The sequence below is a fragment of the Paracoccus sp. TD-10 genome (assembly GCF_048270675.1).
GTDB classification, from domain to species: Bacteria; Pseudomonadota; Alphaproteobacteria; order Rhodobacterales; family Rhodobacteraceae; genus Paracoccus; species Paracoccus pantotrophus.
Genome location: NZ_CP182418.1, coordinates 212501 through 268882, shown reverse-complemented (window position 1 = coordinate 268882; position 56382 = coordinate 212501). Strand labels below are relative to the sequence as shown.

The window sequence follows — 56382 nt, the reverse complement described above, 5'->3', positions numbered from 1 at the left end:
GACCGAGGGCATCCAGCCCAACATCATCGCCCAGATCGGCCGGGTGATCGCCGCGCTTCGCGAGCGGGGCGACATGGCCATCGTGCTGGTCGAGCAATATTTCGACTTCGCGTGGGATCTGGGCGACGACTTCCTGGTGCTGGAACGCGGCAGGCCGGTGGCCCAGGGATCGAAGGCCGATCTGCGGCGCGAGGATCTGCATGCGCGGCTGGCAGGCCACGCGGCATGATGGCTCCAACCCCTGCCGGGTCAAGAAATCGGGCACGCGAAGCCGGCCAGCCCGGTGAAGCGTATTTCCCCGGTTCCGGGCCGGTCCTGGCCGGCAAGCGCGGGTGGCGGGCAGGGTTCGGCCGGGTCCGCTCAGGCCCACCGGCGGCACAGGACCAGTTTCGCCGCAAGCCCCTGTTCGGCTTGGAAGAACTCCAGCCGCCCGCCATGCTGCGCGGCGATGGTCGAGACGATGGCCAGCCCCAGCCCCATGCCCGAGGCCGCGCCGGCATTGCCGCCGCGCTGGAAGGCGCCGGTCAGCCGCGCCAGGTCTTCGCCGGTCAGCACCGATCCGCGATCGGTGACGGTGATCCACGCGTCATCCGCATCGCCATCCACCATCACCTCGGCCTCGCGGCCGTATTTCAGCGCATTGTCGATCAGGTTCGACAGCGCGCGGCGCAGCGAGGTGGGCTGGCCGCGCATCAGGATCGCGTGGGCCTCGACCGGCTGGCGCGCCTGCGCGCGCGAAAACAGCGTGCCCGCGCGGGCGGCCCGGATCGGCGCGGGGATCAGCCGCACCGGCATGCCCACGTCCTGATAATCGGCCACCACCGCCTCGGCCAGCGAGGTCAGCGAAAGCTGCCGGAACGGCTCGGCCCCGATCTCGGCGCGGGTATAGGTCAGCACGCCGTCGATCATCGTCGTCATCTCGTCGATGTCGCGCTCGAGCTTGCTGCGCAGGGCGTCATCCTCGATCAGCGCGCTGCGCAGCCGCAGGCGCGTGGCGGGGGTGCCCAGATCATGGCTGACCCCCGACAGGACCAGCGCGCGGTTTTCCAGCGCGGCGCGGTCCTGCGCGACATAGGCGTTCACCGCCTCGGCGGTCTGGCGCAACTCCTCGACGCCCCCCACCGGCAGGGCGGCATTGCGCGCCCGGTGATCGCGCAGCGCCGCGGCGAAGCTGGAAAAGGCGCCCGACACCTCGGCCACCCAGCCCAGCAGCAGAAGCAGCGCGCCCCCCAGCACCGACCCCGCCAGCAATCGCCGGTCCGGGGGCGCGGCGTCGCAGCCCCAGATCGCGGCGCCCTGGATATGCAGCCACGGGCCGGTGTCGGATTGCACGAACAGCCGGGGCGTGCTGCAAAACCGCGCCAGCGTGCGCGTGACCGAGGCCAGCCCCGCCGCCTGGCTGCCGCCGCCATAGCTGCGCACCTCGGCCACCGGATATTGGATGTCGGGCGATTGCACCCGGATCGACAGCCGCGCGCCGCGCGACAGGTCGGGGCGCCCGCCGCCGGTCAGGGTCAGCAGCGTCTCGTGCCAGCCGGCGGGCAGGGTGGGCGCGGCCCCCTGCTGCACCAGCGTCACGCCTTCGGGCAGGGCGCTGCCGTTTTCCAGCGAATCATGCAGCGCCAGCCCGGCGATATAGGCGCGGTCCAGATGCGTCTTCCATGCCGCCTGGCTGGCCATCCACAGCCAGACCCCACCGCCGCCGGCCGCCATCGCCAGCACCACCCAGAGACTGGCCAGCCAGCGCAGGCTGAGGCGGCTAGGCATCGTCGCGGCTGACCTCGGCCGCCAGCACATAGCCGGTGCCGCGTTCGGTGCGGATCAGCGCCGGGTCGGTCTTGTGGCGCAGCCGGCCCACCAGCATGTCGATGGCCCGGCCCCCGGCGGCCTCGTCATGCTCCAGCGCCGCGGCGATTTCCTCGCGCGTCAGCGGGATCAGCGGATTGGCCAGAAACACGCGCAGCAGCGCGGTCTCGCGCGAGGACAGCGAAACCTGCCACCCGCCCGGCGCCGTCACCTCGTCGCGGCGCGCGTCATAGCGCCAGCCCTGAAAGCGCAGGATCGCGTCGCGGCGGCGATGGCTCAGGCTGGGCGCGCGGCGGGCGCGGCGCAGCACGGCGCGGATGCGGGCCAGCAGCAGGTCCGGGTTGAAGGGCTTGGCGATGTAGTCGTCCGCGCCGACCTCGTAGCCCGCCATGCGCTGATGATCCGCCGACAACGCCGAGACCATGATGATCGGCACATCCTGCGCCGCGCGGATCTCGGCGCAGATCTGCACCCCGTCATCCTTGCCCAGCGACACGTCCAGCAGGATCAGGTCGACCCGGCCCGTCCGCAGCGCCTCCAATGCGCCGGCGCGGCTGTCGGCGCGGCTGACATGGAAGCCCTGCCGTTGCAGATAGGCGGCCAACATCGCCGCCATCTCGGCATCGTCCTCGACCAGAAGCAGGCGGTGCAGGCTCATGTCTTCCTCCCTGCCCTCGGCATATCACTTCGTAACAGTTTGTAACATAAAGGTGCGAAATCCGCCCGGCGCATGGCCGTGTTGCGTTGCGCGAATGGCAGCGGCTTTGGCATGATCCTTTCACGGCGCGGTCCCTGCAAGGTCCGCGCGATCAAGATCTGGGAGGATCCATGACCATGAAACCCCTTCTGGCGGCGTCGACCGCCGTGATGCTGGCCGGGCCGGTTCTGGCCGAGCCGCAGGCCGAAGTGCTGCACTGGTGGACCTCGGGCGGCGAAGCGCGTTCCGTCGCGGTGCTGCAAGAGCAGTTCGCGGCCGAGGGCGGCACCTGGACCGACATGCCCGTGGCGGGCGGGGGCGGCGACGCGGCGATGACCGCGCTGCGCGCCCGCGTGCTGTCGGGCAATGCGCCGACCGCCGTGCAGCTGAAAGGCCCCGCCATCCAGGAATGGTACGAGGAGACCGGGCTGGCCGATATCGGCGCGGTCGCCGAGGAAAACGGCTGGGAGGCCGTCCTGCCCGCGCGCATCGCCGAGCATATGCAATGCGAAGGCCACTGGTGCGCCGCGCCGGTGAACGTCCATCGCGTGAACTGGATCTGGGGCAACAAGCAGATCCTGGACGAACATGGCATCGCCATGCCGACCACGTGGGAGGAGTTCAACGCCGCTGCCGAGGCGCTGAAAGCGGCGGGCGTGACGCCCCTGGCCCATGGCGGGCAGAACTGGCAGGATGCGACGGTGTTCGAGACCGTCGTACTGGGCCTGGGCGGGCCGGAATTCTACCAGCAGGCGCTGGTCGACCTGGACCCCGAGGCGCTGACCTCGGACACCATGAAGCAGGTCTTCGACCAGATGCGGGTGATCCGCGGCTATGTGGACGACAATTTCTCGGGGCGCGACTGGAACCTTGCGACCGCGATGGTGATGAACGGCGAGGCCGCCTTCCAGATCATGGGCGACTGGGCCAAGGGCGAGTTCCTGGCCGCCGGCAAGCAGCCGGGCGTGGATTTCGTCTGCGCCGAAACGCCCGGCGGCGGCTTCCTGTACAATGTCGACAGCTTCGCCTTCTTCAATGTCGATGGCGATGACCGCCAGCAGGGGCAGGCGCTGCTGGCCCGGCTGATCATGGGCGAGGATTTCCAGAAGACCTTCAACCTCAACAAGGGCTCGATTCCCGCGCGTACCGACGTGCCGCTGGACGAGTTCGACGATTGCGCCCGGCAATCGGCCGAGGCGATGAAGGCGGGCGCCGAAGACGGCTCCTTGCTGCCCTCCTATGCGCATGGCATGGCGCTGCGCGGCGGGCCCGCCGGGGCGATCACCGACGTGGTGACGGCGCATTTCAACAGCGACATGACCTCGGACGAGGCCGTGGAGCAGCTGGCCAACGCCGTCGCGAGCGCGATGTAAGGCCGACGGCCCCGTCCCCGGCAGCAGGTCCGGGGACGGGGTTTCCTTTCTGGGGGAAATCGGGAAATGGAATGGCTTGAACGCAACGTGCCCAAGCTGGTCTTGGCGCCGTCCTTCGTAGCGATTCTGGTGTTCGTCTATGGCTTCATCGCCTGGACCGCCTGGATCAGCCTGACACGCTCGCGCCTGATGCCACGCTATGAATTCGAGGGGATCGGGCAATACGAGCGCCTGTTCGCCGCGCCGCGCTGGGACGTGGCGATGCACAACCTCTTCGTCTTTGGCGGCTTGTTCATCGTGATCTCGATGGTGATCGGGCTGATGCTGGCGATCTTTCTGGACCAGAGGATCCGCGCCGAGGGCGTGTTGCGCACCGTCTACCTCTACCCGATGGCGCTGTCGCTGATCGTGACGGGAACGGCGTGGAAATGGATCCTGAACCCCGGCCTGGGCATTCAGGCCACCGTGCGGGGCTGGGGGTTCGAGAATTTCACCTTCGACTGGCTGATCCGGCCCGAGATGGCGATCTATACCATCGTGCTGGCCGCCGTCTGGCAGGCCTCGGGCTTCGTGATGGCGCTGTTCCTGGCCGGGCTGCGCTCGGTCGATACCGAGATCATCCGCGCCGCGCAGGTCGACGGCATCCCGACGCACCGCATCTATTCCGCGATCATCATCCCGACCATGGCGCCGATCTTCCTGTCGGCCTTCATCGTGCTGGCGCATCTGGCGATCAAGGCCTTCGACCTGGTGATCGCGCTGACCAACGGCGGCCCCGGCTACGCGACCGACCTGCCCGCGACCTATATGTATGCGATGGCCTTCTCGCGCGGCGATCTGGGCCAGGCGGCGGCCAGCGCGATGGTCATGATGATGGTGATCTTCGCCATCGTCGTTCCCTATCTCTACAGCGAATTGAGGCCCCGCCGTGACCAGTAACACCATGCTGCGCTGGGGCCTTTACGCGGTCCTGGTCCTGTTCGCGCTGTTTTACCTGATGCCGCTGTTCGTGATGCTGACCACATCGCTGAAAAGCCTCGAGGAAATCCGCACCGGCAGCCTCTTGTCGCTGCCGCGCGAACTGACCTTCGCCCCCTGGGCCGAGGCCTGGTCCAGCGCCTGCGCGGGCACGCAATGCCAGGGTCTGCGGCCTTTCTTCTGGAACTCGGTGCTGATGGCGGTGCCCGCGGTGGCGATCTCGACCGTCGTCGGTGCGCTGAACGGCTATGTCTTCGCGCAATGGCGCTTCCGGGGCGCGAACCTGTTCTTCGCGGCGATCCTGTTCGGCTGCTTCATCCCGTTTCAGGTCGTGCTACTGCCGATGGCGCAGATGCTGGGGCTGATGGGCATCGCGGGGACGATTCCGGGGCTGATCTTCGTCCATGTGATCTATGGGATCGGCTTCACCACGCTGTTCTTCCGCAATTACTACGTCACCATCCCGCTGGAACTGGTGCGCGCGGCCAAGGTGGACGGGGCGGGTTTTTTTCGGATCTTCTTCGCGATCTTCCTGCCGCTGTCGCTGCCGATCATCACCGTCTCGGTCATCTGGCAGTTCACGCAGATCTGGAACGACTTCCTGTTCGGCGTCAGCTTCAGCGGGCCGGGCAGCCAGCCGGTCACGGTCGCGCTGAACAACATCGTCAACTCCACAACCGGCGTGAAAGCCTACAACGTGGACATGGCCGCCGCGATCATCGCCGCAGCGCCCACGTTGCTGGTCTATGTCATCGCCGGGAAATACTTCATCCGCGGCCTGACCGCCGGCAGCGTGAAAGGGTAAGCCATGCCGATCCTCGAAATCGACCATCTGCAGAAAGCCTATGGCGAAACGCATATCCTGCACGACATCAATATCAGCATGGAGCCGGGCGATTTCCTGGTCCTGGTCGGCCCCTCGGGCTGCGGCAAGTCGACCCTGCTGAACTGCATCGCCGGGCTGGAGCCGATCACCGGCGGCACCATCCGCATCGGCGGGCGCGACGTGACCGGCGTGTCGCCCAAGGACCGCGACATCGCCATGGTGTTCCAGTCCTACGCGCTTTACCCGACGATGAGCGTGGCCAGGAACATCACCTTCGGGATGCAGGTGCGCGGCGTGGACAAGGCGACGCAGGCCGCCAAGCTGGCCGAGGTCGCCCGGCAATTGCAGATCGAGCCGCTTTTGGCCCGCAAGCCCGGCCAGCTGTCCGGAGGGCAGCGCCAGCGGGTGGCGATGGGCCGGGCGCTGGTGCGCGACCCCAAGCTGTTCCTGTTCGATGAGCCGCTGTCGAATCTGGACGCCAAGCTGCGCGTCTCGATGCGGACCGAGATCAAGAAGCTGCACCAGGATCTGAACGCCAGCATCGTCTATGTCACCCATGACCAGATCGAGGCGATGACGCTGGCCACCAAGATCGTCGTGATGAAAGGCGGCGTGATCCAGCAGATCGGCACCCCGGCGGAAATCTACAACCGCCCGGCCAATATGTTCGTGGCCGATTTCATGGGCAGCCCGGCGATGAACCTGATCCCGGCGCAGGTGCGTTCCGAGGGTGGCCAGACCCGCATCGAGATCGCGCGCGAGGGCGCGGCGCCGCTGGTCATCACCGACCCGGTGGCCCGCGAGCTTCCGTCCCAGATCGTCCTGGGCGTCCGCCCCGAGGATATCCACGAGGCCACCGGCAGCGCCCATCTGCCGAGGCTGGCACAGGGCGCGGGCGGCGACGTGATGATCGAGATCGTCGAGCCTGCGGGCGCGGATACCTTTGCCGTCACCCATCTGGGCGGCAAGCCGGTCACGGCGCGGCTGCGCGCGGAAAGCGCGGTCCGGGCGCGGGCGCTGTTTCCGCTGGCCTTCGACCTTTCGAAAGTGTCCTATTTCTCGCCCGAGAGCGGAGAGCGGTTGAACTAGGCCAAGGACGATCGCGCTGCCCCGGCGCCTTTCTGCCGGCCGGGCCGAGGATGCGTCCCTGCCGACCGTTCTGATCTATGGTCACGGCGAGGTGGTGACCGGCGTGCCGGAAAAATGGCCCGCCGGCCTGCCGCCGTTCCGGATGACCGAGCGCGACGGGTGCTGGCATGGCCGCGGCACCGCCGACAGCAAGGGCCGGCACTCGGTGAATTTCACCGCGCGCAAGGTGGTCCTTGCCGTCAACGGCAAGCTGGGCTTCGACCTGAAAGGCCTGATGTTCCTTACCCCAAGATCGTTCATCCGCGCCGACAGGAAGATGCGCCCGGCGACCGCAAGCCGCGCCCCGCCCTGTCGGCGCGAGCCGGCCCTCAACGCTCCGCCGCCCCGTCGTAAAGCCCGGCGAAACGGTCGCGCAGCAGGTTCTTCTGCACCTTGCCCATGGTGTTGCGCGGCAGCTCGTCCACGAACAGCACGCGCTTGGGCTGCTTGAACTTCGCCAGCCGTCCCTCCAGCGGGGCCAGCACATCGGCCTCGGTCAGGGCGGGGCTGCCGGTCGGGACCACCACCGCCGTCACGCCCTCGCCGAAATCGCGATGCGGCAGGCCGATGACGGCGGATTCGACCACGCCGGGCAGCGCGTCGATCTCGGTCTCGATCTCCTTGGGATAGACGTTGTAGCCGCCGGTGATGATCAGATCCTTGCCGCGGCCGACGATGTGCAGATAGCCGCGCTCGTCGAATTTCCCCAGGTCGCCGGTGATGAAGAAGCCGTTGTCGCGCAGCTCGGCGGCGGTCTTTTCCGGCATGCGCCAATAGCCCTTGAACACGTTCGGGCCGCGCACCTCGATCATGCCGATCTCGCCCCGCGGCAGTTCGGCGCCGGTCTCGGGGTCGGTGACGACGATCTCGGTGCCGGGCAGCGGCAGGCCGACGGTGCCGGCGATGCGCTCGCCGTCATAGGGGTTCGAGGCGTTCATGTTCGTCTCGGTCATGCCGTAGCGTTCCAGGATCGCATGGCCGGTGCGGGCCTGCCATTCGCGATGCGTCTCGGCCAGCAGCGGCGCCGAACCCGAGACGAACAGCCGCATGGTCGCGGTGGTTTCGGCGTTCAGCATGTCGTCCTGAAGCAGGCGGACGTAGAAGGTCGGCACGCCCATCAGCACGGTGGCGCGGGCCATCGCCTCGAAGATCCGGTCGACGTCGAATTTCGGCAGGAAGATCATCGAGGCGCCCGAGAACAGCACCACGTTGGTGGCGACGAACAGGCCGTGGGTGTGAAAGATCGGCAGGGCGTGGATCAGCACGTCCTGCGCGGTAAAGCGCCAGGCCTCGCGCAGCACCTGGGCATTCGAGACCAGATTGCCATGGGTCAGCATCGCGCCCTTGGAGCGGCCGGTGGTGCCCGAGGTGTAAAGCAGCGCGGCCAGGTCGCCGCTGTCGCGGGCCACGGTGGCAAAGGTTTCGGGGGCGGCATCGGCGGCGTCGGTCAGGCTGCCCCGCCCCTCGGCATCCAGCGTGACCATGCGGGCGCCGGCGGCCTCGGTGGGCGCGCGCAGCGCCTCTTGCCGGGCGGGGTCGCAGACAAAGACCCGCGGCTCGGCATCGCCCAGGAAATAGCCGATCTCGGCGGGGGTATAGCCGGTGTTCAGCGGCAGGAACACCGCGCCTGCCCGCAGGGTGGCGAGATAGAGGATGATCGCCTGCACCGATTTCTCGACCTGCACCGCCACCCGGTCGCCGGGCTGGACGCCAAAGGCCGCCAGCGCATTGGCCATGCGGCCGCTGCGGGCGATCAGGTCGGCGTAGCGGATGCGCTCGCCGGCCTGCGTCTCGATGGCCACGGCCTCGGGGTCGGTGATGCCGGCGGCGAGAAGGTCGAACAGATTGTCACTCATGCGTTGTCCCCGTGATTCATGGGTTGGAGGCCGGCAGCGCGCGCTTGACGCTGTCCGATGCGGCGATGGCGCTGCGTTCGGCGAAGGCTTCGTGGTTCGCCTCGATCCGGTCGAGATCGTAGAGATAGTTCACCATCAGCCCATGCGACTGCTTCAGCCCGTTGGCCGAGACATCGCCCAAAAAGTTCAGCCGTTCCAGCCGGGCGCCGTTGCCCAGGTGGAAGCGCGCCACCGGATCGACGATGCGGCCCTTGCCGTCGCGGGCGCGCAGGAAATAGGCCGCGGCGGCGGCCAGAAGCGGCGGGCGCAGGCTTTCGGCCTTGGCCGGATCCTTGTGCCAGCCGGGATCGTCCAGCAGGGCGAAGGCCAGGCGCTGGTCGGCGTCGATCAGTTCCGACATCGCGTCCTTGCACTGCCCGGCCAGCCAGGCGGCAAAGCCCGGCACCGGCGACAGCGTGACGAAGCTGCGGATGTTGGGCAGTTCCGCCTTGAGTTCCTCGACCACCTGCTTGATCAGGAAATTGCCGAAGGACACCCCGGCCAGCCCGCGCTGGGTGTTCGAGATGGAATAGAACACCGCGGTGCTGGCGCGCTCCGCTTCGATCGGCTGGCGGTCGAGGTCGAGCAGCCCGGCGACATTGTCCGGGATCTCCTTGGTCAGCGCCACCTCGACGAAGATCAGCGGCTCATCCACCAGCTGCGGGTGAAAGAAGCCGTAGCAGCGCCTATCGGTCGGCTGCAGGCGGTTGCGCAGGTCGTCCCAGTTCTGGATGGCATGCACCGCCTCGTAGCGGATGATCTTTTCCAGGATGCTGGCGGGTGTGTTCCAGTCGATATGACGCAGCACGAGAAACCCCCTGTTGAACCAGGACGCGAAGAGATGCGCGAAATCGCCGTCCACCCGGCGCAGCGCGGGGTTGCCCTTCAGATGGCGCAGCAGCTCCTCGCGCATCCGCACCAGCGCCGCCGTGCCGCCGGGCGCCAGGTTCAGGCGGCGGAACAGCTCCTGCCGGCGCGGCTCGGCGGCGTCGTGCAGCGCCTCGATGGCCCGCCCGTCCTCGGGGTCGCGCTGCACCGCCTCCAGCGCCGCGCGGACCGCCGCCGGATCGGGACCGAAACGGTCGGCAAGGTTTTGCAGGAAGGCCAGCCGCGTCGCCTCATCGGCATCCTCGAAGGCGGCGAGCAGACCCTGGGCGATGGCCACCCCCGAGGCCTCGCCCTGCCGCGACAGCAGCGCCTCGCCCAGCTCGCACAGGTCGGGCGCCTCGGTGGCGGCGCCGGCGCCGCGCCGCCCCAAAAGGCGGCGGCCGCGCTCTGTCAACACCTCGACCAGCTCGCCCAGAAAGGCCGGGCGTCCGGGGCGCGGGGTCTCGACGGTCTTGATCATTTCGGGCCTCCGAAAAGCGGGTGGCCTGCCGGGATCATCCCGGCAGCACGACGAAGATCAGCCACAGCACGACCGGGGCGACCAGCGTCACCAGCGCGCCATAGCTCAGCAGTCTGCGGAAAAACACCTGGCGGTCCACCCCGCGCGCATTGGCCAGAACCAGGGCGCCGTTGGTCGAGAACGGGCTGACATCGACGATGGTCGAGGCGACGGCCATGCCGGCGATGAAGCCGATGGCGCCGACGCCGGTATCGCCCTGCAGGAAGGGCACCGCCAGCGGGATCAGCGAGCCCAGCACCGCCGTGGACGAGGCGAAGGCCGAGACCACGGCGCCGATCAGGAACAGCATCAGCGCCGCCAGCAAGGGCGAGGCCATGCCCGCCACGCTGTCGCCGACGAAATCGATGGTGCCCATGTGCTCCAGCACCGCGACATAGGTGGAAACCCCGGTGATCAGCATGATCTCGGGCCAGGCGACCTGGGCCATGGCGCGCCTCTGCATGGTCGGATCCCACAGCGCCAGGGCCAGGCCGATGGTCAGCGAGACGAAGCCGATGTCGAGATTGAAGGCCAGCACCAGCACCGCCAGCAACGCCAGCCCGGCCAGCGTCACGATCTGGTAGAGCGTGCCGTCGGGCTGGTCGCCCTCCTCGACCTCGGCGACGAGACGGTTCGATTCCCCGCCGCCCTCCTCGCCGATGCGGCGGCTCAGCGCCTCGGCCTCGCTGTCGCCGAAGATCTGCGGGCCGGTGGCAGGGCGGGCGATCTCGACATGCGGCACCGCGACCGGCTCGATCCGGTCCTGCCGCGCCTGCATCAGCTTGCGCCCGCCCAGCACCATGAACAGCAAAAGCGCCACCGCCGCGTTGACGAAGAAGCTGGCGGCAAAGGTGGTCATGGGCGACAGCGGCAGCCCGGCCTTGGCCACCACGCCATTGGTGATGCCGCCATAGATGCTGATCGGCGAAAAGCCCCCGGCCTGGGCGCCATGCACCACCATCAGGCCCATCAGCAGGGGCGAGATCTGGTAGCGGAAGGCAAAGCCCAGCGCGATGGGCGCCACGATGGCGACGGCGCCGGGGCTGACGGCGCCCACCGCGGTCAGGACGGCCGAGATGCCGAACATGATCCACGGGATCGCGCCGATGCGGCCCTTGACGGCGCGCACCGCCATGCGCACCAGCCAGTCGATGGTGCCATTGTTCTGCGCCAGCGCGAACAGCCAGGTGATGCCGACCAGCGTCAGGAACAGGCCGCTGGGAAAGCCGGCGATGATTTCCTTGGCGGCCTGCCCGGCCAGCAGGGTGCCGACCAGGAAGGCGCCGACATAGGCCAGCACGCCCATGTTGATTGGCCAGATGGTGGCGACGACGAACATCGCCGCCAGCGCGTAGATCGAAAACAGATGCGGGGTCATGCGCGGCTCCTCTCCATGCAAACCTCCTTGCGCCGGCGAACCGGCGGCCGATTCCCGCGCCCTCCTCCGGCGCGCGAATCCTCACTGGGCTGTTATACGTTTCCTGTTGCTTGTTGTATATATCAAATCCGAAGATGGATAAATGCCGGGAAACTGCTTATCTTTCGGGCAAGGAGCAGAAGGAGGCTTTCCATGGCGACGATCCCCAACACGCTGCGCATCCGCAACGCGCTGGAAAACGCCATCGTGGAAGGCAAGTATCCGCCCGGCGCCCGGCTGGATCCCGAGGCGCTGGAGCGGGAGTTCGAGGTTTCGCGCACCCCGATCCGCGAGGCGCTGCACCAGCTCGAGGCCTCGGGCCTGGTCCGGGTGGTGCCCAAGCGCGGCACTTTCGTCACCGAATGGAGCGCCAGCGAACTGGCCGAACGCTTCGAGGTCATGGCCGAGATCGAGGCGACCTGCGGCCGCCTGGCCGCCCGCCGCATCACCGAGACGGAACTGGCCGATTTCGAGGCCGTTCACGAGATCTGCCGCCGACTGGCCGAGGCCGGCGAGGTCGAGGCCTATTATGCCCGTAACTCGGATTTCCACCATTGCATCTATCGTGCGACCCATAATGCCTTTCTGGCGCAGGAGGCGGCGCGGCTGCATGCCATGCTGCAACCCTATCGCCGCATGCAGCTCAAGGTGCGCAACCGGATGATGCGGTCCTTCGCCGAACATGACGCGGTGGTGGCGCGCATCCGAGCCGGCGACGGCGAGGGCGCGGCCAAGGCGCTGCGCAACCATGTGATCGTGCAGGGCGACCGCTTCCACGACCTGATCGCGGCCTTGCGGCAAGGGCGGGGCTGAACGCGCGGGCACCGGTCATCGGAAAACCCCACCGGCGGATCGCCGCGACGCGACGGGATAATGGGTCATGGACCGCCCGGCGGGCTGGTTGCCCATATCGGGGCGAAGGCGACCGGGCGGCCGCGATCACCGGCCGGACAGTGGACCTTGCGGGCCCGTCCACCATGCGAACGGCCGACCGCTGCCAGCCGCCCTCCCTTTGCCAAGCCGGCCGCCGGGCGGCGTGCTTTCCCATGCGCCGCCCCTGGCGCTGCGATCTTCTCGAACAGGCGCTGGCAGATGCGGTGCGGCAACCCGCGATTGCAGCGATCATGGGGCGTGACCGGCAGTCCCCAGGCTGCCGGAACATCGCGCCGGCGGCGCCCGGTCCGGGGGATATGCGGAATGCCGGAAATCGCTGCCCGGTCATCGACTCGCGACATGCCCGCCGCGGCAAGAACCCGCAGACATGGAGCATTTGTCGCGAACCACCAGCAAGACATGCCGGCTCTCAGCCTAGCCGTCCTGGATCCGCAGCACGCGCGCCGGGCGCACCGACAGCGGCCGCAGCGCAAAGGCGATGCCGGCCAGCATGACAGCCGCCACCCCGCCCAGCACGATCGCCACCGCCGAGACCGGCTCGAACACGTAGCGCGCCTCCATCACGAAGGTGATCACCGCCCAGCCCGCGAGCCCTCCGGCAAGGATCGCCACAAGGCCCGCCGCAGCCCCCATCAGCGCCGAGCGCAGCGCGAAGGAGGCAAGGATGCGTCCCCGCGTCGCGCCCAGCGTGCGCAGGACCGCCGCCTCGAAGACCCGCGCCCGCTCGCCCGCCGCGGCGGCGCCGATCAGCACCATGAACCCGGTCACGAGCGTCGCCCCCGCCGCCCATGCCGCTGCCGAGGCAATGGCGCCGAGCGCGTCGGTCACGCGGTCCACCGCGTCGCGCACCCGGATCGCGGTCACATTCGGGAAGGCGCGCGCCAGGTCACGCAGGATGCGGCCCTCGGCCTCGGTCCCGGCATAGACCGTGGCGATATGGGTATGGGGCGCGCCGCTGAGCGCGTTCGGGCTCATCGACATGACGAAGCCGAGGCCGCCGGTCGAGAAATCGACCGCGCGGAAGCTGGTGATCCGGGCCTCGATGTCGCGGCCCAGGATGTTCACCGTGATCCGGTCGCCAAGCGCCAGCCCCAGCTCCGCGGCCTCCTCGGCCCCGAACGAGACCTGCGGCGGACCGTCGTAGCCCTGGGGCCACCAGGTGCCGGCTGTGACCGTGGTGCCCTCGGGCGGCGTTTCGGAATAGGTGACGCCGCGATCGCCACGCAGCACCCAGTGGTCGCCCGCGACCTCGGCGGCGGGCCGGCCGTTGATGCGGGTCAGGATGCCGCGCAGCATCGGCGCGCTTTCCACCCGCTCCACGCCGGGATCGGCGTCCAGCCGGGCGTTGAACGCCGCCATCTGGTCGTTCTGGATGTCGAGGAAGAAATAGGCCGGCGCGCGGGCGGGCAGGTCGCGGTCGATGGCGGCGCGCAGGTTGGCCTCAATCTGCCCCACGCTGGCCAGCACCGCAAGCCCCAGGCCCAGCGAGAGAATGACCGAGGTGGTTTCCTGCCCCGGCCCGCCGATGGCCGATAGCGCCAGCCGCAGCGCCGGCCGCCCGCGCAGGGCGGGCCGGCGCGCCAGGAACCGCGCCGCGCGGCGCACCAGCAGGGCCGACAGGACCAGCACGCCCAAGGCCGCCACGATGCCGAACGCCGCCCCCAGCGCCAGCCGCGGCACGCCGGAAAACAGCACCGCACCGCCGATCAGCACCGCGGCAAGCATGGCGGACACCGCCCACCATATTGGCCGGGGCCAGCCTTGCGCCGCACCCGCCGCCTCGCGGTAAAGCGCCGCCGCCCTAATGCGCGCGGTGCGCGCCAGCGGCCAGAGCGTGAAGAGCAGCGCGGTCGCGATGCCGTAGAACGCCGCCTCGGCCAGCGGCGCGGGCCAGGGCGCAAAGACCGCCGGCACCGGCAGCAGGCGCGCGATCATCGGCGCAAGCGCCAGCGGGACGGCCGCGCCAAGGACCAGCCCCGCGCCGACCCCCAGGGCGGTCAGCGCCGCGATCTGGAACAGATAGGTCAGGAACACCACCCTTTGGTCGGCGCCCAGGGTGCGCAGCGTGGCGATGGTGGCCGTCTTGCCCGCCAGATAGGCGCGGATCGCCGCCGAGACGCCGACCCCGCCGACCGCCAGGCCGGCCAGCCCCACGATCACCAGGAAGGCCCCGATCCGGTCCACGAAGCGTTCGATCCCCGGCGCGGCGCGGCGGCTGTCGCGCCAGCGCAGGCCGGTATCGGGAAAGGCGGCCATCGCCTCTTGCCGCAGGGCGGACAGATCGGTGCCCGGCGGCAAGAGCAGGCGGTATTGCGTGTCAAACAGCGTGCCCGGCCCGATCAGCCCCGAATCCGCCAGCACCGGGCTGGCGACCAGCGTGCGCGGGCCAAGGCCGAAACCGCCCGAGGCGCTGTCGGGCTCGGCCACCAGCACCGCTGCCAGGCGAAAGGATTGCAGGCCCAGCCGGAAGGTGTCGCCGATGCCAAGGCCCAGCCGGTCGACCAGTACCCGGTCCATCACCGCGCCGGGCAAGCCGTCCCTGCCGGCCAGCGCCTGATCGAGCGGCATCGGCGGGTCAAGCTCGACCGTGCCGACCAGCGGATAGGCACCGTCCACGGCCTTCACCTGGGTCAGGCCATGCTCGGCCGCGTCGCCCTCGCCGGCGACGGCCATCGAGCGGAAATCGATCACCTCGGAGATGCGCAGCGCCACGCGGTCCATGAAGGCGCGCTCGGCCTCGGAGGCATGGCGATAGGTGAACTGCATCTGCGCATCGCCGCCCAGCAGAACCCTGCCCTGCTCGGCCAGCCCCGCCTGGATCGAGGCGCGCACGATGCCCACCGCCGCGATGGCCGCGACGCCCAGGATCAGGCAGGCCAGGAAGATGCGAAAGCCGCGCAATCCGCCGCGCAGCTCGCGCCGGGCAAGGCGCAGGGCCGTGCGGGCGCTCATGGCCGGACCGCGCGGGCGGCGGCGGTTTGCGCGGGGCCTCGGCCGCGAGCCGGCATCCGCGCCGGGCGGCAAGGGGATGCGGCCGTCATTCCGCCGCCCTCTGCCCTGCCGCCTCGCCCTCGATCCGGCCGTCGGCCAGATGCACCACCCGGTCGCAGCGCGCCGCGAGTTCTGGCGCATGGGTGACAAGGATCAGCGTCGCGCCGTGCCGGTCGCGCAGCCCGAACAGCAGGTCCATGATCGCCCTGCCGTTCTTGCCGTCCAGGTTGCCGGTCGGCTCGTCGGCCAACAGGATCGCGGGCCGCGTCACCGCGGCGCGGGCCAGGGCCACGCGCTGCTGCTCGCCCCCCGACAACTGCGCGGGATAATGCCCGGCGCGCTTTTCCAGCCCCACGGCAGCCAGTTCGGCGGCCGCGCGTTCGAAAGCGTCCCGCGCGCCCATCAGTTCCAGCGGCACGGCGACGTTTTCCAGCGCCGTCATCGTCGGGATGAGGTGGAAGGACTGGAAGACCACGCCCATATTCCCCCTGCGGAACTGGGCAAGCGCATCTTCGCCCAGGGCCGTCAGATCGCAACCCAGCGCCCGGACGCTGCCCCCCGTGGCCCGTTCGAGCCCGCCCATGAGCATGAGGAGAGAGGACTTGCCCGAACCGGACGGACCCACCAGCCCCAATGTCTCGCCCCGCGCCACGTCCAGGGTGATGCCTCTCAGGATGTCCACCGGCCCGGCGTTTCCCATCAACGTGAGCCGCGCTTCGCGCAGCGAAACCACCGGCTCCGTCATCGCCCGTCCTTCACCTGACCGTCCTGCCTGGGGATATGGGGCCGGGCGGGATTTCCGCAACCGCATGATGGCGACGATGTCCGCGGTTTTCATCGGCCTGGCCATGCTGGCGCTGCCGGCGGCGGCAGGGCCGCTGCGGCTGGTGGCCCTGGGCGACAGCCTGACGCAGGGCTACGGCCTGCCGCCGGACCAGGGCTTCGTGCCGCAGCTGGAGGCCTGGCTGCGGGCCGAGGGGCGCGAGGTGACGGTGCTGAACGCCGGGGTCTCGGGCGACACCACCGCGGGCGGGCGGGCGCGGGTCGGCTGGGCGCTGGCCGACGGGGCGGATGCGATGATCCTGGCCCTGGGCGGCAACGACCTTTTGCGCGGCATCCTGCCCGAGGTCAGCCGCGCCAATCTGGACGCCATCCTGGCCGAGGCGGCCGCGCAGGAGGTGCCGGTGCTGCTGGTGGGCATGGAGGCGCCGGGCAATTACGGCCCCGAATACCGCAGGGCCTTCGATGCCATCTACCCGGAGCTTGCACGGGCGCATGATGTGCCGCTGGCGGGCAGCTTCCTTGCGCCGCTGCTGGAAGGCACGGGCGATCCCGCGGGTCTGGGCGCCTATCTGCAACCCGACGGCCTGCATCCGAATGCCGAGGGCGTGGCGCGGATCGTCGAGGGCCTCGGCCCCGAGGTGCTGCGGTTCCTGGATGGTATCGAAGGGAAGGAATGACATCGGCGCAAGGGGCGCAGGGCAGGATCCGCACCGGCTTACCCGCCCGCGGAGGTTCCGGCATTGCCCCGGCGCCCTGCCCATGCGGACCACCAGCGCCGCGCCCAGATCCGCCTCCGAGATCCGGCGATCGCGCAAGGGGCGGCCCGTGGCCGGTCCTCGCCATGCATCCAGGTATCGGGAAAGGCGCCGATCCCGCCCTTTTGCAGCCGATTCATGCGCTCGGCGTTCGGGGCCGCCCCTTGCGGTCGCGTCCAGCCTGACCACACCGCGGCCGCAGCCCGGCATCGGTCCTCGCCGGAGGCGCAAGGGGCGCGGCAGGGCGGCCAGCCCTGCTGCCGCAGGCCGATCCCGGTCGCCCGGTTGCGGTCTGCATGCCTCTGGCGGAGGCGGGAAAACCCGCGGCCTCCTTCAGCCATCCGATCACCCGCAGCCGCGCCGGTCGGGGCCATCCGCAGCCGCCAGCAAATCGGCCAGCGCCCCGCTCAGCCCAAACGCGCGCCCTATCCTCGGGTTCCGGCATCCGGCGCGGCGCGGCCATGGCGCTCAGCCCATCCGGTAGCCGGGGGTGGATTCGGAAAGCGCGCGTTCCTCCTCGTCCATGTCCTCGGGGATATCCTGGAACAGCGGGGTGGAGAGATAGCGCTCGCCGGTATCGGGCAGCATGGCAAGGATCACCGTACCGGGCGCGGCCTTTTCGGCGATGCCCATGGCGGCGGCAAAGGTCGCGCCGCCCGAGATGCCGGTCAGGATCCCCTCGCGCGCGGCCAGCTTCTTGGCCCAGGCGATACCCTCCGCGCCGGGCACCGTGACCAGCTCGTCATAGCCGCCCTTGTCCAGCGCCTCCTGCAACACGAAGGGGATGAAATCCGGGGTCCAACCCTGGATCGGATGCGGCTCGAAGGCCGGATGGCTGACCGCCGGCGCGTCCGCCGCACCCCGCTCCTGCGCGATGCCGCTGGAGACCAGGGCGGCATTGGCCGGCTCGGCCAGCACGATCCTGGTCTCGGGCCGCTCCTTGCGCAGGACGCGGGCAAGGCCGGTCACGGTGCCGCCCGTGCCATAGCCCGTCACCACGCAGTCGAGCCTGCGCCCGGCGAAATCGCCCAGGATCTCGCGCGCCGTGGTCGCCTCGTGGATGTCGGCATTGGCCGCGGTCTCGAACTGGCGGGCCAGGAACCAGCCGTGTTCCCGCGCCAGTTCCACGGCCTTGTTGTACATTCCCGTGCCCTTATCGGCGCGGGGCGTCAGCACCACCTTGGCCCCCAGCAGCCGCATCAGCCGCCGCCGCTCGACCGAAAAGCTGTCGGCCATGGTGACGACCAGCGGATAGCCCTTTTGCGCGCAGACCATGGCCAGCCCGATGCCGGTGTTGCCGCTGGTCGCCTCGACCACCGTCTGCCCCGGCTGCAAGGCGCCCGAGCGTTCCGCCGCCTCGATGATGTTCAGCGCCAGCCGATCCTTGACCGAGGCGGCGGGGTTGAAGAACTCCGCCTTGACGTAGAGATCCACCCCTTGGGGCGCCAGGTTGTTGACGCGGATCACCGGCGTGTCGCCCACCGTGTCCAGGATGCTGTCATAGAGCCGCCCGCGACCGGCGGTCGTCCTTGTGCCTTGCGTCGTCATGGTCCAATTCCCTTGGTTGCAGATGAAGCGGTGATGGTCCGCCGGCGATCGCGATGCCTGGTCGAACCATGAAGAACTCGTGCAGGATCCCCGCGGTGGGCTGGCGCATGATCGGCATCTTCGGCGACTTCAAGCCGGATGACCAGAAATTCGAGCGGCGGCGGGGCAGCAGGGCCGAGTTGGCGCATGCCGCGGCCGCGGATCAGCCGCCCTTGCCCGTCTCGTCCAGGATCAGGGCATCGGGCCGCAGGATGCGCAGGTATTTCCGCCCCGATTCGATGATGCCCGCGCGGCTGAGCTTGGCCAGCACGCGGCTGACCGCCTCGCGGTTGGCGCCGATCATGTTCGCCATCTCGGCATGGGTCGGCGGATCGGGCATGCGGCACCCCGGCTCAAGCCCGCCATGCTCCAGCGAGACGCGGAGCAGATAGGCGCGCAGCCGTTCCTCGACATCCAGCGAGGTCAGCTCGTGTACCCGTTCGGTCAGGTCGTGGATCCGCCGGACCAGCCCCCGCAGCACCGCCTGCCGGACGAGCGGCTGCGTATCCACCAGCCCGATCAGCAGCGGGCCGGGCATCTCCAGCAGGACGCAGGCCGTGCGCGCGTAAAGCGACAGCGAACGCGGCGTCCCCGACAGCACCGACAGCTCGCCGAAGGCGCTGCCGGAGGCGATCTCGCTATAGACGATCTCGCGCCCGCTCGGCGTCCATTGCACGGCCAGGACGCTTCCCGACAGGACAAAAAGCACGGAGCTGCCGGGATCGCCCCGTTCAAGGATCAGCTGGCCGCGGGCGACATGGCGGCGGCGCGAGCCGGCCTCGATTCCGGCCAGAACCTCGCCCGGCAGCCCGGCGAACCACGGCAACTCGGCCAAATCCAGAATCTTCTTCATCCTTTCCCCATACCATTCAATCGTTTACCTGCGCGGGGCCGGCTTTGTGCGCCCGCGCACAGAACCGCGGCGACGGCTGTGGCAGGATCCGGGTCAACTCCAGCAACCAAAGGGCGTGTTTCATGTCGAACAGACATTCCGCACCATGTATTGCCAAGGAACCGCTGGCCGCGGCCGCCGGCCTGCTGCGTCAACTGACCATGGCTGCCCTGCATGTGCAGGTGCGCGCCCGTTTTCAGGGCGATCCGCCGCAGATCGTCGCCAACCGGGCCGGGATCATGGCCCATGCGGCTGTCGATGGTCAGGCCAGCCTGCGCGCGATGTCGCATTATTGCCTCGAACAGTTGCTGCCGCGCGTCCAGTCGATGATGATTCAGGTCGAGGAGGCCGCCGAACGGGCCGCCGCGCTGGCCGAAACGTCGGCGGCCGATCTCGTGCCGCAGTTGAACGGCATCGCCGCCAATCTGGAGCAGGCGCGCGGGTCATTGCGCGGCCGCGCCCGTTCGCCGCACAACAGCGCCGGGATGATCCGGCTGAGCGAGCAGCGGCTCTGGGGCGCGCTGGCGGTCGAGCTGCAGCGGCTCGAAGGCGCCGATGGCCCGATGATCTGCGCCTGCGCCCGGATCGAGCCCGCCGCGTTCGAGCTTGCCGCGGCGATCGAGGCGTTCCTGGAACGGGGCGACGGCATCGCGCTGGCGCAACGCCACGACCTGGCGCAAATCCTGGTCCGGCTGGAAAACCAGGCGGCGGCGACCCTGCTGTCGCGTGACGAGATCGCCCGGCAGCTTGGCCCGATGGCCGGCCGCCTGCCGCAGCTGGTCGGGCTGCTGGCCGGGCTGTCCCAGGAATACCGGCCGCTGCGCGAGGCCGCGCCACAGATCGCCATGGCCCTGTCCATTGCGACCCAGACCGCCACCCAGTCCCGCGTGACCCAGCGGCTGGAACAGGCGATGCAGGATCTGTGCCGGCTGCTGGGCGGGCTTGTCACCGACTACCGGGCCCTGGCCCGATCCGCGCAGCGCCCGCGGGGCATCGCGGCCGCGCGGCAACTGATCGCCGCCGAGGCGCCGCTGTGGCACGCGGCGGCAAAGGTGCTTGCCGACCCGCCGGCCCTGGTTCCCGATACCCCGGCCGCTTGTTCCGTGGCCCGGATCGAGGGCCGTGCCGGCCTGCACGGCCAGGCAATGGTCAGGGCCTGACGGGTCCGGCCCAGCTTCCGTGGAAATTTCAGAGCATTTAACCATTTTCTCGTTCTAACGTATCTCTGAAAGAAGGGTCAGGATCATGCCGATCCTGACCCGCATTCCTTCGGATTGTCCAGCCGCCGCGGAACCGCGCGGGGGCGATGGGCGGGGGCCAGCCGGGGGCGGGGCTAATCCTTGCCGTCGCTGCCTGCGCTCATGCCCCGCACGCTCATCCCGTGCACGCTCATGCCGCGTTCCGGGCCACCGCGCGGATCCAGCAGCAACTGCTCGAACATGCCCGAGCGCACGTCCAGGCGGATCGAGTAATCGGCCTTGTCATAGGACCAGACCATCAGGTCGTCGGGCTGGGGAAGGCCGCGCGCCCCCTCACCCGTCCCCTCGCCCATCGCCTCGGCCGGGGCGGCCTGCGGCGAGCGCAGCTGCGACATGACCTTCCCTGCATCCAGCCCCGGTCCGTGCACCAGAAACAGCGCCGGGCGCGGCATGACGTGATACAGCCCCTCGAAGGCAAAGCCGTAGATGCGGGCAAAATTCGCATCTTCGGCCTGCAACTGCCGCTCGAGCAGGCCGGGCGTGCCGCCGCGGGCGCGTGGGAACGGCCCATGCCGGGGATCGTCGTGCTTGCCATGCGCCGAGGGCGGGCGGATCTGCAAATCCTCGACCACGCGACCGAAAAGCAGCAGGTTCGAGGGGCTCAGCAAGGTCTCGGGCATCGCAACCTCCGCCGGGAAAGGGAATTTTCCACCGCCGCGCAGGGCTAGGCCTGCGGGCCCGGACCTTCAGACTACGGTGCCGGGCGGCCGCTGTCGATGGGTTTGTCGCTCGCGCCCGCATCGGGCGGCGGCTGCCCGTCTTTCAGCCACAGCGCATGGTCCCGCGCCAGCGCGGCTTGGAAATGCCCCAAATCGCGAAAGCCGAGGCTGCGGGCGTAATGCTCCAGATCCTCGGGCAGGTCGCGGCCAAGACGGGTGCGGAAATACCAGGCCACCAGCAGCGGCGGCGGCGGCGGCGGCTCGGAATCCGCGCAGGCAAGGATGCGCTCGCGCAAGGCGGCATAGCCGCCGTCCAGCCGAAGCTGGTCCAGGATCGCCGGCCCCAGCGCCGCGTCGCGGTCCTGCGCCATCGCCTCGAGCGTCGCCAGCCGGGCCATCAGCCGGTCGAATTCCGCACGGTCCAGCCCGTTTTCCGCCGCCCAGCGGTCGATGTCCTGCCCGCGCAGCAAGCCGCGCGGCAGGCGAAACTCCAGCGCGGCCTGGGCGATGCGCTGCGGGTCCGGCCCGCATCGCTCGCGCCCGGCGGTCTCGGCGGCGAGGTGTTGCAGCAGGGCGGCGCGGCGCAGGTCCAGATAGGGCTCGCCCCGCAGGCGCAGCGCATCGAGCAGCAGCGCATCCGCCGCCCCGGTGTCCTGCTCATGCGCCGCAAGCCAGGGCGCATTGGCCCAGGCCTCGGTCCATTCAAAGGCGAAATCCGGCTCCGGGGGCGGTTCGCCGCGCGCGGCATGGGCCTGGATTTCGTGCAGCAGTTCCAGCGCATCCGCACGCTTCTGGTCGATGCGGCCGCCGGGCAGCCATGCCGCAAGGCGGTCGCGCATGGCGGGGGGCACCTGCGCCGCGGCCGCCAGGACGCCGGGCCAGTCGCGCTCTTTGTAGAACTGCGCCTTGGCGGTGGCCAGCAGATGCGCAGCACCCACATCGTCGACGATGCCCGCCGCCAGCGCGGCGGCGACGGTGGCACGGATATTGACCATCGGCTCGCTCAGCGCGGCATGGCCGGTCTCGGCCGGTCCATGCAGCAGCGCCACCTCGTCGTCATCCGTCAGCCGGCCGTCGCGGAAATCCCGGAAGATGCGCCCGACGCCCCGCATTCCGAAAGGCGCAAGCTCGGCGGCGCGCAGGGCGCCCATGCTGGCGGCACCGAAGACGGCGATGCGCTGCGAGATCGCCCAGAGCACCTCCTTGTGCCAGACCGCGGGCACGCCGTCGAAACTGCCGTCGATCAGGCCGATCGCCAGGGGCCGCTGCCGCGCGGCGCGATAAAGATCGCCCTGCTGCGCGGGCGGCAGGAAGCGGATCTGCGGAAAGGCGGCGCGGTCGCGCGCGCGCAGCGAGGGGCCGGAAAAGACCACCACGCTCATGTCGCGGCCTGCCCGGCGGCGCGGGCGCGGGGGCCGGGCCGCCAGCCGGGGTGGTCATGGGGCGCCTCCAGCCCCGGAATCACCAGGCGGACGACCGGCAGGTCCAGGCCCGGCTTGCGCAGGTCCACGGCCACCGCCTCGTCGATGCCGACCGCCCGCAGGCGGGACAGCAGCCAGTCCAGGTCTTCGGCGAAATCCATCGAGACGAACTCTTTCACCGCCGCGAAATCCGTCTCGGGCCGGTGGCTGGCGCGCATCCCGGCGGCCCGCCGCGCCTTGCGGGACAGTTCCTGCGGGCTGTAGTCCTCCGGGCGCAGATCGTCCCGCGCGCCCGAGATATAGGTGCAGCGCACCTGCGCCGCCTCGGTCAGGGCGCGCAGCAGCGCGATGGCGCGCGCGGGATGCGCCCCGGCACCGATGCCGTGATGCGATCCCGGCTCGCGCCGGTCCGAGAGCAGGCAGAAGAAGGCCGGCACCGCCAGGTCGCTGGCCAGCTGCCAGACATGCACGTCGAAACCGGCCCCCTGCATCCGGTCCAGCACCGCACGGCAGGCGGGATCGTCGACGCTGCCGAGATCCAGCCCGGTCGCGGCGCGGCGTTCGGGCGCCAGCAGGTGCCACAGGGTCGCGGCGTCGCGCTCGACCAGTTCGCAGATGGCATGGCAGGTCGCCTCGATCATGGTATTGCCCGAGGCAAGGCCGTTGCTGCTGCAGGGAAAGCACCCGCTGCCGGGGGGCGGCGGCAGGGTATAGTTCGCCCGCACGCATTCGAAGGGCAGCCAGCACGCCCGGCCCGAGACGAGATCCCGCCCCTCGATCCACAGCATCGGCAGGTCGCGGTGGAACCGGTCCGAGACCCTGGCCAGCCGGTCCATGTCGATCATGGCGTGAGAATGGGCCAGCTCGTTCAGGCTGCCCAGCTTCAGCGGCGCCTCGACATGCTCGGCGTGGTAAAGCTCGGCCGCCTCCATCAGGCCCGAGGCGGTGGCGGCAGCCAGGTCCAGCCCCTTGCCCTGCGACACCGCCAGCGAGCGGGCGTTCGGCCGGCAGACCATCACCACCGGCACGCCGATCCGGTCCAGCCCGGTGACATCGGCAATGCGGGTGATGCCCATCCGTGCCATCAGCGGCCGGACCCGCGCCACGGTTTCGGCCGGTGCCACGCCGCGGTGGCAACCGCTGCGATAGCCCTTGATCCCGGCCTCGCGCGTCAGCGCCGCAATCCTTCGGGCGCCCAGACCATGTCCAGGATCGGCGTGGCATCGGGGTCGATCATGCGAAAGCCCAGCCGCAGGTAAAGGCCGATGGCCCGGTTGGTCCGCACCACCGACAGCGAGACGGTCCTGCCCTCGCACGCGGCCCGATGCAGCAGGTCGCGCAGGATCCGCGAGCCGATGCCCCGGCCGCAATATTCCGGCAGCAGCTGCAGCTGGGCCAGGTTGTAGTCGGCATCCCGCTGCGTGACCTGCATCCAGCCGATGTCCCTGCCCTCCAGCGTGATGATGCAGGAATCCGCCGCCTTGAACGAGCGCCGGATCGCCGCCCGGCGCATCGGCTCGTCCCAGGCGTCCAGTTGCAGCATCAGGGGCCGCATCGCGTCGATATAGATCGCCTCGGCAAAGGGATATTCCTCGGGTCGCGCCGGACGCAGGCCGAATTGCGGGATATGATGCCTGTCATATGTCATGCGGGTATTATAGGCCCGTGCCGGCGGCTGTCACGGGCCCCGTGACGCGGCCCGCCGCCGCGATCCGGGCTTGACAGGCCGGGCGGCTGCGCCTTTCTCGGTGCCATCGAAAGGAGCCTTGGACGAGCCATGACCGAACAGCCCGGTTTGACCGGCCCCCGGCTTCAGGCGGTGCTTTATGCCGACATCCACGGCTATACCCGCCTGATCGAGCAGGACGAGGCGGGAACGATCCTGCGGCTGACGCGCTCGCTTGCGCTGATCCGCAACCTGGTCGGGGATTACGGCGGCACCGTGGTCAACACCGCCGGGGACGGGTTGGTCGCCGTGTTTCAGGACGTCCACAAGGCGCTGCATTTCGCCATCGAGATGCAGCGCGAACTGTCCTGCGAATCCGCCTGGGCCGAGACGCGCGAACCGATCGCCTGGCGCGTCGGCATCTCGCTGGGCGAGACCTTCGAGGGGCAGGACGGGGTCTACGGCCACAGCGTCAACCTGGCCGCGCGGATCCAGAGCTTTGCCGAGCCCGGCGGCATCTGCGTCACCGAGACGGTCTACCGGATCGTGCGCGACAATGCGCAACTGGCGCTGCGCTCGCTGGGGCGGCGACGGCTCAAGAACATCTCGGCCCCGGTCGAGATCTATGCCGCGATGCCCTCGGCCGCCGCAGCCGCGCCCGCGTCCCCCCTGCCGCGCGACATGCTGCGCCGCACCGATCCCAGCCAGCCCGACGCCTCGCTGGCGATCCTGCCGATGGAAAATCTCTCGGCTGATCCCCGCGACCAGCATTTGTGCCAGGGCATCGTCGCCGATCTGATCACCAACCTGAGCCGGTTCCGGCAGCTGATGGTAATCGCGCGGCATTCCTCGGTCCTGGTCGCGGCGCAGACCACCTCGCTGCGCGAGATCGGCCGCCGGCTGGGCGTGCGCTACCTGCTGACCGGCGGGTTCCGCCGGGCCGGCAACCGGCTGCGCATCACCGTCGATCTGGCCGAGGCGGAATCCGAGAACGTCATCTGGTCCGAACGCTATGACGGCGTCATGCAGGACATCTTCGATTTCCAGGACGACGTGACCGCGATGACCGCGGCGCGGGTGGCGATCCAGCTCGACACCGCCGAACGGCGACGGCTGGCCGAACAGGCGCATCCGGCGCTTTACGCCTATGGGCTGGTGCTGCGCGGCCAGGACATGGGGCTGCGCTTCCTGCCCGATGCCAACCTGCACGCCCGCCGCCTGTTCGAGGAGGCCCGCGACCTCGACCCCAGCTATGGCCGCAGCTATGCGGCGATGTCGCGCACCTTCAACGTCGAATGGCGCTACAACTGGACCAACGACCCGGACGCGGCGCTGAACCAGGCGCTGGTCCTGGCCAAGCGGGCGGTGCAATGCGACAATCTGGATTCGCGCGGCTTTTCGGAAATGGGCCTGGCCCATCTCTACAAGAAGCAGCACGACGAGGCGCTGGCCGCCTATGAACATGCGCTGGAACTGAACCCCAACGACGCCGACCTGCTGGCCTATACCGGCGACTGTCTTGCCTATGTCCGGCAGGGCGACCGGGCGGTGCAGCTTCTGGAGCGGGCGATGCGGCTGAATCCCTATTACCCGGACGCCTATCTGTGGTTCCTGGGCGACGCCCATTTCCACCATGGCGATTACGCCAGGACCATCGAGACGCTTTCCAAGATGCGCGACCAGTCCGAGGCGCACCGGCTGCTGGCGGCCAGCCATGCGCTGCTGGGCCAGATGGACGAGGCCCGCCACCATGCCCGCGCGGTGATGCAGGTGCATCCGAATTTCACCATCGCGCATTGGCGCAAGGTGCCGCCGCTGAAGCATCCCGAGGATCTGGAGCTTTACGTCGAGGGGCTGCGCAAGGCGGGCCTGACCTGACGGCCGGTCGCCGCCGGCCCTTGCGCGCACGCGCCCCTAAGAAGCTGCAGCGATCCCGGGGTTGGCAAGGTCATCCATCGGCTCATCCCAGGCTGTCATATCTGCGGACGATCCAGCTGATGTCATAGGCCAGCCAGACCGCGCCGATCAGCGCGACGCGTTGCAGGGTCCGGGCGCGAAGCGCCGCGAAGGCCACGCACAGGCCCAGGGCCAGCCTCAGGAAATACTCGGGCCCCAACGCATGAAGATAATCGCTGCCCTTCATCAGCGTGTCGAACAGGTCAAAACCGAATGTCAGGGCAAAGACGCCGAAGAACCAGCGGCGGCGGCGCATGAAGAAGCTCTCGCTTTCGGCATGGTCGGGCAGCGCGTCGGGAAAGATCAGCGTCGCCATCACGAAATGCAGCGAGGCATAGCAGAGAATGAAGACATAGGCGCCGAAATGCCAGTCGCTGATGCGGCGCAGCCCGAATTCCCACCACCAGAAATGCACGGCGCCCAGCAGGACGACGACCGCCCAGACCGTCTGGGCCAGCATGCCCTCGGTCCGGGCCGGCGACTGGATGCGCCGTGACAGTCCCGACAGGACGCGGGTGATCCCCAGCCCCAGGATCATGCTGACGAGAATGCGAAGATGGCCGTAAGCATCCATCACCGGGCTCCTTCATCCTTCGACCGCCGAAATCCATCCTGAAAGCCGTGATCGCGTTTTTCCAGCCCCGCAGCGGAGATTTATCGTAACCTGCCCAAAGAGATCGCTGCATTGAAAGGATAGGGACATGCCTGCATTCAAGGCTTCGTGGACGAGCAGGCGGCGCATCGTCGTGCAGCGCTGGCCGGCCGTGCCCGTCGCGCCGAAGGCGATGGCGCACAATGCCATGTCCAGATCGGCCGAGGGGCAGACGATGCCGGCATTGTTGCCGCCCAGTTCCAGGATCGAACGGCCAAAGCGTTCGGCGACCTTGGGCCCGACGACACGCCCCTTGCTGCCCCTGGTTTCCATCGCCATGCGGCCGCGCGGACGGGCCGGCCGGGCCATCGCCCGGCGGTGCTGTTCAAGCCGTCCATCCGCGGTTGTGGCCCCGCGACATCTTGGGCATGGCGACGGCCGCGACAGGGCCGAAGCGCGGATCATCGGTATCGGCGACCGGGCTTGGCGCTGGGGACGGCGTTCGGCACGCTGAGCCAGGACCTGGAGCGACAGCGGGTGATCGATCTGTCGCCGGATCGGGAAGCCTGCCACGGTCGAAGCCTGGCTGCATGCCCAACCGACCCCAACCCAATGCCGCAGGCTCCTCTCAGCTAAAGATCTGCCAAGGGCGTGCTAGGCCAGCTGATAAGCCGTCTTTACCACCGTGTAGAACTCGGCAGCATAGCGACCCTGTTCCCGCGGGCCGAAGGACGAACCCTTACGCCCTCCGAACGGCACGTGATAGTCGACGCCCGCGGTCGGCAGGTTCACCATGACCATCCCCGCCTCGACCCTGCGGCGAAACTCCGAGGCGTGCTTCAGGCTGCCCGTGCAGATCCCGGCCGAAAGGCCGAATTCCGTGTCATTGGCAATGGCCAAGGCCTCGTCGAAATCCTCGACCCGGATGACCGAGGCGCAGGGCCCGAAGATTTCCTCGCGGTTGATGCGGGCGTCGTTCGTCGTGTTCAGGAACAGGGCCGGGGCCTGGTAGAAACCGGGCTTGTCCAGCTCAAGCCGCTCGCCGCCAAGCACCTCGGCAGCTTCGCTTCGGGCCAGCTCGACATAGGCAAGGTTGGAATCAAGCTGGCGCTGATCGACCACCGGCCCGATCTGGGTATCCGGCTGCAAGGCATCCCCGACGCGCAGGGCGCGCATTTCACGGCCAAGCCTCTCGACAAAGGCATCGTGGATGCCTTTCTGCACGATCAGCCGCGAAGACGCCGTGCAGCGCTGCCCGGTCGAGAAGAAGGCGCCATTCAGGCAGGCCTGAACCGCGGTCTGCAGATCCGCGTCGTCCATCACCACCATCGGGTTCTTGCCGCCCATCTCGAGCTGCACCTTCCGGCGCAGGGTGCCGCATGTCGCGGCGATGCGCGAGCCGGTCGCCGCCGAACCGGTAAAGGACACCGCGTCGATGCCCGGATGCGACACCAGGGCATCGCCCAAGACCGAGCCCGGCCCCATCACCAGGTTGAAGACGCCGGCCGGGCAGCCATGCTTGTGCAGAAGCTGCGCGATCACATGGGCGCAGCCGGGCGTCAGTTCGGCGGGCTTCAGAACCACGCAATTGCCATAGGCAAGCGCGGGCGCGATCTTCCAGGCCGGGATGGCGATCGGAAAGTTCCAGGGCGTGATCAGGGCGATGACGCCCACGGGTTCCCTGGTGACGGCGACGTCGATGCCGGGGCGGACCGACTGCTGGGCATCGCCGGCAACGCGCAGCGCCTCTCCGGCAAAGAACTTGAAGACCTGGCCCGCGCGGATGGTCTCGCCCATCGCCTCGGGCAGGGTCTTGCCTTCTTCCCGTGCAAGGAGGTGCCCGATCTCTTCCTTGCGCGCCAGCAATTCGGTGCCGACGGCATCAAGCAGGTCGTGCCGGACCTGCGGACCGGCCGCCGCCCAAGCCGGAAAGGCCGACCGGGCAGCGTGGACGGCCTGATCGACCGCGGTGCGGTCCGCACAGGCAAAGAACCCGATGATGTCGCGGGTATCGGAAGGGTTCACATTGGGGCGGCAGTCGCCGTCCGGCAGCCATTCGCCGCCGATCAGGTTGCCCTGGATTTCGTTTCCGTCTTTCATGATCTTCTCCTGCTGGGTTCAGGCTGCGACGCGCTCGGACGCCAGCCGATCCAGCGATGCGATGGCGGACGCGCCAAGGGTCGTGAAGGGTGGCAGCACGTTCTGCCATTCGGGGTTGGCGGTGCGGCAGGCCACCAGATACTTGACCGCGGGGATCAACGGGCAGGCCGATATGGCGGCCCGCAACTCGGCAAGCTGGGGCGCCAGGCCAACCTCTCCCCGCCAGACGCGCGCGCAAATCGGGGCGGTGTGGTTCGCCGTGGCGGAGATGCAGCCTGCGAAACCGTCCCTTGGTCCCTCGGCCAGCGTGGTTTCCGAACTGGGAAAGACCTTCAGGCCGGGGAGCCGGGAGACCAGGCCGCGGCAATAGGAAAGGTCGCCGGAACTGTCCTTGATGCCATCGAACCGCTGCGGCGCCGCGGCGTGCAGATGCGCGATCACCGCCTCGGGGATCACGAAGCCGGTCATCTGCGGAAAATTGTAGAACCAGACCCGGATCGGCCGGTCGCCCAGCGCCGCATGAAGCGCCAGGTACCAGGCGATCAGCCCCTCCTCGGACGGGGGCGTATAGTAATAGGGTGGCAGAACCAGGGCCACAGGATAGCCCAAGTCATCGGCATGGCAGGTCAGACCGATGGTTTCGTCAATCGACGGCGTGCCGGTCCCGACCATCAGGCGGCAAAGGTCCAGCGCCTCGGCGGCCTGGGTCATGACCATGCGGCGCGTCCCGGTGTCGAGGGAATTCGCCTCGCCGGTCGATCCCAGGACGTTCAATCCGTCGCAGCCGTTGGCCAGGGCCCAGCGCGCATGTTCCACAAAGGCGGCCCCCAGGAAGCGGCCCTGTGCATCTATCGGTGTCGGCACCGCAGCGACGATCCCTTTCATCCTATTCTCCTTCGGGTTGCCTGCATGACGAGACGGGGAGCAGCCGGCAGATCCGGATGGTCCGGCCGGGGCGCCATGGCACGGGACCAGCCGCCGGGTTCTTCCATCTCGCCGGCCTCGTTGATGAAGACCTCGCGGTTGATGCGCGCGAAGATGGCGTTTTCGGGGTCCAGCTCGTCCTCGTATCGGATCGCATCGACGGGGCAGATGCTTTCGCACATGCCGCATTCGATGCATTCGGTCGGGTGGATGTAGAACATCCGCTCGCCCTCGTAGATGCAGTCGACGGGACAGGAGGTGGTGCAGATCCCGTCCTTGACGTCGATGCAGCGGCCCTGGATGACAAGCGCCATGGCATTTACCGGCCGCGCCAGACGGGCGCACGCTTTTCGCGGAATGCGGCGACGCCTTCGACCGAATCCTCGGATTTCAGGGCGGCGATCAGGGCCGGGCGGCGCAGGTCGCGCGCTTCCTGCGGATTCAGATGGGCCGTCGAACGGATCGTGTCCTTGATCGCGGCCACCGACAGGGGCGCGCAGGACAGGATGTCCGCGACCCAGGCATCGACCTCGGCATCCAGCCCGTCGGGCGGCACGACCGCGTTGACCAGCCCGAACCGCGCGGCCTCTTGCGCGGACAGCATCCGGCCCGTCATCATCAGCCCGGCGGCGATGTTGCGGGGGATCAGGCGTTGCAGGGCGACCATGCCGCCGTCCAGGGGCAGGCGGCCGACCCGCGCCTCTGGCAGCCCGAACCGGGCCTCGGTCGAGGCGATGACGATATCGGCGCCCAGCACCATCTCGAACCCGCCGCCAAGGGCAAGGCCGTTGACCCGGGCGATGACGGGCACGGTCAGGCTTTGCCGCAGGGCGATGCCGCCGAAGCCGTTCGGATTGGCGGCGCCCCAGTATTCCAGCCCGCTGAGCCCGTTCGCGGCCTTCATGTCCGCGCCCGCGCTGAAGGCCCGGTCCCCCGCCCCGGTCAGGACCACGCAGCGGATATCGCTGCGCGTCTCGATTTCCGACCAGATGCGGTCAAGCCTGGCATCGGTCGCAGCATCGACGGCATTCATCCGGTCGGGACGGTCGATGGTGACGCGCGCGACCTGATCGACGACTTCGAAGCGGACGGTCATACCGCCTCCTTCCGCGCGACGGCGTTCAGGTTGAATTCGCGGATGACCTCGTCGGTATGCTCCCCCAGCCGCGGCGGCGCATGGCGGATCACCAGAGGGGCCTCGCTGAGATGAACGGGCGACCCGACCAGGGTGATCTTTCCCAGGATCGGGTGGTCCAGGTCCAGCAACATGCCATTGACCGCGGTCTGCGCGTCATCCAGCGCCTCGCCCAGGGAACGGACGGGGGCGCAGAGCAGGTCCTGATCCTCAAGCCGCTTGATCCAGTGGGCGGTCGTGTTGGTCGCAAAGGCATCGCGGAAGCGGCCCTGCAGATAGGGCTTGTTGGCCCGCTGCGACGCAAGGTTCGGATAATCGGCCGACAGATCCTCGATCTCCAGGGCCGCGCATATGTCGCGCAGCGGATGCGGCTTGAAGGCGCCGACCACCACCACCGCCCCGTCGGTCGTGTCGAACACGCCGGTCAGGGGCATCGCGGCCCAGTTCAGCACCTCGCGGTGCTTCGACCATTGCGCGGCCTCTTGCATCTGCATGGCGATCATCGAGTCATAAAGCGAGACGCCGACCTTCTGCCCGCGCCCGGTCTTGGCCCGCGCCAGCAGCGCCGCAAGGATCCCCTGCACAAGATGCATCCCGGCCGTGTAGTCGCAAAGCGTGGTCGGATAGATCGACTTCGGAACCGCCGGGTCCTGGGTCTTTTCCATGACCCCGGTCATCGCCTGGGCCAGCACGTCCTGGCCGCCCTTGTGGGCATAGGGGCCGACCTCTCCGAAGCCGGTACCCGAGGCGCAGATGATGGCGGGGTTGATCTTCGACAGCGTGTCATAGTCGAAGCCCAGGCGCCGCATCACCCCGGCGCGGAAATTGTCCACGACCACGTCCGACTGGGCGACCAGGTCATAGATCATCCGGCGGCCGGCCTCGGACTTGGTGTCGATCTCCACCGACCGCTTGTTGCGGTTGAGCGAGGCGAAGACGGCGTTGTTCATCGCCTCCTCGCTCGGCTCTCCGAAGAAGTTGCGCGACAGGTCGCCCTCGCCGGGGCGTTCGATCTTGATCACATCTGCACCGAAATCGGCCAGCATCTGCGTGGCGCAGGGGCCCATCATCACCTGGGTAAAGTCGAGGACGCGGATGCCCTCTAGCGGGAGGTGCTGTTTCGTCATGGTGGTTCCCTTTCTCAGGCGGCGGCGATTGGTTCGATCAGCGCATTGGCCGAGGGCATGTCGCCCGGATCGGCGCCCTGCGCCCGCATCTGTTTCTGGATGGTCCTGACATCGACGTCGCGCAGCGCGCAGTTCGCCTGAAGCGCCTTGGCCACGGCCACGCCGGCAGCCTCGCCCTGGGCCATGCAGGGGGGGATTTCGCGCGATTGCTTCTGCGCCTCGCTTTCGACGGAATAGTGCCGTCCGGCGACGATCAGGTTGTCGATGCCCTTGGGCAGCAATGCCCGATAGGGGGTATAGTAGTCCCTGCCCCGGCAGACCGAGTCCGCGAAATGGCGCCGCTTCTTCACGTCGTCCTTGGTGACGACGTATTCGCCCTGAAGCAGCCGGGTCTGGCGGATGCCCATCTGTTCCGCCGCGCCCAGCATCTTGGCGTTCTCGAAGCCCGGCAGGTTGGCGCGGGCAAAGTCCAGCAGCGCCATCATCCGGCGGCGGCCTTCATATTCGGCCTCGACCATGTGTTCCGGCGACAGGCCGTCATAGCCCGGCATATGCGGACAGTTGCACCAGACGACGCCGGGCAGCGGCGTCTTCAGCCACCACATCCCCCAGGCCCCGCCGATGACGCGCCTTGCCTGGCGGTCCAGCGCCTTGAAGGCTTCGGGGTTCTCGTATTCGAACGCTTCCGCCCTGGCGGTATCCACGTCCATGAGGCGGAAGACGGTCGTGACGATGAACTGCCCGGTCGCGAAGGACGCGCCCGCCGAGGCCGCCACGTCCAGATCGCCCGAGGCATCCACCACCATCCGCGCCCGGATCGCCTGCCGGCCCAGCTTGGTCTGCACGATCACGCCGGTGACGCGGTTGTTCTCGACGATGGCTTCGGAAAACCAGCTATGGGTGCGCAGCTCGATCCCCGCCTCGGCGACCAGGTCCAGGCTGACCCGCTTCCAAGCATCGGGGTCGAAGGCGACCGCGTGGATGATCGGCTGCGGCATGCCCTGCTTGTGAAAGTCGATGCAGCCCCAGCGCGCCCATTTCCGCCACATTTCCCAGTTGGTCAGGCAATCTTCGGGCGGGGGAAAGACGGCGCCGTCCTGGCGCTGCATCCGGTCCACGAATTCGCTGACGATGCCGGTGGTGACGATCTCGGTCCCGTCGTTCACCATGTCGTCCAGCACAAGGACCATGCCGCCCGACGCCATGCCGCCCAGGTGGTGATAGCGTTCCACCAGCGTCACCCGCGCCCCGTTGCGGGCGGCCGACACGGCGGCGGAAAGGCCCGCCGGTCCCGCCCCGATCACCACCACATCGGTGTTGCTGACGACCGGCACCTGCTCGGCCCTGGTGGTGAGAAAATCCCTGATGCGATCGGTCATTTTGGACAAGCTCCTCCTGTCACGCCGGGGCGGGTCAGGCCCGCGGCGTCGATTTCCGGTTGTTTCGAATGGTCTTAGCTTACCAGCGCACGATCCGGCGTTCGGCCAGCGTGACCAGGGCGAACATCAGCACCGACAGCCCCGAGGACATGAGCACCGTGGCGTAAAGCAGCGGCGAGTTGAAATTGAAGGTCGCGTCGATGATCAGCGCACCCAGGCCCAGATCCGCACCGACCCATTCGCCGACGATGGCACCGATGACCGAGGTGGTGGCCGAAATCTTCAGCGCCGAGAACAGGAACGGCAGCGACGACGGCAAGCGCATCTTCCAGAACACCTCGGCCTTCGATGCCGACAGGATCCGCGCCAGTTCCAGCGTCTGCGGGCTGACCGACTGCAGACCGCGCACCATGTTGACCAGGGTCGGGAAGAAGCAGATCAGCGCGGCGATCACCACCTTTGCCGTCATGCCCGGCCCGAAGATCAGCACGAGGATCGGCGCGATGGCCAGGATCGGGATCGTGTTCACGAAGACGGCGATGGGGAAGAACGCCCGCTCGACATTGCGGGAATGGACGAAGGCCACCGCGATCAGGATGGCGGCAAGATTGCCCACCACGAAGCCCGCCACGCTTTCGAAGAAGGTGGGCCAGAAGTTCTGCATCAGCAGGGGGTACTTCTCGACAAGGGTGACGGCGACATCCGACGGCGCAGGGGCGATATAGGTCGGGACGCCAAAGGCCCTGACCCCCAGTTGCCACAGCCCGACCAGCGCGACGGCTGTCCCGATGGGCACGATGGTCGAGACCAGCCTTTCCCTGCGCGCCGCGCTGCGGGCAAGGGCATGGGGATCGGCGATGCCAAGGTTTTCGATGACGGCCATCAGCAGGTCTCCAGAAGTTCGCGCAGATAGCTGCAATAGCGGTTGAATTCGGGCGTATCGCGCAGCTTCATCTGCCGCGGCTCGGGCAGGTCGATATCGACGATTTCGCGCAGGCGTCCGGGATTGGCGCGCAGCATGATCACTTTCTGCCCCAGGAAGACCGCCTCGGAAATGGAATGGGTCACGAACAGGATCGTCGTTCCCGTCTCCCGCCAGATGTCCAGCAGTTGAAGGTTCAGCCGGTCGCGGGTCATCTCGTCCAGGGCGCCGAAGGGCTCGTCCATCAGCAGCAGCTTGGGCTGGCACAGCAGCGCGCGCGCAATGGCGACCCGCTGGCGCATCCCGCCCGACAGTTCATGCGGAAGGGCGTTTTCGCGGCCCTTCAGGCCGACCAGCTCCAGCAATTCGCGCGGGTTGCGGGGCCCGGTGGGGATTGCGACCCCGCGCTTGCGCCCGATTTCCAGCGGCAGCTCGACATTCTTCAGGGCCGTCCGCCACGGCAGCAGGGCGGCATCCTGAAAGACAAAGGCAAATTCCCGCGCCAGCCGCGCCTCTTCGGTCGTCTTGCCGAAGATCGAGACATCGCCCCCCGCGGCGGGGATCAGGTCCGAGACCAGCCGCAGCAGCGTGGACTTGCCGCATCCCGACGGGCCAAGGATGGTGTAGAACGCGCCGGCCTCGAGCTCCAGGTCAAGCTTGTCGATCGCGGTATAGGTTCCGAAGCGGACCGTTGCCGCGTCCAGCCTGGCCGCCGGGGCGTTCACCCGTGCCGCAGCGACCGGCTGCCCCACCAGGGTTTCCATGGGTTCCATCATGTCGTTCAACCGTATACCGGCCGCATTGCGGCGATTTCATCCAGCACCGAAAGGGTCATGACGTCGTCGACCGCAGGCGCCGCGCCTTCGAACTGGCCGAGGCGGTCGTAGATGTCGATCTGCGCCTGCCAGTTTTCGCGCGTCATCGTGCCCCAGCCGTGTTCGCGCGTCGCCTCGTTGAAGCTGTATTCGACGACCGAACCCACCGCCGCGAGTTCGGCATCCCGGTCAAGGTTGGGATAACGCGACACGAGGATATCGACGGCGGCCTCGGGATTGTCATGCACCCAGCCCCAGCCGCGTGCGATCGCGCGCAACATTCCGCGGACCTGCTCGGGGTTTTCGTTCAGCGACCTGTCGGTGACGTAATAGGGATTGGCGTAAAGCCTGATGCCCGCATCCCACAGCGTCATGTCGACCCGTTCCGGCCCCAGCACCGACAGGGCGCTGACATTGGTTTTCCAGCCGGTCACCACATCGGCCTGGCCGGTCAGCAGCGGCGACATGTCCGCGCCCATCACCAGCACCTCCACCTGGTCCTCGGGGATGCCGTTGGCGGCCAGCAGCGCCTGCAACAGGATCCGCGCAGTGCCGTTGGTGGCGACGGTCTTGCCGATCAGATCCTTCGGCTCGCGCACCGGGTTCTTCTCGAGCGAGAAATAGGTGAAGGGATGCTGCTGATACCCTGCCGCGATGCACTTGACCGGCAGCCCTTGCGAGCGCGCCAGCATCAGCGACGGGCTGGAGCTGATCGAGCCGATCTCGGCCCGCCCCGACGCAACCGAGGCGACGCCATCCACGTTCGGACCCCCGGCAACGACGTCCAGCGCCAGCCCTTCCTCGGCGAAATAGCCGTTCTCATCGGCGGCCAGTTCCCCCAGGATGCCGTTCCCCGCCAGCCACCCAAGCTGCAGCTTGATCGTATGGATATCGGCGGCCCAGGCCCGCTCGATACCGATCCGGGTTCCGACCAAGGCGGCCCCAAGGGCCGTCATGCCCTGCAACAGACTGCGCCGGTCGAGCTTTGTTCTGTGTCGCATCTTTCCATCTCTCTGTTGGTGGTGGGGCGGCCCTTGTTTCGACCTTGTTGAACCGACTTTAGCGTTGCGCAGGCAGTGCAGATAGGAGAAAGTTTTACCAACAGTGGTGCAGAAACCGCATCGCCCCCCTGGTGTCGAGGCAGCATGCATACCAGCTTCCTGAAGTATTTCGACGAGGTCGCCCGGCAGCGGTCGATCCGCAAGGCGGCACAGCTGCTCAACGTTTCGTCCACCTCGGTAAACCGCAAGATCCTCAACGTCGAGCAGCGGCTGGGCGTCTCGATCTTCGACCGCACCCCGGAGGGCGTGGAGCTGACGGCCGTGGGCGCGATCCTTCTGGAGCATTGCCGCACGGTGCTGCATGATTTCGAGCGCACCAAGATCCTGATCGACGACATGCGCGATCTGCGCACCGGGCATATCAACATCTGCACGATCGATTCGATTGCGATGGGCTGCCTGCCCCGGGCGATGAACGAGTTCGGAAAGAGCTATCCCGACATCTCGATCTCCGTCACCACCGCCCAACCCGAGGACGCGGTGCAGGCCGTGGCCGGCGGCGCGGCAGAGATCGGAATCGCCTTTACCTTCTCGGACCATCCCGGCGTCAGGCTGCTATCCGAAAAATCCGCGCCCTTCGGTGTCATTCTTCGCCCTGACCACCCGCTCGCAGGCAGGACCAGCGTGACAATAGACGATATTGCCGCCTACCGGCTGGTGCGCACCATCGATGCCCGAGGCGGCAACTCGATCATCGATCAGGCCATCACGACATTGGTTACACCGCTGTCGACGCATATTTTCACGAACACATTGTTTCTCGCCAAGCAAATGATCCTGGGCGGCCATGGTATCGGGCTTTATACCAAGATCGGCTTTTACGACGACATCGAAGACGGCCGGCTCCGCTTCGTGCCGCTGATCCAGGAGATGCTTGCCAACATCCGGGTGGGGATCTTCGTATCCACCTCAAGCCCCATCGACCCGGCCAAGCATCTGATGTGCAACGCGCTGGCAAGAGAGATGGCAGGCATGCGCCTGGACTCCTGAAAGGCGTTGCGGCGCGGGCAGAGCCCGAGGGATGGTCTCAGTGCAGGGGGCAGAGGTATCATCTGCACCGGCATTGGTGCGGGCGGTTCTGGTGCCACGACGATTGCTTCGCCCGGACTCGGCGCTGGAATGAAGGCGGGGGCGCTGCGATCCATTTCGCCGCAGGCTTTCTCGATGGTTTCGCGATCCATCGCATTGGTGAGCCGATGGCCGATGAGGGTGCCGAGCTGGCCGAGGACATCCTGTGGCACAGGGCACGATTGCATGGGAAAGGCTATGCGACCGGATTTCCGACAACCAGGTGGAGAACGAGGCTGATGGAGAAGAACGACAGCACCGTCATCACCAGCATCACCACGGCCGCGCCGTGCTGCTGTCCATAGCGCTGTGCCAGGATCGGATAGACCCCCATCGGCTTGCGCCGCGAGCGCCGCAAAGCCCTTGCGCATGTCGGCGCCCCCCGCCGCAAGCTCGACCCGCGTCTTGACTGGCACCGGGATCACGCCGTCAGCCCCCGGGACCAGCCGCGCCAAGGCTTCCGGATCATAGCCGCCGCTGTGTGCGTGGGAATTAGTTTGAGATAGGCGGTGGGAAATCCTTTAGGATGAAATCTTGTATCTCATTGATTTTGAATGAAAACAGGTGTCAGAGGTCCAACAAGGCAGTTTCGGAAGGGTGGCAATCTTAACAGAATGAACCGCGCCGGGTTTTCCGGAGGCTCCAACTCCTGAGTAGGATGGAGCATCATGAGCAAGACGACGACCAAGTTTTCCCCTGAAGTGCGCGAACGTGCGGTGCGGCTGGTTCTCGACAACGAGGCTCAGCATCCGTCGCGCTGGCAGGCGATCATGTCGATCGCGGCGAAGATCGGCTGCACCCCGCAGACGTTGAATGACTGGGTCAAGAAGACCGAGGTCGACAGCGGCAGGCGCGCGGGCATACCGACCGAGATGGCCGAGAAGATAAAGGCGCTGGAGCGGGAGAACCGGGAACTGCGCCAGGCGAACGAGATCCTGCGCAAGGCATCAGCGTATTTTGCGATGGCGGAGCTCGACCGCCGGTCGAAGTGATGGTGTCGTTCATTGACGCGCATCGGGATGCACACGGGGTCGAGCCGATCTGCAGCGTGCTGCCGATTGCCCCGTCCACCTATTACGATCATCTGGCGAAGCGGGCCGATCCCACGCGGCAGTCCGACCGGGCGCGCCGGGACGAGGCCTTGCGGCCAGAGATCCTGCGCGTGTTCGAGGAGAACTGGCGCGTCTACGGCGTGCGCAAGGTCTGGCGGCAGCTGGGCCGAGAAGGCTTCGATATTGCCCGATGCACGGTGGCAAGGCTGATGAAGGGCATGGGCGTTCAGGGGATTATTCGCGGCAAGCCGCACCGGACCACGATCCCGGACAAGAAGGCGCCATGCCCGCTGGACAAGGTCAACCGCCAGTTTCGCGTGCCTGCGCCGAACATGCTCTGGGGTCGTCCATTGTGGCGCCATTGGTCCGAGCCCAATGGACGACGACTTCACCTATGTCGCCACCTGGAAAGGCTTCGCTTACGTCGCGTTCGTCATCGATGCCTATGCCCGCAAGATTGTGGGCTGGCGCGTCAGCACTTCCGCCCATGCAGGGTTCGTGCTCGATGCCTTGGAGCAGGCCGTGCATGATCGGCGCCCGTCCAAGGGCATGGGGCTGGTCCACCATAGCGACCGCGGTTCGCAGTACCTGAGCATTCGCTACAGTGAGCGGCTGGCGGAAGCTGGCATCGAACCATCGGTGGGCAGCGTCGGCGACAGCTATGACAACGCCTTGGCCGAGACGATCAATGGCCTCTTCAAGGCTGAGGTTATCCACCGTCGCGGCCCGTGGCGCAGCTTCGAGGCTGTCGAATATGCCACGCTGGAATGGGTCGACTGGTTCAACAACCGCCGTCTGCTCGAACCGATCGGGAACATCCCGCCTTCGGAAGCAGAGGCCAACTTCTACGCCGCTCTGGAAACTGAAGACATGGCCGCGTAACTAACCCAAATCAGCCTCCGGAAAACCCGGCGCGGTTCACTGGCCCGCGATGACCGGCCTTGGGGCGGCACGTCTCCACCGGGCGTGGTCTTCACTGACGCCCCCGGTCGGGGCGGACAGCATGCCGAACGGATATTGAACGGCTTCGGCGGCATCCTGCAGGTCGACGGTTATGCGGGATACAACCGCCTGATTGCGCCGGCCCCGGCATCCAGCTTGCCTATCGCTGGGCACATGCCCGCCGCAAGCTGATCGAGATCACCCGCACCGGGCCCGCGCCGATTGCCGAGGAGGGCGTAGCCCTCATCCGCGCAGCAATAAGGGCAAAGAGGGTCTCACAGCGTCGCTGGAACGCCCGGAAGGCAACGGGATCGGTGTTTCCTTGCTCTCTTGCATAGACTTCAAGCATCCAGACGAAGAACGAATAGTACCTGAAGCGCAGCGTGATGGTGCTGATGCCGGGCAGCAGGGAATGATAGATCGCTTCGATGGGGCGCTGCATTCCAAGGGGATCAAGTCCGCCATCCTGGCCGAGTTCGGTCCATTCGGGGAAACCCGGCCCAAAATCCTTCATCTTCAATCCACCGTCGAGAGAACCACGGGTTAATGATGGCGGGAACCGGAATCGCGCGCAACTGCGAGTTGCCTGCCGCTGCCTGCGAATGCGTGATTATGCGTGCTGGTGCGGTCTTTCTGGTGTCGTGTTGATGTGGCGTTGATGTAAACTGGAACGCACAAACCCCGACGATTTACGTCTGGTTCTAAGTGTCTGATATCTTTGTTTATTTTGGTTGCAGGGCGCGCAACCAACGAGACCAACACTCGCTAGAAGTCATTGTATAGAAAAAGAAAAACGCCCTTTCGGCTATCTTCTACGGACGCGGAAATCGATCTCGATCATTGGAGAAACCGTGACAAGCCCCTCTCTCTAGACCCTAACCTTCCCACTCCATCTGTCAATGCCAAGCTGGATCAGAGAGCGGGACACTATGGTCCTGTCGCCAATTGACTCGGGCCTGGATTTCACTGCACCGCTCAGTGACAGCCTCAAAAGGCGGCACATCTGCGAACGGACTCCTGCTGCTACCTAGCCTGTGCCCGCTGCAAATCTCGCAAACGATCACGAACTTGATCATAGATTTCATTTACGCCGGGCATAGCGATGGTTATCGCCAAACCGAAGGTGACTGCCTCGTCGAGGCGCGCGCCTTGATCAGGCTCTCGCTGAACCCGTAGCGGTAAATTCATGTCAGCTGTGACGACAGCAGCACCATCGCCACGCCAGGAACGGGTGTATACCGTGCCACGAACCACCCCGAGACCCGAGCCGAATCCGCCGACCAGCTTCGCGTATTGATCGAAAAGATCGTCCTTACCCCCGGCCCGAACCGCGGCGAGGTTTACGCCCGCCTGCATGGCGATCTGGCGACGATCCTGGAATGGGTGGCGCGTCAGGACGGAAAGTCCGGCACAAAAAGCAAAACTCCCGGCGGGAACCGCTCGGGAGTGTTGGTCTCAGTGGTTGCGGGGGCAGGATTTGTAAACTGTTTCGCAATGTCCAAAGCGATCATCCCGCCCTGCCTCACAATAGCAGCCTGAGGCCTTGCACGCAACGCATACTCAACTGCGCGCCCTGCTCCGCCGAACCCAATCCGCCCCGCCGTAGCTTACCGCATAGATGAAGACCTCGCGCACGTCATCATCGACTGCGAACACCACGATGCCCTTTCGTCCGGCCGGGATCGCCCGAAGCCCCGGAGAGATCTCATCGCGTCTGCTCCCCTTGTGCGGGGTCAGCGCGAGACTGCGGATCACCTGTTCGATTTCATCAAGCTTGGCCGCAGCACTGGATGCTCCCGCATAGTCAGAGATCCATTCGGCAATCCAGTCGAGGTCGTCGGCTACCGAAGGATGGAAGCGAATGCGGTAGGTCACCTCTCACCAGATGCCAGGCGGGCGCGAGCCCGGGCGAATACCTCATCACCATCAACGAAGGCATCGCGTGGCGTCTGCAGCCTGCTTCGGATCTCGTCGGCGAAGACACCGAGCGCGATCTCGCGCTCCTCCTCGTCCTGGATCATCTGCTCCAGCGCAGCCGCGACGAGCGCAGATTGCGAGGCGAAGACACCTGCCCCGACCTTCTCCGTCAGGAAACGGTGATGGCGGTCCGTGAAACTCAGCGTGGTTTTAACTGTCATGAAAGCCCCCACAGTATGACTACATCATACCTGAAGCAGCTTCGGACTCAATCCATTTCGACGAGCAGCATACAGCATACAGATGATCAATCTGCATTCATGAGCCGGACCTCCCCGAACACCCCACATGCTTCAATAGCAACTTCACCCCCGAGATTCCTTCACCATTCGCGCCTATGTTTTACTTATCGCAATCGGTGCGCCGGCCATTTTGTCCCCACTGACACCGAAGACCGCAACGGAGATCGCCCTGGCCTGCGCCGCTTCCGACGCACTAAAATCATGCCGATGCACCCCATCGACTCGCCATCCTCCAAAGCCCTGATCAAGGTGGATCGTCAGTTGACGCCCATCTTTCAAGGTGATCGCCAGGCTTCTGTTATGCGCCATCTTTGCCTTTGTAAGCAGACGGACATCCGCTCCCGGCACCAGTTGGCACATGACCTCACGCCGCGCCGTGTCGGCGGGAAATGTGTCGTGAAGGAAGCGTGGCTCTTCTCGCGGCCTGTCAGCGAAGGCCAGCGTGATCTCCTTGCGGGCGTCACCTGCGCCCGGCGCAGATTTCAGCACCTCGGACAAAAGCCGAAGCGTGTAGGGTGAAAGCAGATAGCGATCACTGTAAGATAAGCTTTGCACTCCGACAGACTGCATCGCTGCGATCTCCAGCGGAGCCTTTCCTGACAACCAGGACCAGAACCGCCGTCCAAAGCCAGAGGCAGGTCCATCCACATCTGTGCCGATATTCAAAAGATGGGCATTACCCACACCAAGTTCGATCAGCTTCTGCACAGACAATTTTGCACCGATTGCCAACTCGGGTGCAGGCCCCATCAGCACCGGCGCTGTCGTCCCGCTTCCCCATTCAGCCCCCGGAAATGCCTCTGGCGGCCCCATAACCGCGAGAGCCTCGCCACCGACACCGCAATCCAGACTGAGGAAAACCGGGGCATCGCCTGCCATCGGCAGCTGATCCACGCGATGAAAGTCGGCTACCGATGACAAAGCAAAGATTGTCAATCGGCGTTGAATGGTGCCCCCTTATCGGCGTCCAAAAGGGACCCCTCTGGCGATGTGGTGAGCAGGCCCGTGGCGGCGTAGCTTTTCAGCTGGCGCAGCCGACGCGGGCCTGCGTTTTGGAGGGCGGTCAGGCTCTTGTTTTGATGCGCCAGCTGTCGTTGCCGGTTTCGACGATGTCGCAGTGGTGGGTGAGACGATCGAGCAGCGCGGTGGTCATCTTCGCGTCTCCGAAGACGGTCGGCCACTCTCCGAATGCGAGGTTGGTGGTGACGATGACGGAAGTCTGCTCGTAGAGCTTGCTGATCAGATGGAACAACAACTGGCCGCCGGACTGCGCGAATGGCAGATATCCGAGTTCATCGAGAATGACGAAGTCGAGCCGCATGAGATGCTCGGCCAGCCGGCCGGCCCGCCCTGCACGGCCCTCGGCCTCCAGCCTGTTCACGAGGTCCACAACGTTGAAGAAGCGGCCGCGAGCGCCGTTGCGGATGACGGCGCGCGCGATCGCCACGGAGATATGGGTCTTGCCGGTCCCGGTGCCGCCGACCAGCACGACATTGCGCTGCTGGCTGAGGAATTCCCCGCTGGCCAGGTCGCGCACCAGCGTCTCGTTGATCGGCGTATCATCGAAGGTGAACTCCTCGATCTCCCGGGCATAGGGCAGCTTGGCGGTGGTGATCTGGTATTTGACCGAGCGCGCCTTCTTCTCGTTGATCTCGGCGGCCAGAAGATCTCCGACGATCTGGCGGGGTTCGTGCTGGCGGCGCACAGCCACCGCCATGAGTTCGTCGTAAGCGGCGCGCATGCCGTAGAGCTTCAGCTCGCCCATCGCTGCCATGATCTCTGCACGATCCATCAGCCGGCCCTCCGCAGCAGGTCATAGCGGGCACAGTCGGCCACCGGTTCATGGGTCAGGCGCAAGGCCGGAGAGGTGAGCAGCAAGGGTGGCGGCTCCGGGTCGCACCTGCGGGACAGGATGTTGAGGATCACATCGGCGGAGTGGACGCCCTGCGAGAGCGCTTCGGCGCAGGCCTTCTGCACGGCGGGAACTCCCTCCGTCAGCACGGCGCCGAGGATCTTCACCATCTGGCGGTCACCGTCCGAGGAGCCCTGCAGCTTGCGACGGATCTGCTCGAGGGCGCCGGGCAGAACCCAGTCCTTGAACGGTGCGCCATTGCGCAGCGCCCCGGGTTTGCGAAGCAGGACAGGCACATAGTGCCAGGGATTGTAGATTGTCCGGTCCCGCCCGAAGTGACGGGGATGGTCCCCGACCAGCCGCCCTTCCTGCCGGATCTCGATCCGTTCCGCATAGGCCCTGATCTCGACCGGCCGCCCGACAGCCGTTGCCGCGACAGAGTATTTGTTGTTGTCGAACCGCACGAGGCAGGTCTTCGATACCGCCGCAGGCAGCGAGTGGAAGCCGTCGAAGCGCCCGGCATAAGGGACGAGGTGCGGGCGTTCTTCCTGAAAGACTTCCCAGATGGTCTTGTCCGTCAACTCCGGATGCTTGCTGCTCCTGGCCGAGGCGATGCACTTGTCCAGCAGCCAGGCATTCAGTTCCTCGTAGCTCTTGACCCTGACCCGGGGTGAGAAGAACCGTTGGCGAACCGTGCCGACCTGGCTCTCCACCTGACCCTTCTCCCAGCCCGAGGCCGGGGTGCAGGCGACGGGCTCGACCAGATAGTGGCTGGCCATCTGCAGGAACCGACGATTGTAGAGGCGCTCCTTGCCGACAAAGATGGTCTCCACCGCCGTCTTCATGTTGTCGTAGATCCCGCGGGTGCAGGTGCCCTTGAAGAAGGCGAAAGCCCGATCATGGGTGTGAACCGGCGTGCAAAATTGACCCCGTAACGGGGTAATCGGCTTCCAAAAATGACCCCCCTTACGCTGATGGTCATGATGCCTCCGAGGCTATCGGGGGGCACAGTGTGGGATGCTGGTTGTGGAGACGATTGCGAAGATCCGCCGGGCGTATTTCCAGGACAAGAAGTCGATCAAGCATATCTGCCGAGAGCTGCGGGTATCGCGGAACACGGTTCGGAAGGTGATCCGGTCCGGCGCAACGGAGATGACTTACGAGCGAACCGTCCAACCGCAGCCGAAGATCGGTCCCTGGAAAGGCAAGCTCGACGAGATGCTGGCGGCGAATGCGCGCAAGCCGAAGCGCGAGCGGCTGACCCGCATCCGGATTTTCGAAGAGCTCAGGGCCCTCGGATATGACGGCGGCTACGACGCGGTCCGACGCTATGCGGCTTCGTGGTCGCAGGCGGAGCAGGAAGCGTCAGCCGCCGCCTATGTGCCACTGAGCTTCGATCCGGGTGAAGCCTACCAGTTCGACTGGAGTCACGAGGTCGTTCTGATCGACGGCGTGACCACCACGGTGAAGGTGGCTCACGTCCGGCTTTGTCATAGCCGGATGCTGTTCGTCCGGGCCTACCCGCGAGAGACGCAGGAAATGGTGTTCGATGCCCATGACAAGGCCTTTGCCTTCTTCGGCGGCGCCTGTGCGCGTGGGATCTACGACAACATGAAGACGGCGGTGGACACGATCTTCGTCGGCCGCGACCGCGCGTATAATCGCCGGTTCCAGCAGATGTGCGGACACTACCTTGTCGATCCCGTCGCCTGCACCCCCGCGTCCGGCTGGGAGAAGGGACAAGTAGAGAACCAGGTTGGCGTTGTCCGGCGGCGGTTCTTCGTGCCGCGGCCGCGCTTCAAGAGCTACGCGGAACTCAACGCCTGGCTTCAGGATCGCTGTATTGCCTGGGCCAAGGCCCATCCGCACCAGGAATTGCGTGATCGGACAATCTGGGACGTGTTCCAGGATGAGCGGGCGAGCCTGGTGCCCTACGTCGGCCCTTTCGACGGATTCCATGCCGTGCCGGCCTCGGTGTCCAAGACCTGCCTCGTTAGGTTCGACAAGAACCGCTACTCGGTCGATGGTCGCGCCGTCGGCCGTCCGGTCGAGATCCGCGCCTATGCCGAGCGGGTCGAGGTCTGGCAGGACGGCAAGATCGTCGGCCGGCACGACCGCGCCTTCGGGCGCGACAAGGCCATCTATGACCCGCTGCACTACATCCCGGTGCTGGCCCGCAAGCCCGGCGCCCTTCGAAACGGCGCTCCCTTCAAGGAATGGGAACTGCCGCCGGCGATACGACGCGTCCAGCGTAAGCTGGGGCGCGTGCCGAACGGTGACCGTCAGATGGTCCAGATCCTGAGCATGATCCCAACGGATGGACTGGAAGCCGTCGAGGCTGCCTGCGTCGAGGCCCTGACCGAAGGCGCCCCGGCGGCATCGGTCGTTCTGAACATCCTGGCCCGACATCGCGAGCCACCACCTCCGTTGACCATCGCCACGCCGGACGCGTTGCGCCTGACCTGCGAGCCCGTGGCCGACTGCAAACGCTACGACAGCCTCAGGAGACCCCGCCATGGAAAGATCACAGGTGCTGGACGCGATGGGCCAGTTGAAGCTCTACGGCATGAAGGCCGCCTACGATGAGATCATCGCCACGGCGGTGAAGCGACAGCACGAACCGCAGCAAATCGTGGGCGACCTGCTGAACGCCGAGATCAGCGAGAAACAAGCTCGCTCGATCAAATACCAGATGACCATCGCCAAGCTGCCCTTGGCCAAGGAAGTCGACGAGTTCAGCTTCGAAGACACGCCCGTAAACGAAACGCTGGTGCGCGATCTGGCCTCCGGAGAGTTCCTCGAGCATCAGCGTAACGTCGTCCTCATCGGCGGCACCGGGACCGGCAAATCCCACCTTGCCGTCAGCATCGCCCGGGCCTGCATCCGCCGTGGCAAGCGCGGCCGCTTCTTCAACGTCGTGGACCTGGTGAACAAGCTGGACGCCGAAGCCCGCGCCGACCGACAGGGACGCACTGCGGATCTCCTGTGCCGCCTCGACTTCCTGATCCTCGACGAGTTGGGATATCTGCCGTTCGCCCAGACGGGTGGCCAGCTCCTGTTCCACCTCATCAGTCGCCTTTACGAACGCACCTCGATCATCGTGACGACGAACCTCGACTTCGGCGAATGGCCGACCGTCTTCGGAGACGCGAAGATGACAACGGCGCTCCTCGACCGACTGACCCATCACTGTGACATCGTCGAGACCGGCAACGAGAGCTGGCGCTTCAAGACGCGGGAATGACCGAGACGCCGCTGGCCCGATCCGGTTGCGCTGTATGGAGGCTACACCGCATCGGGCCAGCTACCCGTGCTGACCAAGCGGGGTCATTATTGGGCGCCGAAAGGGGGTCAAAGTTGCGTGCCGATTGACACACCGGTCGCGTCTCGTCGCAATCGCTCGTGCGCTACAAGACCAATGACTACTCGGTGCCGGTCGCCTTTGCCCATCAGGATGTCTGGATCCGGGCTTATGTCCATGACGTGGTGATTGGCTGTCGGGGCGAAGTCATTGCCCGCCATCCCCGGTGCTGGGATCGCGATGAACTCATCTTCAACCCGATCCACTACCTGCCGCTGCTGGAGCAGAAGCTCAACGCATTTGATCAGGCCGCGCCGTTGCAAGGTTGGGAGCTTCCCGAGGAGTTCGCAACGTTGCGCCGGCTGATGGAAGCTCGCATGAACCGGCATGGCCGACGCGAATACGTCCAGGTCCTGCGGTTGCTCGAGACCTTCGATCTGGCTGACCTGCATGCCGCGGTAAAGCAGGCGCTTCAGATGGGCGCGATCGGCTTTGACGCCGTAAAGCACCTGCTGCTTTGCCGTGTTGAACACCGTCCGCCCCGGCTGGACCTGGACTGCTATCCCTATCTGCCGCGGACGACAGTCGATAAGACCAGGCCCGGGTCCTATATGCGGCTGCTGTCGAGCGATGCAGAGGACGCGGCATGAACGACGCCCCGGAAATCCTGCTCACCCATCACCTCAAGGCCCTGAAGCTGCCAACATTCCTGCGCGAACATCAGAAGCTGGCCCGGCAATGCGCGGCCGAAGGCATGGACCATGTCCGCTACCTTGCCCGCCTCGTCGAACTGGAGCTGATTGACCGGGAGCGGCGGATGGTCGAGCGCCGCATCAAGGCCGCCAAATTCCCCGCGGTCAAAAGCCTCGACAGCTTCGACTTCAGCGCCATTCCGAAGCTCAACAAGATGCAGGTGCTGGAACTGGCCCGCTGCGAATGGATCGACCGTCGCGAGAACGTCATTGCCCTCGGCCCAAGTGGCACGGGCAAGACGCATATCGCCCTTGGCCTCGGACTGGCGGCTTGTCAGAAGGGGCTCTCCGTGGGCTTCACCACCGCCGCGAGCCTGGTCAGTGAGATGATGGAGGCCCGCGACGAGCGCCGTCTGCTTCGCTTTCAGAAGCAAATGGCCGGTTACAAGTTGCTGATCATCGACGAACTGGGCTTTGTGCCGCTGTCCAAGACCGGCGCCGAATTGTTGTTCGAGCTGATCTCGCAACGTTACGAGCGCGGCGCGACCTTGATTACCAGCAATCTGCCCTTCGATGAATGGACCGAGACCTTCGGCTCCGAGCGCCTCACCGGCGCACTGCTCGACAGGCTGACCCATCACGTCAGCATCCTCGAGATGAACGGCGAGAGTTATCGTCTCGCCAACAGCACTGCCCGAAAGCAGCAACAAAAGTCCTGAAATCAGATGGTGCTGTTTTGGCCCAAGGGGCCAATGCGCCATGGCACGCGCCAGCTATCTGGTAAGCGCGCGCGCCATGGCGCCGGTCACCGCCGCGTGGCCGGATTTTACTCCGCCGCGTGGCCGGATTTTACTCCGCCGCGTGGCCGGATATTGCACCGCCGTTGACAGGAGACCGCCATGTCGCCTCCGGGATCCGCCGCGCTCGATGCCCTGAACACCAGCCCCGCCGCGCAGAACGTCTCCCCGGAAGAACACCACGCCATTGCGGAGGCTGGCGGCGATCCTGCCGCGACGGCCGAAGATGGCGCGTCGCAGCCCCGGATCCGCCTGCCGGCGGGCAAGCTTATCCCGCTCCTGCGCCTTGCCGCCAGCATCGGCAGCCTAAAGGACCGCGATGCGATGCTGGTGCCGGGCGCCATCACCGTGATCGAAGGCATTCCGGGCAGCCTGATCGATGCGCTCAAGAAGCTGCTGCCCCATACCCTGCCGCAAGGCTGGTCACTGGCCATGTCCATGGGCCGGCTGCCGCGCGACAAGCCTTGTCTGCTGGTGCTGGGCCCGGAACTCATGAACGGCAAGATCTCCGACCACGCCGAACGCGGCTTTGCGGCGGAACTCGCCACGGCGATCGACATGCGGATCCCGATCCTGATCCTGCTGCCCGAGATCGCCAAGGCACCGTCGGTGCTGCACCATCCCCCAGTTAAACGCCGCACATTCGTCCCTTTGACAGTGGAAATCCTGATCGTCGCACTGCGCGCCACACACAGCGCGACCGGCCGTATCGACGAGGCTGCGGTGCGGGCTGCCCTCCCAAGCGATGCCGCGTTGTCCGAGCTGGAGCCACTGACGCTTGGTCTCGCCATGCGGGCGCCGACCGCGAAGGCCGTCGCAGAACGGATCGCAGCCCTCACGGTCAAGGCGCCACGCGCCGCGGCTGACGGCCCTTGGCTCGAGGATATCCATGGCGACACCCCAGCACTCCGCGCGGCGCGGCAAATCGTGAGAGACCTGCGCGGCTGGAAGAAAGGCGAGGTCGGATGGCAGGACCTGACCCGGACGCTGCTGCTCTACGGTCCGCCTGGCACAGGCAAGAGCTGGATCGCCCGCGCCATGGGTAATTCCGCCGGTTTCTCAGTCGTGACGGGCACCTTTGGCCAGTGGCAGGCAGCGGGCCATCTCGGCGACATGCTGCGCGAGATGCGCCGGACCTTCGCCGAGGCGCGGGCCAAAGCACCAACCGTGCTGATCATCGACGAGATCGATGCTGTCGGCTCGCGCGAGGATCGCGATCAGCACAATCGGTCCTATCGCACCCAGGTCATCAACGCGTTCCTCGCAGAGATGGACGCCATCGCCCGGGAAGAGGGCGTCGTTGTCGTCGGCACCTGCAATCACCCCGAGATGATCGATCCCGCCGTGCTGCGGGCCGGACGGTTCGACATGCGCGTCAACGTGCCACTACCCGATGCCGAGGGTCTGTTCAGCGTGTTCCGGCACTGCCTGCCGGACTGGCGCGTGGCCGATCTGCGCGACCTCGCCGCGCGCGCCGTCGGCTGCTCGGCAGCGGATATCGATGCCGCCATCAGGCAGGCGCGGGCGGTAGCCCGTGGGGCGAAGCGGGACATGACCGTTTCGGATCTCCAGCGCGTTTTCCGCATCACGCATGATCCTGAGATCGACCGTCGCGTCGCCCTGCACGAATGTGGCCATGCCATCACCTGTGCGGCCCTTCGCCTCGGGCCTGTCAAACGGATGTTCCTCGACCGTAACGGCGGCGGCGGCACCTTGTTCGATGCAGAGGCCAAACATGGCGTATTGCAGGACATGCAGGATCGTCTGGCGCAATTGCTCGCCGGACGTGCCGCCGAACGCCTCGTGCTTGGCGACATCTCGGCCGGTGCCGGCGGCAGTCAGGATTCCGATCTGGCCCAGGCCACGATGATCGCCACATCGATCCAGACCCGCTATGGGCTTGGTGCTCAGGGTCCGGTCTGGACCGCCGATCCCGACACTTTGATCGCCCTGGACCCTGACGTGCTGTTTCGTGTCCGCCGGGAACTGGAGGCTGCCGAGAAGCGCGCCACCCAGATCCTCAACAGCCACCGCGACCTGCTCGAAGAGATGGCCGGGGCGCTGGCCGCGTCCCGCGACATGGATCGCGCCGAAGCAGAGAGCTGGCTTGCCCGGGTGCGCAGTGCAGCATCAGACGAAGGCCAGAACACGCAACCCGCACGCGGCCCCCAGTAAAAACGTATGGGGCGCGCGCCCGCCGTCATCCTGGCGAACCGGCCCCTGCAAAAGACAAAAAGATAAAGCGGCGGAGCCGCCAACCAAAAGCCCAAAAATAAAAAACGGCGCTCCCTGCGGCGGGCTCTGCCCGCCGCCCATTCCTTTCCCCAAGGAATAAAAAGGAAAGAGAGCAAAAACCAAAAAACAAAAACCAGGAACGCGCCGGGTCTTTCGGCGCGCCGGTGTGACCAAGGCAAAAAAGAGAAAGATCAGACGCAAAAGAACAAAGGGATACGGTGCGCCAGAGCAAATCGTCGGCATCCCCACGGACTTCGAGAATCCCGGTTCGTCATACACAACCCATCCCACAATAGATGAGGAGACCCGCAATGTGCCACCACCCGGACCCCGCGATCTGGATCCCGTCGGCGATCCGCGGCATCGCAGCCAACCTTTACCGGTGAGGCGTCAAGGCGATCTGCAGGCCGGATCATACGCCCAGCCTTCCCAAAATCCGTATAATTCGCGCCCGATGGTCCGCTGCGCCCGGCTGACGCACCGCCCGGTGCTCCGGATGCGTTCGGCGCGCTTGCCCATGAGCCGCCCCCTGAACTCGGCTGCCCCTTTTGAGAATGAGATTTCCGTATTTTCAGGTAGTTATCCACATTCATACGACCCGACAGCCCTGTTTTCCGCTTAGAGAGACGTTCCCATGCCCTATGATCTTCCCAACAGCCGCGGGCTCAGCCCCGCACAGGATCATCATCAACGACCGCCGGCGGGCCCTGCCCTGCGGCGCAGGGAGCAACTCGGCCCATGGCACGAGACCGGAGAGATATTGCCAACAGGGAGGGCGCCGCGCAGGCGGCGGCCGTTCCTTCTGCATCTCCCGGCCCTGCGGTTTCGGCCCCCGTGGCCTCTCCGGCCGACAAAGCCCTTGCCGGGAATCGCGGTCTGTCGGAGGATCGCGACCTGTTCCGCCATTTCCTGCGCGCCCTCGCCCGCGACGCCGCGCGCCGCGACGATATCGCCGATCCCGACTGATCCCTTCCGCCTCGAAGGAGATGCCCCATGACGAAGCAAAAATTACGCGTGGCGATCTACGCCCGCTTCTCGACCGACAAGCAGCGCGATGCCTCGATCGAGGACCAGATCGACTCCTGCCGCGATCTGGCAGCCCGCGAGGGCTGGGAAGTCGTCGCCACCTATCACGACCGTGCAATTTCAGGTGCCAGCATGTTCCGGCCCGGGATCGAGGCCCTGCAGCGCGATGCCAGGGCGGGGAAGTTCGACATCGTCCTGGCCGAAGCGCTCGACCGGCTGTCGCGCAAGCTCGCCGACATCGCGAAGTTCCACGAGCGGATGGAACATACCGGCATCGACATCCACACCCTGACCGAGGGCAAGGTCGATGCCATGCTGATCGGCATGAAGGGGACGATGAACCAGATCCTGCTGCGCGACATCGGCATCAAGACGCATCGCGGCCAGAAAGGCCGGGTAAAAGACGGCAAGCTCGCCGGTGGCAATGCCTACGGCTACGATGTGTTGCCCCCAACGCAGGTCAACGGCAAGGCCGAACATGGTGACCGCGTCATCAACCGCGCCGAGGCGGAGGTCGTGCGGCGGATCTTCACGGACTATGCGCAAGGCATCTCCGCCGGGAAGATCGCCGAAGCGCTGAACATCGAGCGCATCCTCGGGCCGCGCGGCGGCTGGTGGGGCGCGTCGACCATTCTCGGCAACCGCGAACGTGGAACCGGCATCCTGAATAACGAGCTTTACGTGGGACAGTTGGTCTGGAACCGGCTGAACTACCGCAAGGACCCGGATCACGGCAAGCGTGTCTCCAAACCGAATGCACCCGAACGGGTAATCAAGACCGCCGTGCCGCACCTGCGGATCATCGACGACGCGCTTTGGGACCGGGTCAAGGCACGGCAGGGTGCGATGAAGACCAAGAACACCGATGTGCCGATCTGGGACCGGCGCCGCCCAAAATTTCTGCTTTCCGGGCTGATGGCCTGCGGTTGCTGCGGTGGCGGATTCTCGAAGGTCTCAAAAGACGGCTTCGGCTGCTCGACCGCCCGCAAGAAGGGCGCGGCCGCCTGCACCAATATGGCGGTGATCAGGCAGAAGGATCTCGAGACCCGGGTGCTCAACGCCCTCGAACACCACCTGATGGACGAGGAAGCGGTGCGGATCTTCTGCGAGGAATATGCCGCCGAGCGCAACCGGCTGCAGGCAACCCGCGCGGCCGGGCGCGCTGATCTGGAACGGGAACTGAAGCAGGTGATCACCGACCACAAGAAGCTGATCGACGCGATCATCGCCGGTGTGCCTGCGGACCAGGTGAAGGACCGTATGATCGAGTTGGATGCCCGCCGGAAGGACCTAGAACGCCAGCTCTCGGCCTCCCCAGCCCCGGACCCGATCCGGATCCACCCGGGCATGGCAAAGACCTACCGCGCCCGGATCGGCGCGTTGATCGCGGGCCTGTCGGAGGCTGAGCGGATGGACGAGGCGAAGGAGGCGCTGCGAGCACTGATCGACAAGGTGGAGCTGGTGCCGGTCCCGGCGGAAGACAGTGGCGATGGTAAGCCCGGGCTGGCCATCCATCTTCACGGCGCTCTGGCGAGCCTGCTGCGTCTGGCCTGCGGTCTGCCGGTGCATGAGATTGTGGGCGCGGCGGCGGGTCAAACGCAAAAAGCCCCGCGGGAAGCGGGGCGTGCGGGTGTAATCAATGGACAATCCGCAAACGCGGATATTCAACACATTGATATCATTGGAGAAACAGTTTTGGTTGCGGGGGTAGGATTTGAACCTACGACCTTCAGGTTATGAGCCTGACGAGCTACCGGGCTGCTCTACCCCGCGCCATTTGCATCGCGGTTTTGCGGTGCTTCTCGTTCTGAGAGATGCTCGCTTCTTTTCAGGTCTGGCGGTGACCTACTCTCCCACGTCTTTTGACGCAGTACCATTGGCGCGACGGCACTTAACGGCCGAGTTCGGGATGGGATCGGGTGTTTTGCTCGTGCTTTGGCCACCAGACCGGAAAAGGAGCGAGATCGGCGTTTTCCGGTTCTTTTGGGAACCTGGAAAGACATTGTCCAAGGATGCTTTTGGAAGAAGGTCTGTCTTCTTCCGGATCAAATCAAGCCTATCGAGCGATTAGTACCGGTCAACTGAACGCATTGCTGCGCTTACATCTCCGGCCTATCGACGTGGTGGTCTTCCACGGCTCTCAAGGGATACCTTGTTTTGAGGGGGGCTTCACGCTTAGATGCCTTCAGCGTTTATCCTGTCCGTTCATAGCTACCCAGCACTACCGTTGGCACGATAACTGGTCCACCAGTGGAACGTTCACCCCGGTCCTCTCGTACTAGGGGCAACTCCTCTCAAGTATCCTACACCCACGGCAGATAGGGACCGAACTGTCTCACGACGTTCTAAACCCAGCTCACGTACCTCTTTAAATGGCGAACAGCCATACCCTTGGGACCTGCTCCAGCCCCAGGATGAGATGAGCCGACATCGAGGTGCCAAACGATGCCGTCGATATGGACTCTTGGGCATCATCAGCCTGTTATCCCCAGCGTACCTTTTATCCGTTGAGCGATGGCCCTTCCACTCGGGACCACCGGATCACTATGGCCGACTTTCGTCTCTGCTCGACTTGTCAGTCTTGCAGTCAGGCTGGCTTCTGCCATTGCACTCGACGAGCGATTTCCGACCGCTCTGAGCCAACCTTCGCGCGCCTCCGTTACTCTTTGGGAGGCGACCGCCCCAGTCAAACTACCCACCACGCAGGGTCCCGGACCCGGATAACGGGCCGCGGTTAGACATCAAGAGTGCGAAGGGTGGTATCTCAAGGATGGCTCCACGGGAACTGGCGTCCCCGCTTCGATGCCTACCACCTATCCTGCACATCGCAATCCTGATGCCAGTGCGAAGCTATAGTAAAGGTGCATGGGGTCTTTCCGTCTAACCGCGGGAAGTCTGCATCTTCACAGACAATTCAATTTCGCTGAGTCCACATTTGAGACAGCGGGGAAGTCGTTACGCCATTCGTGCAGGTCGGAACTTACCCGACAAGGAATTTCGCTACCTTAGGACCGTTATAGTTACGGCCGCCGTTTACCGGGGCTTCAATTCAAGGCTTGCACCTCTCCTTTTAACCTTCCGGCACCGGGCAGGCGTCAGACCCTATACGTCGCCTTACGGCTTCGCAGAGCCCTGTGTTTTTAGTAAACAGTCGCCACCCCCTGGTTTGTGCCCCCCGCCGACAGTTGCCTGCCAACGGGGCCTCCTTCTCGCGAACTTACGGAGGTATTTTGCCGAGTTCCTTAAATGTGGTTCTCTCAAGCGCCTTGGTATTCTCTACCAGTCCACCTGTGTCGGTTTAGGGTACGGTCTTGTGGAGGGCTATTTCCAGGAACCGCTCAGCAGCCCCTCCAATCCGATAAGGAGGAACTACACCTGCGATCCGTCACCATCTCCTGGCCCAGGAATATTAACCTGGTTCCCATCGACTACGCCTTTCGGCCTCGCCTTAGGGGCCGGCTTACCCTGCTCAGATTAGCTTTAAGCAGGAACCCTTGGACTTTCGGCGACAGGGTCTCTCACCCTGTTTGTCGCTACTCATGTCAACATTCTCGCTTCCGATCACTCCACCGGATGCCTTACGGCCCGGCTTCACAGTAAACGCCTGTCCGACCAAGGCTTTCCCAAGGGAAAGCTGAAGTCGGATGGCGTTATATCACGGAACGCTCCGCTACCGCGTGCATAAATGCACACCCAAAGCTTCGGCTCGTGGCTTGAGCCCCGTTACATCTTCGCCGCAAGACCTCTTGACTAGACCAGTGAGCTGTTACGCTATCTTTAAAGGATGGCTGCTTCTAAGCCAACCTCCTGGTTGTTTTGGAAGTCTCACATGCTTTCCCACTTAGCCACGAATTGGGGGCCTTAGCTGTTGGTCAGGGTTGTTTCCCTCTCCACGACGGACGTTAGCACCCGCCGTGTGTCTGCCAGATAGTTCTTCCCGGTATTCGGAGTTTGCTTAGACTCAGTAAGGCTGTGGGCCCCCATCATCCATGCAGTGCTCTACCCCCGGGAGAATTCGTCTGACGCGCTACCTAAATAGCTTTCGCGGAGAACCAGCTATCTCCAGATTTGATTGGCCTTTCACCCCTAGGCACAAGTCATCCCGACCTTTTTCAACAGGTGTGGGTTCGGCCCTCCAGTTGGTGTTACCCAACCTTCAGCCTGCTCATGCCTAGATCATCTGGTTTCGGGTCTGATCCATCTAACTCATGCGCCCTTTTAAGACTCGCTTTCGCTGCGCCTACACCTAACGGCTTAAGCTTGCTAGATAGACCAAGTCGTTGACCCATTATACAAAAGGTACGCCGTCAGGGCGCAAGGCCCCTCCGACTGCTTGTAGGCGTCCGGTTTCAGAAACTGTTTCACTCCCCTCGTCGGGGTGCTTTTCACCTTTCCCTCACGGTACTGGTTCGCTATCGGTCAGCAAGGAGTACTTAGCCTTCGAGGGTGGTCCCCCGATCTTCAGACAGGATTTCACGTGTCCCGCCCTACTTAATGCGTCCGATCAAACTTCCCATACGGGGCTGTCACCCGCTATGGCTGGCCTTTCCAGGCCATTCTGGTCATTCTCACGGCTCGGCTGGTCCCCGTTCGCTCGCCACTACTGGGGGAGTATCTGTTGATTTCCTTTCCTCCGGGTACTTAGATGTTTCAGTTCCCCGGGTTCGCTCTTAAAACCCTATGTATTCAGGTGATAAGTACCTGGTTAACCCAATTGTTGATACCCAAGGGTAACAACAATCGAGTTTCAGGTGGGTTTCCCCATTCGGAGAT

General features: G+C 66.0%; 47 protein-coding genes, 1 tRNA gene, 2 rRNA genes, 6 pseudogenes and 1 other annotated feature (2 of these 57 only partly in view). Of the genes and pseudogenes, 21 read left to right on the top strand and 35 right to left on the bottom strand.

The annotated features are described in order from the left end of the window. Positions 1–229 carry the 3' portion of an urea ABC transporter ATP-binding subunit UrtE gene (gene urtE, locus ACNKFW_RS01360; RefSeq protein ID WP_147427494.1) on the top strand. 476 nt of this gene lie to the left of the window's left edge, so the window shows 229 of its 705 coding nt (coding positions 477–705); the start codon falls outside the window, past its left edge; its stop codon occupies positions 227–229. A gap of 131 nt (positions 230–360) precedes the next feature. Here urtE and ACNKFW_RS01355 read toward each other — a convergent pair whose 3' ends face one another. Together ACNKFW_RS01355 and ACNKFW_RS01350 are read right to left on the bottom strand one after the other, a co-directional pair. Next, positions 361–1767: a sensor histidine kinase gene (locus ACNKFW_RS01355; protein ID WP_418024519.1), complete on the bottom strand. Its 1407-nt coding sequence runs from the start codon at positions 1765–1767 to the stop codon at positions 361–363. Continuing rightward, on the bottom strand, positions 1760–2464 hold the full coding sequence (locus ACNKFW_RS01350; RefSeq protein WP_024844196.1) for a response regulator transcription factor: 705 nt from the start codon (positions 2462–2464) through the stop codon (positions 1760–1762). The genes ACNKFW_RS01355 and ACNKFW_RS01350 overlap by 8 nt, the downstream gene beginning before the upstream one ends. Positions 2465–2634: 170 nt before the next feature. Here ACNKFW_RS01350 and ACNKFW_RS01345 point away from each other — a divergent pair, with 170 nt between their 5' ends. The 5 genes and pseudogenes from ACNKFW_RS01345 to ACNKFW_RS01325 all read left to right on the top strand — a co-directional run. Next, positions 2635–3876, top strand: a complete 1242-nt coding sequence (locus ACNKFW_RS01345) for an ABC transporter substrate-binding protein (protein ID WP_024844197.1) — start codon at positions 2635–2637, stop codon at positions 3874–3876. A gap of 66 nt (positions 3877–3942) precedes the next feature. Next, positions 3943–4815: a carbohydrate ABC transporter permease gene (locus ACNKFW_RS01340; RefSeq protein ID WP_024844198.1), complete on the top strand. Its 873-nt coding sequence runs from the start codon at positions 3943–3945 to the stop codon at positions 4813–4815. 4 nt (positions 4816–4819) lie between these two features. Then, on the top strand, positions 4820–5659 hold the full coding sequence (locus tag ACNKFW_RS01335; RefSeq protein ID WP_024844199.1) for a carbohydrate ABC transporter permease: 840 nt from the start codon (positions 4820–4822) through the stop codon (positions 5657–5659). Between the two features lie 3 nt (positions 5660–5662). Next, positions 5663–6769, top strand: coding sequence for an ABC transporter ATP-binding protein (locus ACNKFW_RS01330; RefSeq protein ID WP_418024516.1), 1107 nt, complete (start codon positions 5663–5665; stop codon positions 6767–6769). Positions 6770–6860: 91 nt separating this feature from the next. Then, a pseudogene (locus ACNKFW_RS01325) lies at positions 6861–6911 on the top strand (hypothetical protein); the annotation flags it as partial. 226 nt (positions 6912–7137) lie between these two features. Here the strand turns inward: ACNKFW_RS01325 and ACNKFW_RS01320 are convergent. From ACNKFW_RS01320 to ACNKFW_RS01310, 3 genes are read right to left on the bottom strand one after another with little or no spacing between them, the layout of a single operon-like run. Beyond that, positions 7138–8664 carry a malonate--CoA ligase gene (locus ACNKFW_RS01320; protein ID WP_024844201.1) on the bottom strand — a complete coding sequence of 509 codons (1527 nt, stop codon included), beginning with the start codon at positions 8662–8664 and terminating at the stop codon, positions 7138–7140. A gap of 16 nt (positions 8665–8680) precedes the next feature. Next, on the bottom strand, positions 8681–10051 hold the full coding sequence (locus ACNKFW_RS01315) for a malonyl-CoA decarboxylase (protein ID WP_418024514.1): 1371 nt from the start codon (positions 10049–10051) through the stop codon (positions 8681–8683). Positions 10052–10085: 34 nt separating this feature from the next. Further along, positions 10086–11468: an SLC13 family permease gene (locus ACNKFW_RS01310; RefSeq protein WP_418024512.1), complete on the bottom strand. Its 1383-nt coding sequence runs from the start codon at positions 11466–11468 to the stop codon at positions 10086–10088. 192 nt (positions 11469–11660) lie between these two features. Here ACNKFW_RS01310 and ACNKFW_RS01305 point away from each other — a divergent pair, with 192 nt between their 5' ends. Then, a complete protein-coding gene (locus tag ACNKFW_RS01305; RefSeq protein WP_418024510.1) occupies positions 11661–12320 on the top strand; it encodes a GntR family transcriptional regulator in 660 nt (219 codons plus the stop codon). A 495-nt stretch (positions 12321–12815) separates the two neighbouring features. Here the strand turns inward: ACNKFW_RS01305 and ACNKFW_RS01300 are convergent, their stop codons facing one another. Both ACNKFW_RS01300 and ACNKFW_RS01295 read right to left on the bottom strand, forming a co-directional pair. Next, positions 12816–15353 (bottom strand): ABC transporter permease, encoded by a 2538-nt coding sequence (locus tag ACNKFW_RS01300; RefSeq protein ID WP_418024508.1) that lies wholly within the window; start codon positions 15351–15353, stop codon positions 12816–12818. Between the two features lie 85 nt (positions 15354–15438). Then, the gene (locus ACNKFW_RS01295; RefSeq protein WP_418024506.1) at positions 15439–16137 is read right to left on the bottom strand and encodes an ABC transporter ATP-binding protein; all 699 of its coding nucleotides are present in this window, start codon (positions 16135–16137) and stop codon (positions 15439–15441) included. 76 nt (positions 16138–16213) lie between these two features. On the opposite strand from ACNKFW_RS01295, the gene ACNKFW_RS01290 reads away from it, so the two are divergent. Further along, a complete protein-coding gene (locus tag ACNKFW_RS01290) occupies positions 16214–16852 on the top strand; it encodes an arylesterase (protein ID WP_231486689.1) in 639 nt (212 codons plus the stop codon). Positions 16853–17398: 546 nt separating this feature from the next. Here ACNKFW_RS01290 and ACNKFW_RS01285 read toward each other — a convergent pair. Both ACNKFW_RS01285 and ACNKFW_RS01280 read right to left on the bottom strand, forming a co-directional pair. Next, complete coding sequence (locus ACNKFW_RS01285) at positions 17399–18478, bottom strand: PLP-dependent cysteine synthase family protein (protein WP_024844208.1); 1080 nt, start codon at positions 18476–18478, stop codon at positions 17399–17401. A 202-nt stretch (positions 18479–18680) separates the two neighbouring features. Continuing rightward, entirely contained in the window at positions 18681–19370 is a 690-nt protein-coding gene (locus ACNKFW_RS01280) for a Crp/Fnr family transcriptional regulator (RefSeq protein ID WP_418024504.1), read from the bottom strand. Positions 19371–19492: 122 nt separating this feature from the next. On the opposite strand from ACNKFW_RS01280, the gene ACNKFW_RS01275 reads away from it, so the two are divergent. Next, entirely contained in the window at positions 19493–20569 is a 1077-nt protein-coding gene (locus ACNKFW_RS01275) for a hypothetical protein (RefSeq protein ID WP_024844210.1), read from the top strand. 173 nt (positions 20570–20742) lie between these two features. Here ACNKFW_RS01275 and ACNKFW_RS01270 read toward each other — a convergent pair whose 3' ends face one another. The 4 genes from ACNKFW_RS01270 to ACNKFW_RS01255 form a co-directional block, all read right to left on the bottom strand. Beyond that, positions 20743–21288: a hypothetical protein gene (locus tag ACNKFW_RS01270; RefSeq protein ID WP_024844211.1), complete on the bottom strand. Its 546-nt coding sequence runs from the start codon at positions 21286–21288 to the stop codon at positions 20743–20745. A gap of 71 nt (positions 21289–21359) precedes the next feature. Then, on the bottom strand, positions 21360–22709 hold the full coding sequence (locus ACNKFW_RS01265; RefSeq protein ID WP_418024502.1) for a TfuA-like protein: 1350 nt from the start codon (positions 22707–22709) through the stop codon (positions 21360–21362). Continuing rightward, a complete protein-coding gene (locus tag ACNKFW_RS01260; protein ID WP_024844212.1) occupies positions 22706–23872 on the bottom strand; it encodes a YcaO-like family protein in 1167 nt (388 codons plus the stop codon). The genes ACNKFW_RS01265 and ACNKFW_RS01260 overlap by 4 nt, the downstream gene beginning before the upstream one ends. A 47-nt stretch (positions 23873–23919) precedes the next feature. After that, positions 23920–24396: a GNAT family N-acetyltransferase gene (locus tag ACNKFW_RS01255; RefSeq protein WP_024844213.1), complete on the bottom strand. Its 477-nt coding sequence runs from the start codon at positions 24394–24396 to the stop codon at positions 23920–23922. A gap of 129 nt (positions 24397–24525) precedes the next feature. Here ACNKFW_RS01255 and ACNKFW_RS01250 point away from each other — a divergent pair, with 129 nt between their 5' ends. Next, complete coding sequence (locus ACNKFW_RS01250; protein WP_024844214.1) at positions 24526–26292, top strand: adenylate/guanylate cyclase domain-containing protein; 1767 nt, start codon at positions 24526–24528, stop codon at positions 26290–26292. An 82-nt stretch (positions 26293–26374) separates the two neighbouring features. Here ACNKFW_RS01250 and ACNKFW_RS01245 read toward each other — a convergent pair whose 3' ends face one another. From ACNKFW_RS01245 to ACNKFW_RS01195, 11 genes and pseudogenes are all read right to left on the bottom strand, one after another. Then, positions 26375–26944, bottom strand: a complete 570-nt coding sequence (locus tag ACNKFW_RS01245; RefSeq protein ID WP_418024499.1) for a hypothetical protein — start codon at positions 26942–26944, stop codon at positions 26375–26377. 138 nt (positions 26945–27082) lie between these two features. Next, positions 27083–27274, bottom strand: a pseudogene (locus ACNKFW_RS01240) (aldehyde dehydrogenase family protein); the annotation flags it as partial. Positions 27275–27616: 342 nt separating this feature from the next. Beyond that, a complete protein-coding gene (locus ACNKFW_RS01235) occupies positions 27617–29062 on the bottom strand; it encodes an aldehyde dehydrogenase family protein (protein WP_418024498.1) in 1446 nt (481 codons plus the stop codon). Positions 29063–29080: 18 nt separating this feature from the next. Further along, positions 29081–29947 (bottom strand): dihydrodipicolinate synthase family protein, encoded by an 867-nt coding sequence (locus ACNKFW_RS01230; protein ID WP_024844217.1) that lies wholly within the window; start codon positions 29945–29947, stop codon positions 29081–29083. Next, a complete protein-coding gene (locus tag ACNKFW_RS01225; protein ID WP_024844218.1) occupies positions 29944–30300 on the bottom strand; it encodes a 4Fe-4S dicluster domain-containing protein in 357 nt (118 codons plus the stop codon). The genes ACNKFW_RS01230 and ACNKFW_RS01225 overlap by 4 nt, the downstream gene beginning before the upstream one ends. A gap of 5 nt (positions 30301–30305) precedes the next feature. Then, entirely contained in the window at positions 30306–31082 is a 777-nt protein-coding gene (locus ACNKFW_RS01220; protein ID WP_418024496.1) for an enoyl-CoA hydratase-related protein, read from the bottom strand. Continuing rightward, entirely contained in the window at positions 31079–32248 is a 1170-nt protein-coding gene (locus ACNKFW_RS01215; RefSeq protein ID WP_418024494.1) for a CaiB/BaiF CoA transferase family protein, read from the bottom strand. The genes ACNKFW_RS01220 and ACNKFW_RS01215 overlap by 4 nt, the downstream gene beginning before the upstream one ends. A gap of 14 nt (positions 32249–32262) precedes the next feature. Continuing rightward, positions 32263–33627: an FAD-dependent oxidoreductase gene (locus ACNKFW_RS01210; protein ID WP_418024492.1), complete on the bottom strand. Its 1365-nt coding sequence runs from the start codon at positions 33625–33627 to the stop codon at positions 32263–32265. Between the two features lie 79 nt (positions 33628–33706). Further along, entirely contained in the window at positions 33707–34510 is an 804-nt protein-coding gene (locus tag ACNKFW_RS01205; RefSeq protein ID WP_147427490.1) for an ABC transporter permease, read from the bottom strand. Continuing rightward, positions 34510–35325 carry an ABC transporter ATP-binding protein gene (locus ACNKFW_RS01200; RefSeq protein WP_244314561.1) on the bottom strand — a complete coding sequence of 272 codons (816 nt, stop codon included), beginning with the start codon at positions 35323–35325 and terminating at the stop codon, positions 34510–34512. Before ACNKFW_RS01200 ends, ACNKFW_RS01205 begins: the two co-directional genes overlap by 1 nt. Before the next feature lie 5 nt (positions 35326–35330). Next, positions 35331–36365, bottom strand: coding sequence for an ABC transporter substrate-binding protein (locus tag ACNKFW_RS01195; protein WP_418024489.1), 1035 nt, complete (start codon positions 36363–36365; stop codon positions 35331–35333). A gap of 144 nt (positions 36366–36509) precedes the next feature. On the opposite strand from ACNKFW_RS01195, the gene ACNKFW_RS01190 reads away from it, so the two are divergent. Beyond that, positions 36510–37415 (top strand): LysR family transcriptional regulator, encoded by a 906-nt coding sequence (locus ACNKFW_RS01190; protein ID WP_024844225.1) that lies wholly within the window; start codon positions 36510–36512, stop codon positions 37413–37415. Between the two features lie 274 nt (positions 37416–37689). Here the strand turns inward: ACNKFW_RS01190 and ACNKFW_RS01185 are convergent, their stop codons facing one another. Continuing rightward, positions 37690–37827, bottom strand: a complete 138-nt coding sequence (locus ACNKFW_RS01185; RefSeq protein WP_155987201.1) for a hypothetical protein — start codon at positions 37825–37827, stop codon at positions 37690–37692. A 334-nt stretch (positions 37828–38161) separates the two neighbouring features. Here ACNKFW_RS01185 and ACNKFW_RS01180 point away from each other — a divergent pair. Together ACNKFW_RS01180 and ACNKFW_RS01175 are read left to right on the top strand one after the other, a co-directional pair. Then, a pseudogene (locus tag ACNKFW_RS01180) lies at positions 38162–39427 on the top strand (IS3 family transposase). Then, positions 38443–38559: a sequence feature (AL1L pseudoknot), on the top strand. Its footprint overlaps the pseudogene before it by 117 nt. An 18-nt stretch (positions 39428–39445) precedes the next feature. Further along, positions 39446–39750, top strand: a pseudogene (locus ACNKFW_RS01175) (IS66 family transposase); the annotation flags it as partial. Here the strand turns inward: ACNKFW_RS01175 and ACNKFW_RS01170 are convergent. Further along, positions 39648–40001 (bottom strand): hypothetical protein, encoded by a 354-nt coding sequence (locus tag ACNKFW_RS01170; RefSeq protein ID WP_418024487.1) that lies wholly within the window; start codon positions 39999–40001, stop codon positions 39648–39650. The pseudogene ACNKFW_RS01175 and the gene ACNKFW_RS01170 sit on opposite strands and share 103 nt — an antisense overlap. Before the next feature lie 779 nt (positions 40002–40780). Between ACNKFW_RS01170 and ACNKFW_RS01165 the strand changes: the two genes are divergently transcribed. After that, positions 40781–41026 (top strand): hypothetical protein, encoded by a 246-nt coding sequence (locus ACNKFW_RS01165; protein ID WP_418024485.1) that lies wholly within the window; start codon positions 40781–40783, stop codon positions 41024–41026. Between the two features lie 21 nt (positions 41027–41047). Here ACNKFW_RS01165 and ACNKFW_RS01160 read toward each other — a convergent pair whose 3' ends face one another. The 5 genes and pseudogenes from ACNKFW_RS01160 to ACNKFW_RS01140 form a co-directional block, all read right to left on the bottom strand. Beyond that, positions 41048–41362: a type II toxin-antitoxin system RelE/ParE family toxin gene (locus tag ACNKFW_RS01160; protein WP_085502597.1), complete on the bottom strand. Its 315-nt coding sequence runs from the start codon at positions 41360–41362 to the stop codon at positions 41048–41050. Continuing rightward, a complete protein-coding gene (locus tag ACNKFW_RS01155) occupies positions 41359–41625 on the bottom strand; it encodes a hypothetical protein (RefSeq protein ID WP_220185190.1) in 267 nt (88 codons plus the stop codon). The genes ACNKFW_RS01160 and ACNKFW_RS01155 overlap by 4 nt, the downstream gene beginning before the upstream one ends. Positions 41626–41799: 174 nt before the next feature. Continuing rightward, positions 41800–42642 (bottom strand): hypothetical protein, encoded by an 843-nt coding sequence (locus ACNKFW_RS01150; protein ID WP_418024483.1) that lies wholly within the window; start codon positions 42640–42642, stop codon positions 41800–41802. 127 nt (positions 42643–42769) lie between these two features. Then, positions 42770–43498 (bottom strand): IS21-like element helper ATPase IstB, encoded by a 729-nt coding sequence (istB, locus tag ACNKFW_RS01145; RefSeq protein WP_062562743.1) that lies wholly within the window; start codon positions 43496–43498, stop codon positions 42770–42772. Continuing rightward, positions 43498–44460 (bottom strand): annotated as a pseudogene (locus ACNKFW_RS01140) (IS21/IS408/IS1162 family transposase); the annotation flags it as partial. The gene istB (ACNKFW_RS01145) and the pseudogene ACNKFW_RS01140, both read right to left, overlap by 1 nt. A gap of 115 nt (positions 44461–44575) precedes the next feature. On the opposite strand from ACNKFW_RS01140, the gene istA reads away from it, so the two are divergent. The 5 genes and pseudogenes from istA (at position 44576) to ACNKFW_RS01115 (ending at position 50523) form a co-directional block, all read left to right on the top strand. After that, positions 44576–46144, top strand: a complete 1569-nt coding sequence (gene istA, locus ACNKFW_RS01135) for an IS21 family transposase (protein WP_028717560.1) — start codon at positions 44576–44578, stop codon at positions 46142–46144. Next, a complete protein-coding gene (gene istB, locus ACNKFW_RS01130; protein ID WP_024843951.1) occupies positions 46074–46802 on the top strand; it encodes an IS21-like element ISPkr1 family helper ATPase IstB in 729 nt (242 codons plus the stop codon). The genes istA and istB (ACNKFW_RS01130) overlap by 71 nt, the downstream gene beginning before the upstream one ends. Before the next feature lie 131 nt (positions 46803–46933). Next, positions 46934–47509: pseudogene (locus ACNKFW_RS01125) on the top strand (Mu transposase domain-containing protein); the annotation flags it as partial. Then, positions 47506–48270, top strand: a complete 765-nt coding sequence (istB, locus tag ACNKFW_RS01120) for an IS21-like element ISPve1 family helper ATPase IstB (protein ID WP_114669629.1) — start codon at positions 47506–47508, stop codon at positions 48268–48270. The pseudogene ACNKFW_RS01125 and the gene istB (ACNKFW_RS01120), both read left to right, overlap by 4 nt. A gap of 180 nt (positions 48271–48450) precedes the next feature. Further along, the gene (locus tag ACNKFW_RS01115) at positions 48451–50523 is read left to right on the top strand and encodes an AAA family ATPase (RefSeq protein ID WP_418024481.1); all 2073 of its coding nucleotides are present in this window, start codon (positions 48451–48453) and stop codon (positions 50521–50523) included. On the opposite strand, the gene ACNKFW_RS01110 is transcribed toward ACNKFW_RS01115, so the two are convergent. Next, positions 50479–50862 (bottom strand): hypothetical protein, encoded by a 384-nt coding sequence (locus tag ACNKFW_RS01110; protein WP_418024479.1) that lies wholly within the window; start codon positions 50860–50862, stop codon positions 50479–50481. The two genes, ACNKFW_RS01115 and ACNKFW_RS01110, sit on opposite strands and share 45 nt — an antisense overlap. A gap of 555 nt (positions 50863–51417) precedes the next feature. Here ACNKFW_RS01110 and ACNKFW_RS01105 point away from each other — a divergent pair. Both ACNKFW_RS01105 and ACNKFW_RS01100 read left to right on the top strand, forming a co-directional pair. Then, the gene (locus ACNKFW_RS01105) at positions 51418–51549 is read left to right on the top strand and encodes a hypothetical protein (protein ID WP_374292936.1); all 132 of its coding nucleotides are present in this window, start codon (positions 51418–51420) and stop codon (positions 51547–51549) included. A 27-nt stretch (positions 51550–51576) separates the two neighbouring features. After that, positions 51577–53349, top strand: coding sequence for a recombinase family protein (locus ACNKFW_RS01100; RefSeq protein WP_418024812.1), 1773 nt, complete (start codon positions 51577–51579; stop codon positions 53347–53349). On the opposite strand, the gene ACNKFW_RS01095 is transcribed toward ACNKFW_RS01100, so the two are convergent. The 3 genes from ACNKFW_RS01095 to ACNKFW_RS01085 all read right to left on the bottom strand — a co-directional run. Further along, positions 53306–53382, bottom strand: a tRNA-Met gene (locus ACNKFW_RS01095). The genes ACNKFW_RS01100 and ACNKFW_RS01095 overlap by 44 nt on opposite strands. Positions 53383–53441: 59 nt before the next feature. After that, a 5S ribosomal RNA gene (rrf, locus tag ACNKFW_RS01090) occupies positions 53442–53556 on the bottom strand. A 99-nt stretch (positions 53557–53655) separates the two neighbouring features. Next, a 23S ribosomal RNA gene (locus ACNKFW_RS01085) occupies positions 53656–56382 on the bottom strand (it continues 110 nt past the right edge of the window).

Coding starts and splice junctions, on each gene's coding strand:
- ACNKFW_RS01285 (WP_024844208.1), bottom strand. CDS start 18,478: ATGACGACGCAAGGCACAAGGACGACCGCCGGTCGCGGGCGGCTCTAT.
- ACNKFW_RS01320 (WP_024844201.1), bottom strand. CDS start 8,664: ATGAGTGACAATCTGTTCGACCTTCTCGCCGCCGGCATCACCGACCCC.
- ACNKFW_RS01330 (WP_418024516.1), top strand. CDS start 5,663: ATGCCGATCCTCGAAATCGACCATCTGCAGAAAGCCTATGGCGAAACG.
- ACNKFW_RS01300 (WP_418024508.1), bottom strand. CDS start 15,353: ATGAGCGCCCGCACGGCCCTGCGCCTTGCCCGGCGCGAGCTGCGCGGC.
- ACNKFW_RS01100 (WP_418024812.1), top strand. CDS start 51,577: ATGACGAAGCAAAAATTACGCGTGGCGATCTACGCCCGCTTCTCGACC.
- ACNKFW_RS01350 (WP_024844196.1), bottom strand. CDS start 2,464: ATGAGCCTGCACCGCCTGCTTCTGGTCGAGGACGATGCCGAGATGGCG.
- ACNKFW_RS01335 (WP_024844199.1), top strand. CDS start 4,820: ATGCTGCGCTGGGGCCTTTACGCGGTCCTGGTCCTGTTCGCGCTGTTT.
- ACNKFW_RS01190 (WP_024844225.1), top strand. CDS start 36,510: ATGCATACCAGCTTCCTGAAGTATTTCGACGAGGTCGCCCGGCAGCGG.
- ACNKFW_RS01225 (WP_024844218.1), bottom strand. CDS start 30,300: ATGGCGCTTGTCATCCAGGGCCGCTGCATCGACGTCAAGGACGGGATC.
- ACNKFW_RS01315 (WP_418024514.1), bottom strand. CDS start 10,051: ATGATCAAGACCGTCGAGACCCCGCGCCCCGGACGCCCGGCCTTTCTG.
- ACNKFW_RS01115 (WP_418024481.1), top strand. CDS start 48,451: ATGTCGCCTCCGGGATCCGCCGCGCTCGATGCCCTGAACACCAGCCCC.
- ACNKFW_RS01155 (WP_220185190.1), bottom strand. CDS start 41,625: ATGACAGTTAAAACCACGCTGAGTTTCACGGACCGCCATCACCGTTTC.
- ACNKFW_RS01200 (WP_244314561.1), bottom strand. CDS start 35,325: ATGATGGAACCCATGGAAACCCTGGTGGGGCAGCCGGTCGCTGCGGCA.
- ACNKFW_RS01270 (WP_024844211.1), bottom strand. CDS start 21,288: ATGCCCGAGACCTTGCTGAGCCCCTCGAACCTGCTGCTTTTCGGTCGC.
- ACNKFW_RS01345 (WP_024844197.1), top strand. CDS start 2,635: ATGACCATGAAACCCCTTCTGGCGGCGTCGACCGCCGTGATGCTGGCC.
- ACNKFW_RS01305 (WP_418024510.1), top strand. CDS start 11,661: ATGGCGACGATCCCCAACACGCTGCGCATCCGCAACGCGCTGGAAAAC.
- ACNKFW_RS01280 (WP_418024504.1), bottom strand. CDS start 19,370: ATGAAGAAGATTCTGGATTTGGCCGAGTTGCCGTGGTTCGCCGGGCTG.
- ACNKFW_RS01355 (WP_418024519.1), bottom strand. CDS start 1,767: ATGCCTAGCCGCCTCAGCCTGCGCTGGCTGGCCAGTCTCTGGGTGGTG.
- ACNKFW_RS01275 (WP_024844210.1), top strand. CDS start 19,493: ATGTCGAACAGACATTCCGCACCATGTATTGCCAAGGAACCGCTGGCC.
- ACNKFW_RS01185 (WP_155987201.1), bottom strand. CDS start 37,827: ATGGGGGTCTATCCGATCCTGGCACAGCGCTATGGACAGCAGCACGGC.
- ACNKFW_RS01170 (WP_418024487.1), bottom strand. CDS start 40,001: ATGAAGGATTTTGGGCCGGGTTTCCCCGAATGGACCGAACTCGGCCAG.
- ACNKFW_RS01215 (WP_418024494.1), bottom strand. CDS start 32,248: ATGACGAAACAGCACCTCCCGCTAGAGGGCATCCGCGTCCTCGACTTT.
- istB (WP_062562743.1), bottom strand. CDS start 43,498: ATGGATCGTGCAGAGATCATGGCAGCGATGGGCGAGCTGAAGCTCTAC.
- ACNKFW_RS01245 (WP_418024499.1), bottom strand. CDS start 26,944: ATGGATGCTTACGGCCATCTTCGCATTCTCGTCAGCATGATCCTGGGG.
- istB (WP_114669629.1), top strand. CDS start 47,506: ATGAACGACGCCCCGGAAATCCTGCTCACCCATCACCTCAAGGCCCTG.
- ACNKFW_RS01235 (WP_418024498.1), bottom strand. CDS start 29,062: ATGAAAGACGGAAACGAAATCCAGGGCAACCTGATCGGCGGCGAATGG.
- ACNKFW_RS01265 (WP_418024502.1), bottom strand. CDS start 22,709: ATGAGCGTGGTGGTCTTTTCCGGCCCCTCGCTGCGCGCGCGCGACCGC.
- ACNKFW_RS01195 (WP_418024489.1), bottom strand. CDS start 36,365: ATGCGACACAGAACAAAGCTCGACCGGCGCAGTCTGTTGCAGGGCATG.
- istA (WP_028717560.1), top strand. CDS start 44,576: ATGCTGGTTGTGGAGACGATTGCGAAGATCCGCCGGGCGTATTTCCAG.
- ACNKFW_RS01210 (WP_418024492.1), bottom strand. CDS start 33,627: ATGACCGATCGCATCAGGGATTTTCTCACCACCAGGGCCGAGCAGGTG.
- ACNKFW_RS01230 (WP_024844217.1), bottom strand. CDS start 29,947: ATGAAAGGGATCGTCGCTGCGGTGCCGACACCGATAGATGCACAGGGC.
- istB (WP_024843951.1), top strand. CDS start 46,074: ATGGAAAGATCACAGGTGCTGGACGCGATGGGCCAGTTGAAGCTCTAC.
- ACNKFW_RS01290 (WP_231486689.1), top strand. CDS start 16,214: ATGTCCGCGGTTTTCATCGGCCTGGCCATGCTGGCGCTGCCGGCGGCG.
- ACNKFW_RS01310 (WP_418024512.1), bottom strand. CDS start 11,468: ATGACCCCGCATCTGTTTTCGATCTACGCGCTGGCGGCGATGTTCGTC.
- ACNKFW_RS01250 (WP_024844214.1), top strand. CDS start 24,526: ATGACCGAACAGCCCGGTTTGACCGGCCCCCGGCTTCAGGCGGTGCTT.
- ACNKFW_RS01295 (WP_418024506.1), bottom strand. CDS start 16,137: ATGACGGAGCCGGTGGTTTCGCTGCGCGAAGCGCGGCTCACGTTGATG.
- ACNKFW_RS01220 (WP_418024496.1), bottom strand. CDS start 31,082: ATGACCGTCCGCTTCGAAGTCGTCGATCAGGTCGCGCGCGTCACCATC.
- ACNKFW_RS01340 (WP_024844198.1), top strand. CDS start 3,943: ATGGAATGGCTTGAACGCAACGTGCCCAAGCTGGTCTTGGCGCCGTCC.
- ACNKFW_RS01255 (WP_024844213.1), bottom strand. CDS start 24,396: ATGACATATGACAGGCATCATATCCCGCAATTCGGCCTGCGTCCGGCG.
- ACNKFW_RS01205 (WP_147427490.1), bottom strand. CDS start 34,510: ATGGCCGTCATCGAAAACCTTGGCATCGCCGATCCCCATGCCCTTGCC.